This is a genomic window from Tistlia consotensis USBA 355, assembly GCF_900177295.1.
Classification (GTDB): Bacteria; Pseudomonadota; Alphaproteobacteria; order Kiloniellales; family DSM-21159; genus Tistlia; species Tistlia consotensis.
The window spans coordinates 570,631-628,038 of sequence record NZ_FWZX01000001.1 but is presented as its reverse complement, the minus strand read 5'-3'; the positions used below and the strand labels follow the sequence as shown (position 1 = coordinate 628,038).

Below are 57,408 nucleotides of genomic sequence, written 5' to 3'. Positions count from 1 at the left end.
CTGGTCGCGCACCGTCATCGCGCCGCTGCTGATCCTCTATGCCCTGAAGCCGAAGGCGCGCAATCCGCGCGGCGTCGACATCCGCGAGCTGTTCACGACGCCGCCGGAGCAGGAACGGCACTACATCCACAACGCCACCGGCAAGCTGCTCGGCGGGGCCTTCGTCGCCGCCGACCACCTGCTGCGCGCGACCGAGCCGCTGGTGCCCAAGAACCTGCGCCAGAAGGCGATCGACAGGGCCGTCGACTTCATCACGCCGCGGCTCAACGGCGAGGACGGCCTGGGCGGCATCTTCCCGGCGATGGCCAACGCCGTGATGGCCTTCGACGCGCTGGGCTACCCGAAGGACCATCCGGACCTGGCGATCGCCAAGCGGTCGGTGAAGAAGCTGCTGCTGACCCGCGGCGAGGACCAGCTCTACTGCCAGCCCTGCCTGTCGCCGATCTGGGACACCTGCCTCGCCGCCCACGCCATGCTGGAGGCCGGCGCCGACCCCGAAGGCGCGACCATGACCAAGGCCTTCGACTGGCTGCTGGAGCGCGAGATCAAGGACGTCGAGGGCGACTGGACCTGGCAGCGGCCGGGACTCGCCCCGGGCGGCTGGGCGTTCCAGTACCGCAACGACTACTATCCCGACGTCGACGACACCGCGGTCGTGGTCATGGCCATGCACCGCGCCGACCCGGAGCGCTACGGCGAGGCGATCGAGCGCGCCGAGCGCTGGATCCTCGGCATGCAGTCGAAGAACGGCGGCTGGGGCGCCTTCGACGCCGAGAACGACAAGACCTACCTGAACCACATCCCCTTCGCCGACCACGGCGCGCTGCTCGACGCGCCGACCGTCGACGTGACGGCGCGCTGCCTGTCGATGCTGGCGCAGCTCGGCTACGGCCGCGACCATCCGGTGGTCGCGCGCGGCGTCGCGTTCCTGAAGTCCGAGCAGGAGCCGGACGGCTCCTTCTACGGCCGCTGGGGCGTCAACTACATCTACGGTACCTGGTCGGCGCTCTCGGCCTTCAACGCCGTCGGCGAGGACCCACAGGCGCCGCACGTGCGCCGCGCCGTCGAGTTCCTGAAGGCGGTGCAGCGGCCCGACGGCGGCTGGGGCGAGACCTGCGCGACCTACTGGGAGAACCGCAAGGGCGAGATGGCCGACTCGACGCCCTCGCAGACTGCCTGGGCGCTGCTCGGCCTGATGGCCGCCGGCGAGGTCGAGAGCGAGGCCGTCGCGAAGGGCGTCGCCTTCCTGGAGCGCACGCCGCGCGACGGCGCGCGCTGGGACGAGGAGCTCTGGACCGGCATCGGCTTCCCGCGGGTCTTCTATCTGAAGTACCACGGCTACGCCGCCTACTTCCCGCTCTGGGCCGTCGCCCGCTACCGCAACCTGCTGCAGGGCAACTCGCGGCGCGTCAGCCACGGGATGTAGCCGGTGGCCGGCGCCCGGCCGGTCGGCGTCCTGGTCGGCCTGGCGTCCGAGGCCCGGCTGCTCCGGCGCGCCGCCCGAGGCCTGACGCCGGCTCCCCTGATCGAAGTGAGCGCCGCCGATCCGGCGCGTGCCGAAGCCGCCGCCGCCCGCCTGGTGGCCGCCGGTGCGGCCGGCCTGGTCAGCTTCGGCCTCGCCGCCGGACTCGATCCGGCCCTGCCGCCGGGCAGCCTGCTGCTGCCGTCCGAAGTCGTCGATCCCGAGGGGCGGCGCTGGCCGGCGGACGCCGCCTGGCGCGGCCGGCTCGGCCTGGAGGCCGGCGCGGCGCCCCTGGCGGGCTGCGATCTCCTGCTCAAGACGGCGGCTGACAAGGCGGCCCTGGCCGCCGCCAGCGGCGCGGCCTCGGCCGACATGGAGAGCCATCTGCTGGCGCGCGCCGCGGCGGGGGCCGGCCTGCCGTTCCTGGTGCTGCGGGCGGTTGCCGATCCGGCCGGTCTCGCCCTGCCGCCGGCGGCCTGGAATGTGCTCGACGCCGAGGGCCGCAGCCGCGGCCTGCTGGTCACCGGCCGTCTGCTGCGCGCGCCGGGCCAGCTGCCGGCGCTGCTGGCCCTGGCCCGTGCCGCCGGCCGCGCCGAGCGGGCGCTAGGCGGCGCGCTCGCCGTCGCCGCTCGCCGCCTTCTGGTCCTTGGTTGAGTGGATCTCCTGGACGGCCTGGGTGACCAGGCCGTCGAAGACGTACTCGGCCTTGCGCTGGCCCTCGAGCGGGATGTCCGCGGCGAAGCGGCCGGTCGTCCTGACGCCGCGCAGCTCGACCCAGAGCGCCTTCAGCGGGTTGCCGACGGTGTCGTTGACGGCGGTCGGCTCGTAGCCGCAGTGGACCATGCAGTCGGCGCACTTCTCGTAGTTGCCGGTCCCGTAGGACTCCCACTCGGTCTCTTCCATCAGCGCCTTGAAGGTCGGCGCGTAGCCCTCGTTCAGCAGGTAGCAGGGCCGCTGCCAGCCAAAGACGTTGCGCGTCGGGTTGCCCCAGGGCGTGCACTTGTACTGCTGGTTGCCGGCCAGGAAGTCGAGGAACAGCGTCGACTGGCTGAAGCGCCACTTCTTGCCCTTGCCGCGGGCGAAGACGTCGCGGAACAGCTGCTTCGACTTGCGCCGGGTCAGGAAGTGCTCCTGGTCGGGCGCGCGCTCGTAGGCATAGCCCGGCGAGACGGTGATGCCCTCGACGTCGAGCTCGCTCGAGACGTAGTCGAAGAACTCGGCGACCCGGTCGGGATCGAGGCCGTCGAACAGCGTCGCGTTGACGTTGACCCGGAAGCCCTTGGAGCGCGCCAGCTTGATCGCCTTGACCGCGCGGTCGAACACGCCCTTCTGGTTGACCGCCTTGTCGTGCTCGTCCTTCAGGCCGTCGAGGTGCACCGAGAAGGTCAGGTAGGGCGAGGGCGTGAAGAGGTGCAGCTTCTTCTCGAGCAGCAGCGCGTTGGTGCAGAGGTAGATGAACTTCTTGCGCTTCACCAGCTCGACGACGATCTCGCCGATCTCCTTGTGCAGCAGCGGCTCGCCGCCGGGGATCGAGACGATCGGCGCGCCGCATTCCTCGACCGCCTCGACGCAGTCGGCGACCGACAGGCGCCGGTTCAGGATGGCGTCCGGATAGTCGATCTTGCCGCAGCCCGGGCAGGCTAGGTTGCAGCGGAACAGCGGCTCGAGCATCAGCACCAGCGGGTAGCGCTTGGTCCGGGTCAGGCGCTGCTTGACGATGTAGGCACCGACCCGAAGCTGCTGGCGAAGCGGTACAGGCACTTGTCATTCCTTCCCGGGCAAGGGATAAGCCCTAGTCTTGTCAGGGATATTTCAATCGGGACGCGCAGATGCTCTACATTGCACTGCACAACATCAAGTCTCAAGTCCCCGCGACTGACAGTTACCTGCGCTCTGTGCCGTAGAGCGTCAAGGTTCCCCGTGGCCGCCGGGCGCCGGCCCGCGGCTCAGCCCAGGTAGCCCCGCTCGCGGAACCAGGCGACGGCGTCGCGGATCGCCTCGGCGCCCGGCCGGTGGCGGTAGCCGAGGGCGTCCTCCGCCTTGGCCGAGGAGAACCACATCTTCTTGCGGGCCATGCGCAGGCCGTCGACCGTCGCGAAGGGCTCGCGGCCGCTGCGCTTCGCCCAGCCCTCGGCGAGGTAGGCGAAGGGCAGGATCAGGGCGTGCGGCAGGCGCGCGCGGGGCGGCGCCTTGCCGCCTTCGCGCGCCGCCAGGCCGACGATGTCGAACAGCGTCATGTTGTCGCCGCCCAGCAGGTAGCGCTCCCCGGGCGTGCCCCGCGCGTAGGCCAGCAGGTGGCCGGCCGCGACGTCGTCGACGTGGACGACGTTCAGGCCGGTGTCGACGACCGCTGGCATGCGCCCGCGCGCCGCCTCGACGACCAGCCGGCCGGTCGGCGTCGGCTTGAGGTCGCGCGGGCCGATCGGCGTCGAGGGATTGACGATGACGCAGGGCAGGCCCTGCTCCGCGACCATGCGACGCACCGCCGCCTCGGCCAGGAACTTCGAGCGCTTGTAGGCGCCGATCATGTCGGCGAGCGACGAGGGCGTCGTCTCGTCGGCCGAGCCGCCGTCGCCGCGCAGGCCGAGCACCGCGACGCTGGAGGTGTAGACGATCCGGCCGACCCCGGCCTCGCCGGCGGCGGTCATCAGGTTGACCGTGCCCTCGACGTTGGCGGCCAGCATCGCCTCGGGATCGGGAATCCACAGGCGGTAGTCCGCCGCCACGTGGAACAGGCTGTCGCAGCCGGCGACCGCGCGGTCCAGGGAGGCGCGGTCGGTCAGGTCGCCGGTCACCCGCTCGACCGGAAGGCCCTCGAGGTTGCGCGGGTCGCTGGTCGAGCGTGTCATGACGCGCACCGCCGCGCCCTCGGCCAGCAGGTGCCGGGCGACGGCGGCGCCGACGAAGCCGCTGGCGCCGGTGACGAGGACGGTCATCGCTGCGCCTCTCCTGCGCTGCCGCCGGGGCCGGGGTGCAGCCAGGCCAGCAGGGCCGGCAGCACGACCAGCGTCGAGAACAATAGCGCGATGATCGAGACGGTCAGCAGCTGGCCCATCGAGGTCATGCCGCGGTGCCCGGACAGGGCCAGGCTGCCGAAGGAGGCGAGGGTGGTCAGGGCGCTGAACAGCACGGCGCGCGGCGTCGAGCTCTCCATCACGGCGTGGCCGGCGCCCTGCTCGCGCCGGCGCAGCACCAGGTGGATGCCGGCCGAGACGCCGAGGCCGAGCAGCAGCGGCAGCACGATCACGTTGGCGAAGTTGAAGGACAGGCCGAACAGCACGGAGGCCGCGGCGGTCAGCAGGGCCGCGAGCAGCAGGGGCGCCAGCACCAGCAGCGTGTCGTCGAGCCGGCGCAGCACGATCAGCAGGATCGCGACGATCGAGACCAGCGCGATCAGCGAGGCCTCGATGAAGGCCGCGACGACGGTGCGGCTGGCCTGGGTCACGATGATCGGCGTGCCGGTCGCGTCGGGCGCCACCGCCTGCACCGCGTCGGCGAAGTGCGCCAGGTCCGCGTTGTCGAGGATCTGGTGCGCCGAATAGGCCTGGATGCGGGCCCGGCCGTCGGCGCTGATCCACTGGCTGCGCAGCGACTCCGGGATGTCGTCGAGACCGACCTTCTTGGCCTCCAGCGCGGTGTTCAGCTGGTCGATCAGCGGCTTGAAGCCGGCGAAGACGCGGGTCTCGTACTCGGTCAGGGCCTGCGGGCCCGTCAGCTTCGCCAGCGCGGCCCGGAGCCGGCCGGCGGCCTTCGCCAGGGCGTCGTCGCCGGCCCCGGCCGCCGTGGCCAGGCTCGCCGACAGCTTGGCGACCGCCGCGGCGCGCTCCCGGTCGCCCGGCGGTGCCTCGGGGAAGCTCAGGAACACCGGGCTGAGGTAGCTGGCCATGGCGTCGACGATGTCCAGCTTGGCGTCCTGGTCCTCGGGCACGAAGCTCTGCAGGGTCAGCACGCGGCCGACCTCGGGCAGCTGCTCCAGGCGTGCGGCCTCGGCGACCGCCGCCTTCAGGTCGGGGCGCAGCAGCTCCAGGGTGTAGACCGAGTTGTTCGGCTCGGCCGCCAGCTCGCGGAAGGTCGCGACCGACTCGGCCTTCGGGTCCTTCAGGTTGATCGGGTTGAAGTCGAAGCTCAGCGACGGCAGCAGCGCGGCGCAGCCCAGGCCGAGCAGCAGCGAGGCGATGCAGATCTCCTTCCGGCGGCGGCGCACCAGGCCGTTGGTCGCGTCGCCGAAGCGGCGCAGGCGCGGCAGGCGGGCGCGCGGCTTGAGCAGGGCCAGGGTCGCCGGCAGCACGGTGAAGCTGGCGATCAGCGCGCAGCCCATGCCGGCGCCCGAGATCAGGCCGAGCTGGGCCAGGCCCAGGTAGTCGGTCGGCAGGAAGGACAGGAAGCCCGCCGCGGCCGAGACCGCGCTCAGGGTCAGGGCCCCGGCGATCGCGCCGCCGGTCGCGGCCAGCGCGCTGCCGCGGTCGGGCGCCTGCTCGGACTCCTCCAGGAAGCGCAGCGAGAAGTGGATGCCGAAGTCGATGCCGAGGCCGATGAACAGCACGGCGAAGGCGACCGACAGCAGGTTGAGGTAGCCGACCAGCAGCAGGGCGCAGCCGGCGGTCCAGATCAGCCCGATCAGCAGGGCCAGGGTCGCCGCGCCGACCACCTTGGGCGAGCGCAGGCCCAGGAACAGCAGCAGCGTGACGCCGACGAACGACAGGATGCCGGCGGTCTTGCCGCCGAGCGCGACGCTGTCGAGCTCCTCCTGGTCCAGGGCCGGGCTGCCGGTCAGTCGCAGCCGCGTGATCTCGCCCTCGGCGGCCAGCGCCTTGCCCTGCTGGCGCAGGAAGGCGATCGCCGGCGCCGCCGGCTTCAGGCCGCCGAAGTCGCGCACCGGCTGGGCCAGCACGAACTGCCGCTTGTCGCCGCCGAGCGTGTCCTCGGAGCCCTCCGCCGACTGGCCCGAGACCAGGCTGCGCCAGGACAGCCGCTTCGGCTGCCCGGCGGCCTGCGCCTCGGCGACCTCGGCCAGCCGGTCGAGCACCGGGGCCAGCTCGGGCCCGCCCGCCTCGTCCCGGTGGGTCAGCGCCTGGTCCAGGACGTCGGCCAGGCCGCGCAGGCTGGGATCGGCGGCCAGCGAGCCGAGCAGGGGGGCGGCGCCGGCCAGACGGTCGGCCAGCGACTGCAGCTCGCTCTCGGAGAGGAACAGCAGGCCGTTCTGCCGCAGGTAGGGCAGGCCGGCCGGCCAGAAGACCTGGGAGAACAGCTCGGGGTGCTGGCGCATCCGCCCGACCAGGGTGCTGGCGGCGGCGTCGGCCTGCTCGGGCGTCGGCGCGTCGATCACCGCGACCAGCAGGCCGCGCAGCTGCGGGAAGGCCTTGTCGAAGGCGATGTCGTGCTGCCGGAAGGGCACCTCGGCCGAGATCATGTCGTCGGTCGAGGTGTCGATGCCCAGGAAGCCGATCACGCCCCAGAGCGTCGCCCCGGTCAGCAGCAGCCCGGCCAGCAGCACGACCAGGGGGCGGCGGGCCGAGAAGGCGACGCAGGCGTATCCGACGCGGGCCAGGCCTGTCCTTGCTGTCGGGGTCACGGGTGTTTCTCTTGCTTTCGGCGCAGGCGGGGACACATAAGGCGCGCGTTCGGCTGCCGGGGTCTTCTCTCGGGAACCCTTGGCTGCGGGCCCCTGTTCTGACAAAGAGCGCAGGCCGAGTCACCTGGGAAACGCCGCCCCGCGGCACGATGCCAGCACTGTACCGAGGAAACGACATGCTCTTGCCCCGTTGCCGCCGTCTGCTCGCCGTTCTGGCCGCCGCCTTCCTGGCCCTGGCGCCGCTCGCCGCCTCGGCGGCGGAGGCCGCGCCGGCCGAGCAGGTCCAGACGGTCGACGGCGCGCTGCTCGAGGCCATGAAGCAGGCCAAGGAGCTGGGCTTCGAGGGCCGCTACAAGCTGCTCGAGCCGGTGCTCGACAAGGTCTTCGACTTCGCCTACATGGCGCAGATCGCCGTCGGCCGGCACTGGAATCAGCTCGACGACGGCCAGAGGCAGGCGCTGGTCGACGCCTTCGGCAAGATGAGCGTCGCGACCTTCGCCTCGCGCTTCGACGGCTATTCCGGGGAGAAGTTCGAGGTCGGCGATACGCGCGACGGGCCGCGCGGCACCAAGCTGGTGATCAACCGCCTGATCAAGACCAGCGGCGAGGCGGTGCCGATCAACTTCCTGCTGCGCGACGACGACGGCGGCTGGCGGATCATCGACATCCTGCTCGAGGCCAAGTACAGCGAGCTCGCGACCAAGCGCTCGGAATACACCGCCGTGGTCGAGAACCAGGGCTTCGACAAGCTGCTGCAGCTGCTCGGCGACAAGATCGCCGAGCTGCGCGCCAAGGGCTGATCAGCCGCCCGGACCCGGTTCCGGGGCCGCCAGCAGCGCCCTCAGGCCGCTCCGGTAGTCGGGGTAGCGCAGCACGACCCCCAGCTCCGACTTGATGCGGCGGTTCGAGACGCGCTTGTTGTCCTCGTAGAAGCTCGCCGCCATCGGGCTCAGCCCGGCCTCCTCGAAGGGCACGGCCGGCGGCGCCGGCAGGCCGAGCAGAGCGGCCGCGAAGGCGACGACCTCGGCCGGGTCGGCGGCCTCGTCGTCGCAGACGTTGTAGGCGGCGCCGGGGTTCGGCCGGGCCATCGAGGCCTCGAGCACCGTCGCGATGTCCTCGACATGGATCCGGCTGAACACCTGGCCCGGCTTGACGATGCGCCGCGCCCGGCCGCCGGCGACGCTGTCGAGCTGGCTGCGCCCCGGCCCGTAGATGCCGGCCAGGCGGAACAGGTGGACCGGCAGGCCGTGCCGGCGGTGCAGTTCCAGCCAGGCGGCCTCGGCGGCGACCCGGCGCCGGCCGCGCTCGCCGCTCGGCGTCAGGGCGCTCGCCTCGTCGACCCAGCCGCCGGCCCGGTTGCCGTAGACCCCGGTGGTCGAGAGATAGCCGACCCACTGCAGGCCCGGCAGGGCAGCGATCGCCGCGCCGTGGGCCGCCAGCACGGGATCGCCCTCGGCGTCGGGCGGTGCCGAGGCCAGCAGGTGGCTGGTGCCGGCGAGGGCGGCCTCGGGATCCTCGAGGGGCCGGCCGTTCGCGAAGACGAAGGCCTCGATGCCCTCGGCCGCCAGCGCCTCGGCCTTGGCCGGGTCGCGGGTCGTGCCGGCGACCCGCCAGCCGTCGGCGAGCCGGCGCCGCGCCAGGGCGCGGGCGCTGAAGCCGAGGCCGAAGCAGAACAGGCGGGGCGGCGAATCGCTCATCTCCTAGGGATGGCATGCTGTCGCCTTGCGCGCCAGGGGCGGCTGCGCAATCTTCCTGGCCATGACGCTCCGACCTCCGCAGGCTGCCTTCCTGCTCGCGCTCCTGACGGCGGCGCTGCTGCCGTTCGCCGCCGGCGCCCAGACCGTGCCTGAGACGGCCAAGCAGCGCTATCGCGACTGCATGCAGCTGGCGCGCAGCGACCCGCTCAACGGCCAGAAGGAGGCCGACGCCTGGATCAAGGAGGGCGGCGGCGGGCCGGCCGAGCACTGCCGGGCGGTGGTCGACGCGACGCTCGGCCGCTACGAATCGGCCGCCGGCCGCTTCGAGAAGCTGGCCGATTCGATGAAGGACAGCGAGCAGCGCGCGCGCGTGCTCGGCCAGGCCGGGCAGGCCTGGATGCTGGCCGGCAACCTCGACAAGGCCTACGAGGACCAGAGCCGCGCCGTGACCCTGCTGCCCAACGACCCGGATCTGCTGGTCGACCGCAGCCTGATCCTGGCCTCGCAGCAGCGCTACTGGGACGCCATCGACGACCTCAACAAGGTCCTCGACCTCAGGCCCGACAGCCCCGAGGCGTTGATCTTCCGCGCCTCGGCCTATCGTCTGCTCAAGGTGCCGGAGCTGGCCAAGGAGGACATAACGCGCGCGCTCACCCTGGTGCCCGACCATCCGGAGGCGCTGCTGGAGCGCGGCCTGCTGTCCGCCGACACCGGCGACAAGGAGGGCGCGCTGAAGGACCTCCAGAAGGTGATCGAGCTGGCCCCCGACTCGCCGGCCGCCGACGTCGCGCGCAACCATCTGGCGGCGCTGTCGGCCTCGAAGGGGTGACGGCGCCGGCTGCCGGCGCCGCCGTCCACCGCTCCCTCAGAAATCCAGGTCGGCGTAGTGCTTCGGCGGCGGGCTGCCAGGCATCAGGTCGGCGAGCAGGGGCCGCATCGAGGGCCGCGACTTGACCCGGGCGTACCAGTCCTTGGCGCCCTCGTGCTGCTCCCAGGGCACGTCGCCCAGGTAGTCCAGGCAGGAGAGGTGGGCGGCCGCCGCGATGTCGGCCAGCCCGAAGTCGTCGCCCGACAGCCAGGTGCGCCGGTCGCACAGCCAGGCGATGTAGCGCAGGTGGTGGTGGATGTTGCTGTTGGCGGCACGGATCGCCGAGGAGTCCGGCGTGCCGGTGCCGAGGTAGCGCTTCATCAGCTTCTCCTCGAGCAGCAGCTCGGAGACCTCCTGCGCGAACTTGCGGTCGAACCAGTTGGCCAGCCGCCGCGACTCGGCGCGCTCGAAGGGCCCGTGACCGAGCAGCGGGACCTCCGGGTAGCACTCCTCCAGGTACTCGACGATGACCTGGTGGTCGGGCAGCACCGTGCCGTCCTCCTCGACCAGCACCGGCACCTCGCCGGCCGGGTTGAGCCGCAGGAAGGACTCGCGCCGCTCCCAGATCTGCTCGGCCTTGAGCTCGAAGGCGAGCTTCTTCTCCGCCAGCATCAGGCGGATCTTCCGGCAGCCGGGATCGAGCGGCAGGTGGTAGAGAATGCGCATCGCGACGCGACTATAGCGCCGGCGCCCGCGCCGGCAACACGGGCGGCGAGCCCCGGCGTGCGCCGCACGCCGGCGCCGCCTCAGAAGGTGTTGCGCACCCGTCCGTCGGCGGCCATCGAGCGGACGAACTGCTGGTAGTGGAGGTGGCAGGCGACCTGCATCAGGTAGGCCGGCAGATCCCTCAGCGGCAGGCGCCGCGTCGGGCGGGCGACGACCCCCAGGATCCGCCGGCGCCAGGTGCGCCGCAGCGCCTGGTCGGGCTCGTGGCGCATGATGCTCCGGTAGAGCAGCAGCGAGCCGACGGCGGCTCGGAGCGTCAGCTGCAGGCGCTCGCGCGGGCTCTTCGCCTCGGTCCTGACGACCCGCCGCCAGCGTGCCGAGAGGCTCGCGAGCGAGGCGTCAAGCCGTCCGAAGAAGGCTTCGGGCGCGTAGAGGTCGGTCATCAGGCGGACGTAGCCGTCGCGCAGCTGCTGCTGCGACATGCCGAGCGGCACGACGTTGGTGCCGTAAGGCGGCGGATCGCCGTCGTCGAGGCGGCCCTCGCCGGTCAGCCGCTTGTGCAGCGGTGTGGTCGGGATCGCGGCCAGCATCGAGACCAGCACCGTCGGGATGCCGGTGCGGCTGACGAACTCGCGCTGCCGGTCGAAGATGTCCGGGCGATCGCTGTCGAAGCCGACGATCATGCCCATGTTGACCTCGATGCCCTTGGCCCGGATGACGCCCAGGCGCCGGATGATGTCGTCGGTCACCGACAGCCCGCCCGCCCCGGTGCGGCCCTTGAGGTTCTGGACCTTCTGCGTCTCCTTCAGGGACTCTTCGCTGGGCGATTCGACGCCGACGAAGACCGTGGCGATGTTGGCCTGGCCCATCAGGTCGAGCAGCTCGTCCTCCTCGGCCAGGTTGATCGAGGCCTCGGTCGACAGGATCATCGGATAGCCGTGCCGGCGCTGCCACTCGACGATCGCCTCGAGGATCGGCCGGACCGCCTTCTTGTTGCCGATGAAGTTGTCGTCGGCGAGGTAGACGTCGAACACCCTGCGCGCGCGCAGGGCCTCGAGCTCGGCGATCACCTGCTCCGGCGTCTTGACCCGCGGCACGCGGCCGAAGGTGACGATGATGTCGCAGAACTCGCAGCGGAAGGGGCAGCCGCGCGAGACCTGGATCGAGGCCGAGAAGTACTTCGACATGTCGTAGAGCTCGAAGCGCGAGGGCGGCAGGGTGGTGACGTCCGTGCGCTCGGCCTGCTCGTAGCGGGGGACATGCGCGCCCTCCGCCCAGTCCGACAGGAACTGCGGCCAGGTCGTGTCGGCCTCGCCGATGAAGATGACGTCGGCCAAGCCCTCGAAGTAGTCCTCCTGGACCGTCACCCAGGGCCCGCCGATCGCCAGGAAGGCGCCGCGCGCCTTCAGCTCCTTGGCGATCTCGACCATGCGGAAGCGCTGCACGTTCATGCCGGTGAGGCCGACGATGTCGGCCTCGGCGATCGCGTCGTAGTCGAGCGGCTCGGCCGCCTCGTCGACCAGCGTCACCTCGTGCTCCCCGGGCGTCAGCGCGGCCAGCAGGGGCAGGGCCGCGACCGGCATGTTCGCGCTCTTGCCCAGCACCGGCATCGCGTAGTCGAAGCCGAAGAACGACGGCTCGAAGCGCGGAGCGACCAGGATGATGCGAGCCACGGCGATCTCTCCCCCCTTCTGCCGACCGGACGCCTGATTCGGCCGCGCTAGGCCCGAAGGCTAGCAGCCGCACCGCCGATCGCTAAGTGAAAACCCCGTCACGCCGGGCTTTGCGGGCCCGGGCCGAGGGTCGCCAGGGGGGCCGTGCCGCGGGTCAGCACCAGCATCTCGTCGCCGCCGCGCTGGAACTGGTAGCCGACCCGGCGGCGCTCGCAGCGCAGGCCCTCCGCGGTGAGCCTTCCGATCAGCGGCTCGAGGTGCGGCGAGGGCCCTGCGTCGTGGTTCAGCAGCGGGAAGACGCGCGCCTCGGGCGCGACGCGCAGCAGCTCGCGGGCCGCGGCCAGGTGGAAGGCCAGGTCCAGGCCCTCCGAATAGGTGAACAGCAGGTGCGACGAGAGCGCCAGGTCGAAGCTGTCGGCGGCGAAGGGCAGGTCCGGCAGCGCGCCGCTGCGGTAGCGCCCGGCCGCCCGGCCGGCCTCGTAGTCCGCCAGGAAGCGGCCCATCGCGGCGAGGCGGATCCGCTCCAGCTCGTCCGGCGAGGCGATCGAGGTCCAGAGGTAGCGCTCCGGGGCGGCCCGCACCCGGGCCATGATGGCCCGCCGGGCCGCTTCGACGCCGGCCGCGATCCCGGCGGCCGGCCGGTCGTAGAGCGGATCGCAGGCGACCGTCGGACCGCCGGCGGCGCTGCGCTCCGCGGTGAAGCTCGACGGCCCGCCGGCGACGTCGAGGACCCGCGCCGTCGGCGGCAGCCCGCCGAGCCCGAAGAAGGCCCGGTATTCGGCGTGGCTGCGCCCCCAGGGCACCGGATCGATCAGCGTCATGCTCTGCGCCCTCCCGTGGCCGGGAGAGTCGCACCGCCGGGCGCTCCCGGCTATCCGCGGCTTGCGCGGAGGCCGGGTCCGCCGCCTCAGGCCCGCTTCTCGCGGGCGGCCAGGCTGATCGGCTGCTCCAGGCGCTCGACCATCTCCTTCGGCACGATCTGCCAGAAGTGGCCGCGCTCCATCGCCCAGTCGATCAGCAGACGCTCGGCGAAGCGGCTCTGGGTCTCGCGCACGTGCTCGGCGACCAGGTCGCGCAGCACGCCCTCCCAGTAGTCGGTCTCGACCCGCTGGTAGAGCACCGAATCGGCGTTGATCCGGAGCGGCAGCTTCTCCTCCGGGTCGTAGACGAAGGCCATGCCGCCGGTCATGCCGGCCGCGAAGTTGAAGCCGATCGGCCCGAGGATCACGACCGCGCCGCCGGTCATGTACTCGCAGCCGTTCGAGCCGCAGCCCTCGACCACGGCCACGGCACCCGAGTTGCGCACGCAGAAGCGCTCGCCGGCCTGGCCGGCGGCGAACAGGCGCCCGGCCGTGGCGCCGTAGAGCACCGTGTTGCCGATGATCGTGTTGCTCTGGGTCTCCAGCGGGCTCTTGGTCATCGGCCGGACCGAGATGATCGCCCCCGAGAGGCCCTTGCCGACGTAGTCGTTGGCGTCGCCGAAGACCTCCAGCTTCAGGCCCTGCACGGCCCAGGCGCCGAGCGACTGGCCGGCCGAGCCGCGCAGCCGCGCGGTCAGGTGGCCCGGCGCCAGGCCGGTCATGCCGAACTTGCGGGTGATCATCGAGGAGAGGCGCGTGCCGATCGCCCGCTGGGTGTTCTGGATGGTGTACTGCAGCTGCATCTTCTCGCGGTCGCGGAACAGCCCCTCGGCGTCGCGCAGCATCTGCGCGTCGAGCGTGTCCGGCACCTCGTTGCGGCCCTCGAGCGTGCAGTGCACCGGCAGGCCGGCGCCCTCGGCACGGGCCAGCAGCGGGTTGAGGTCCAGGTCGTCGAGGTGGGCGGCGCCGCGGCTGACCTGGCGCAGCAGGTCGGTGCGGCCGATCACCTCGTCGAGGCTGCGCAGGCCGAGCTGGGCCAGGATCTCGCGGACCTCCTCGGCCAGGAAGGAGAACAGGTTGACGACCTTCTCCGGCGTGCCGGTGAAGCGCTTGCGCAGGGCCTCGTCCTGCACGCAGACGCCGACCGGGCAGGTGTTGGAGTGGCACTGCCGGACCATGATGCAGCCCATGGCGACCAGGCCGGCAGTGCCGACGCCGTACTCCTCGGCGCCGAGCATGGCGGCGATCACCACGTCGCGGCCGGTGCGGATGCCGCCGTCGGTGCGCAGCTTGATCCGGTGCCGCAGGCGATTCAGGGTCAGCACCTGGTGGACCTCGGAGAGGCCCATCTCCCAGGGCACGCCGGCGAACTTGATCGAGGTCTGCGGGCTGGCGCCGGTGCCGCCGACATGGCCGGAGATCAGGATCACGTCGGCGCCGGCCTTGGCGACGCCGGCGGCGATCGTGCCGATGCCGGACCGGGCGACCAGCTTGACGCAGACCCGGGCCTCCGGGTTGATCTGCTTCAGGTCGTAGATCAGCTGCGCCAGGTCCTCGATCGAGTAGATGTCGTGGTGCGGCGGCGGGCTGATCAGCATCACGCCGGGCGTCGAGTGGCGCAGCTTGGCGATCATCTCGGTGACCTTGAAGGCCGGCAGCTGGCCGCCCTCGCCGGGCTTGGCGCCCTGGGCCACCTTGATCTCGATCTCGCGGCACTGGTTGAGGTACTCGGCGGTGACGCCGAAGCGGCCGGAGGCGACCTGCTTGATCGCCGAGTTCTCGTTGTCGCCGTTCGGCTTCGGCTTGAAGCGCGCCGGGTCCTCGCCGCCCTCGCCGCTGTCCGACTTGGCGCCGATCCGGTTCATCGCGATGTTGAGCGTGCCGTGCGCCTCGGGCGAGAGCGCGCCGAGCGACATGCCCGGCGTCACGAAGCGCTTGCGGATCGAGGTGATCGACTCGACGTCGTCGAGCGAGACGGTGCGCCGGCCCTCGAGCTTGAAGTCGAGCAGGTCGCGCAGCGCCGAGGGCGGCAGCTTGGCCATGCCCTCGGAGAACTTCTTGTAGGTCGAGTAGGAGTCGTTGGCGACGGCGGCCTGCAAGGTGTGGATCAGGCCGGCCTGCCAGGCGTGGTGCTCGCCGCCGCGGCGGTAGCGGTAGAAGCCGCCGACCGGCAGCGCGATCACCGACTCGCTCCAGGCGCGCTCGTGCAGCTCCAGCAGCTTCTGCTGGATGCCGGTCAGGCCGATGCCGCTGATCCGGCTCGGCATGCCCGGGAAGAACTCGTCGACCAGGGTGCGCGACAGGCCGACGGCCTCGAAGTTGTAGCCGCCGCGGTAGGACGAGATCACCGAGATGCCCATCTTGGACATGATCTTCAGCAGGCCCTCGTCGAGCGCGCCGATGTAGCGCTGGACGCAGTCCTCCAGGGCGAGATCGCCGAACAGGCCGCGGCGGTGGCGGTCGGCGATCGACTCCTGGGCCAGGTAGGGATTGACCGTCGTCGCGCCGACGCCGATCAGCACCGCGACGTAGTGCACGTCCAGGCACTCGCCCGAGCGCACGTTGACCGAGGTGAAGGTCCTCAGCTTCTGCTGGGTCAGGTGCGTGTGCACGGCGGCGGCGGCCAGGATCATCGGGATCGGCGCGCGGCCCCCGTCGACCCCGTAGTCGGACAGCACGACGTGCTCGCGGCCGCCGCGCACGGCGTCCTCGGCCTCGCGCCGGATCCGCGCCAGGGCGTCGCGCAGGGCATGGTCGCCCTCGGCCGGATCGAAGGTGCAGTCGATGTCGGCGGCGGTCCTGTCCATGTAGGCGCGCATCGCGTCGAACTCGGCGTTCGAGAGCAGCGGCGACTCGAGCTGCAGCAGGCGGCACTGGGCCTCGTCCTCGTCGAGGATGTTGCCGAGGTTGCCGAGCCGGGTCTTGAGGGTCATGACCCGCTTCTCGCGCAGCGAGTCGATCGGCGGGTTGGTGACCTGGCTGAAGTTCTGCCGGAAGAAGTGGTGCAGCCCGCGGTAGCGCTCGGACAGCACGGCGAGCGGCGTGTCGTCGCCCATCGAGCCGACCGCCTCCTTGGCGGTCTCGACCATCGGGTGGAGGATCAGCTCGAGATCCTCCATCGACTGGCCGTAGGTCAGCTGGCGGCGGCGCAGCTGCTCCCTGTCGAACTGCACCGGCTCGCCGGCGTCCGGCTTGATCAGGTCGTCGATCACCTTGATCTCGCGGCGCCACTCGCTCCACGGCCGGCTGGCGGCGAGCTGCTCCTTGATCTCGCGGTCGTGGTAGAGGCGGCCCTCCTCCAGGTCGACGGCGATCATCTCGCCCGGGCCGACCCGGCCCTTCTCGACGATGCGCGCCTCGTCGAGCCGGACCATGCCGGTCTCGGAGCCGGCGAACAGCAGGCCGTCGTCGGTGATCGTGTAGCGCAGCGGGCGGAGGCCGTTGCGGTCCATGCCGGCGACCGCCCAGCGGCCGCCGTAGGCGCAGATCGCCGCGGGGCCGTCCCAGGGCTCCATGACGGCGTTGCAGTAGCTGTAGAGGTCCTTCCAGCTCTGCGGCATCGCCGAGTCGGCGCTCCAGGCCTCGGGCATCAGCATGGTCTTGACCATCGGCAGGTCGCGCTGGGCGCGCACCAGCAGCTCGAAGACCGCGTCGAGCGCCGCCGAGTCGGAGCTGCCCGGCTGGATCACCGGCTTCAGGTCCTCGGTCAGCTCGCCGAACCACTCGCTGCCCAGGCGGCACTCGTGGGCCTTCATCCAGTTGACGTTGCCCTTGAGGGTGTTGATCTCGCCGTTGTGGGCGAGCACCCGGAACGGCTGGGCGAGGCGCCAGGTCGGGAAGGTGTTGGTCGAGTAGCGCTGGTGGAAGATCGCGAAGTTCGAGACGAAGCGCTCGTCCAGCAGGTCCGGGTAGAAGGTGCTGAGCTGCTCGGCCAGGAACATGCCCTTGTAGATGATCGAGCGGCCGGACAGGGAGCAGACGTAGAAGTCCTTGATCGACTCCTGCTCGGCCGCCTTCTCGATGCGCCGGCGGATGACATAGAGGTCGCGCTCGAAGCGCCGCGCTGTCTCGCCCTTGGAGTTGGCGATCATGATCTGCTCGATCTCGGGCCGGGTCGCGTTGGCCTTCTCGCCGATCACGTCGACCGCGACCGGGACCTGGCGCCAGCCGTAGATCGTGTAGCCGAAGTTCAGGATCTCGCGCTCGACGATGACCCGGCAGCGCTCCTGCGCCGCGAAGTCGGTGCGCGGCAGGAAGACCATGCCGACGCCGATGCGCCGCTCGTCGATGTCGTGACCGGTGCGGCGCACGTGCTCGCGGAAGAATTCCTGCGGGATCTGGACGTGGATGCCGGCGCCGTCACCGGTCTTGCCGTCGGCGTCGACGGCGCCGCGGTGCCAGACCGCCTTCAGCGCCTCGATGCCCTTCTCGACGACCTCGCGGCGCGCCTTGCCGTCGATCGAGACGACCAGGCCGACGCCGCAGGCGTCGTGCTCCTCGGCCGGATCGTAGAGGCCCTCGCGGGCCAGGCGCTCGGACTCGCGGGCCTGCCAGGCGAGCTGCTCGGCGGCGGTCGGGCCCTGGGGCGGGAAGGGGCGGTCGATGACGGACATGGTCGTGAATCCCGAACTGGGGGCCGGCGCGGCCGGCCGTCCTGGCTAGTGGGTACCCTCGATCACCTTCTTGGCGGTGATCGTGAATTTCTCGCCCGACGTGGCGTTCTCGTACTCGATGCGCAGCGGCAGGCCGAGCGCCTCGGAGAAGTAGCGGGTCAGCTTGACGCTCTGCTGAAAGTTGCCGTCCGGGTCGTAGTAGGACAGCTGCAGCGACAGCGGCCGGGTCGGCAGCTTGGTGCCGGCGACCTCGACCGGCGTGACCTGGCCGCGCAGCGCGACGCCGTTGACCCGCGAGGTCAGGCGGTTGTCGACGTAGACCTCGTAGGCGATCTCCAGCGGCTTGTCCGGCGTCGCGCCCAGCAGGTCCTCGACCGAGCCCTTGGTGAAGTAGATCTCGGAGCGGCTGGGATTGCGGAAGATCAGCGAGTCGAAACGGCCGTAGCGCATGACGTGCACGACGGTGCGCCCGTCGCCGGTCGTCTCGACGACGAAGACCTGGTCGCCGACCGTCGCGAAGGCGCGGTAGACCGAGCCGTTGTCGAACTCGACCGCCGTGCCCGGCGCCGGCAGCTTCAGGTCCTGCGCCGCCGCCCGGTCCGGCCAGGCCACAGCCGACAGCACGCTGCCGGCGAGGGCCGCGGCGGCGAGCAGGAGGGCGGCGAGGAGCGGGCGGGCGGGCGCGCGGAAAGCCATGCGGGAAGCTGCTCCTATTCTGCGGCGACCGCCGTCGCGCTCGCGCCGGCAGTCTTGTTGTCGAGGTAGCGGGCGATCGAGTCGGCGGCGTCGCGGCCGTCGCGGATCGCCCAGACCACGAGGCTGGCGCCGCGCACGATGTCGCCGGCGGCGTAGACGCCGTCCAGGTTGGTCGCGAGGCTGGGGTAGCGCACCTTGACGGTGCCCCAGCGCGTCGTCTCCAGCTCCGGGCAGCCGAACAGCGCCGGCAGGTCCTCGGGATCGAAGCCGAGCGCCTTGATCACCAGGTCGGCGGGCAGGCTGAAGCTCGAGTCCGGCAGGATCTGCGGGAGCTGCCGGCCGGTCGCGTCGGGCACGCCGAGGTGGACCCGGCAGGCGCGGACTGTCTCGACTGTCGTGTCGCCGTCGAAGGCTTCGGGGGCGGCCAGCCAGACGAACTCGACGCCCTCCTCCTCGGCATTGGCGACCTCGCGCTGCGAGCCCGGCATGTTCTGGCGGTTGCGGCGGTAGAGGCACTTCACCGAGCGCGCGCCCTGGCGCACCGCGGTGCGCACGCAGTCCATCGCCGTGTCGCCGCCGCCGATCACCACGACGTCCTTGCCCTCGGCGTTGAGCGTGCCGTCCTCGAAGGCCGGCACGGCGTCGCCGAGGCCCTTGCGGTTCGAGGCGACCAGGAAGTCGAGCGCCGGGCGGACGTTGTCCAGGCCGACGCCCGGGACCTTGATGTCGCGCGCCTTGTAGACGCCGGTCGCCAGCAGCAGCGCGTCGTGGCGCCGGCGCAGCTCCTCGAGGCTGACGTCGCGCCCGACGTCGCAGTTCGGGACGTAGGCGACGCCGGCCTCGGCGAGCAGCTTCGTGCGCCGCTCGACGACCTCCTTCTCCAGCTTGAAGTTCGGGATGCCGTAGATCATCAGGCCGCCCATGCGGTCGTAGCGGTCGTAGACCGTGACCTGGAAGCCCTTCTTGCGCAGCTGCTCCGCGGCCGCCAGGCCGGCCGGGCCGCCGCCGACGATGCCGACGGACTGCTCGCGCTCGCGCGCCGGCCTGACCGGCTTGACCCAGCCCTCGGCCCAGGCGGTGTCGTTGATGTACTTCTCGACCGCGCCGATCGTGACCGTGCCGTGGCCCGACTGCTCGATCACGCAGTTGCCTTCGCACAGGCGGTCCTGGGGGCAGATGCGGCCGCAGATCTCCGGGAAGTTGTTGGTCGCCTGGCTGACCTCGTAGGCCTCCTCGAGCCGTCCCTCGGCGGTCAGCATCAGCCAGTCGGGGATGTTGTTGTGGACCGGGCAGTGGACCTGGCAGAAAGGCACGCCGCACTGCGAGCAGCGGCTCGCCTGCTCCGCCGCCGAGGGCGTGCTGAAATCGTCGTAGATCTCGTCGAAGTCGTGGGCGCGCGCCGCGACCTCGCGCTTGTGCGGCATCTGGCGCTGCACCTTGACGAACTTCAGCATCCGGCTGGCCATACCCTTGCGTTCCCTCGCTTGCGCTCTGCCCGCGCCTGCCGCCGCCGCGCCCTCGCGGTGCCCGATCGGCGGACAGGAAAGACCCCGTCGACGGCGGGGAGGCGTTCTATAACGTCCAAATGCAGCAGTGGCGAGAACTTATTGGCCGATAGGTCAACATAGCTGCCATACAGATGGGCCAGTGCTTCCGATGCTACCCCGGAAACCGGGGTCTCCGCCAGAGTGAGGGTGACAGAATAGTACCATATCGAGACTATCGGAAAAGCTGGAGCGCCGCGGAGCGCGCCTGATATAAGCCCGGACGGCCGGGAGAGGGACGGCCTCGCGACCAGGGAGTGCCCGTTGCCGCTGCTCTACATCCTGATTCTGGCCGTCGTGCAGGGCATCACCGAGTTCCTGCCGATCAGCTCGTCGGGCCATCTCGTGCTGACCTGGCAGGCGATCGCCGCCTTCGACCCCTCGGCCGTGGTCTACAGCGGCGCCGAGCGGCTCGACCTCGACATCTCGGTCCACGTCGGCACGCTGATCGCCGTGCTCTGCTACCTGTGGCGCGACATCGCGGGCCTGGTCGGCGGCACCTTCAAGCTCGTGCAGGGGCGCGACGACCCGCGCGGCCGCCTGGCGCTCTACGTCGTCGCGGCGACGATCCCGGTCGTCGTCGTCGGCTTCCTGGCGAAGGACTGGGTCGGCCTGCACCTGCGCGGCGTCGAGATCGTCGCCTGGGCCAACATCGGCTTCGCCCTGCTGCTCTGGCTGTCCGACCGCCTGGGGCTGCTGATCCAGCGCCTCGAGCACATGACCTTCGGCCAGGCGATGATCGTCGGCTTCGCCCAGGTGCTGGCGCTGATCCCCGGCACCAGCCGCGCCGGCATCACCATGACCGCGGCGCGCTTCCTCGGCTACGAGCGGCGCGAGGCGGCGCGCTTCTCGCTGCTGCTGGCGATCCCGGCGATCGCCGGCGCCGGCGTGCTGGTCGGCAAGGACCTCTACGAGAGCGGCAACCTGGCGCTCGGCTCCGACGTGCTGGTCGGCGTCGGCCTGTCGTTCGTCACGGCGCTCGTCGCGATCGCGCTGATGATGCGCTGGCTGGAGCGCGCGAGCTTCCTGCCGTTCGTCATCTACCGCCTGCTGCTCGGCGCGGTCCTGCTGGGCCTGCTGTACCTCTGAGGTCCGCTTCGCGCTCGCGCGCGGACGGCCGGCGGCGGCCTGGACCCGGGAGCCCCTACATGCCGTGCGGCAGGTGCTCCATGAAGCGCCCGCCGGGGCGGTAGCGGTCGAGATAGGTCGGCAGGATCACCTCGAGCGAGTGCGGGTGGATGCCGAAGGCCTCCAGGCCCTCGGCGCCCGGCGAGACGACGTTGTCGCGCTTCAGCAGCTCGACCTGGTCGCGGGTCAGCGGCGGCACCGGCAGCAGCTCGGCCGGCAGCGCCATCAGGCTGGCGAGACCGAAGGGCAGCGGCAGCAGCAGCCGCTTGCGCCGGACGATCCTGAGCATCAGCTCCATCAGCTCCTTGAAGCTGTGCACCTTGGGGCCGCCCAGCTCGAAGGTCCGGCCGCCCCCCGGAGCGCCCTCCCGCGGACCGTCCAGCGCGGCGACGACGGCGTCGGCGACGTCGCCGACGTAGACCGGCTGGAAGCGGGTCTTGCCGCCGCCGATCAGCGGCAGCACCGGCGACAGGCGCGCCATCGCGGCGAAGCGGTTGAAGAAGTCGTCCTCGGGGCCGAAGACGATCGACGGGCGGACGATCGCGGCGCCCGGCAGGTGGCGGCGCACCGCCGCCTCGCCGGCCGCCTTGCTGCGGCCGTAGGCGGAGGGCGACTTTTCGTCGGCGCCGATCGCGCTGACCTGGACGAAGCGGCCGATGCCGGCCGCCGCCGCGGCCGCGGCGACCCGCTCGGCGCCCTCGGCCTGGACCGCGTCGAAGCGCTGGCGGCCCTGCTGGAAGAGGATGCCGACCAGGTTGATCGCGGCGTCGCTGCCGGCGACCGCGGCCTCGACACTGGCCTGGTCGCGCACCGAGCAGGCGATCGGCACGACCTGCCCGACGTTGCCGAGCGGCTTCAGGAACTTCGCCCGCTCGGGCCGGCGCACCGCGACCCGGATCGTCCAGCCGCTGTCGGCCAGGCGCGCGACGACGTATCGCCCGATGAAGCCTGAGCCGCCGAAGATCGTGATGGTGCCTGCCGCCATGGTCTGCCGTGCCCGTTCCGTGATCCAGTCGTTCCAGGAAGGCCGCTATATAGCACCGGGCGACGCGACGTTGACACCCGAAAGGCGGGCGCTAAGGTGCCGGGCCTGCCGTGCGCGCCCGCGCGTCCGGCAGGCCCCGCCGGAAACGCGGTCCGCCCCGACCAGAGAAGCGCCGAGAGCCCGCCCTTGTCCATCGAGCTGCATCGCGACGACCTGCCGGACGGCCTCGACCTCGGGCCGGTGGTCGCCATCGACACCGAGACCATGGGCCTCGACCCGCGCCGCGACCGGCTGTGCCTGGTCCAGCTGTCGAGCGGCGACGGCTCGGCCCACCTGGTGCAGTTCCCGATCGGCAGCCCGGCGGGCTACGCGGCGCCGAACCTGAAGCGCCTGCTCACCGATCCGGACCGCCTCAAGCTGTTCCACTTCGCGCGCTTCGACCTGGCCATGATGCTGCGCCACCTGGGGGTCGTCACCCGGCCGGTCTACTGCACCAAGATCGCCTCCAAGATGACCCGCACCTATACCGATCGCCACGGTCTCAAGGACCTCTGCGGCGAGCTGCTCGGCGTGCAGATCTCCAAGCAGCAGCAGTCGTCGGACTGGGGCGCGCCGGAGCTGACCGGCGACCAGCTGGCCTACGCTGCCAGCGACGTGCTGCACCTCCATGCCCTGAAGCAGCGCTTCGATGCGCTGCTCGCCCGCGAGGGCCGCAGCGCGCTGGCCCAGGCCTGCTTCGACTTCCTGCCGAGCCGCGCCGCCCTCGACCTCCAAGGCTGGGACGAGCCCGACATCTTCCAGCACTAGCCGTTTGTGCGCGAACGTCTTTGGGAATGCGACGCGCGCGCTCATATGCTTGGGGGCGCGGCGCGGCCGCGCCTGCCGCGGATCCGCCGCGTCGCCGCCCCGGCGGCCGGCCCGTCGAAAGACGCTGCGATGCCGGTGAGTTGCGATAGGATGCCGCTGTGATGTATCGCGCAGCGCCGGGGCAGCCGTTGAGGCGCTTGATGGAAACCGATGGCCGACAGTGTCACCTTGAGAGTAGAGCAGAACGATAGGCCGAAGCGGACCTCCGAGGCGCCGGAGATGGCGGCTGCACCCGAAGGGCGCCCGCGGCCGCCACGGCTGTCGGGCGGCGATGCCTACTCGTCGCTGGTCGGCATCCTCAAGTATCTGCTGCCCGCGATCGCCGTGGCGCTGGTGCTGCTGCTCGTCGCCTGGCCGCGGGTCAATCCCGTCGAGAAGCCCTATTCGCTGGGCATCAGCGACCTGCAGACCGACGAGCCGACCAACTCCACCATGGTCAACGCCCGCTTCGACGGCGTCGACGACGAGGGGCGCCCCTACCACGTGACCGCCGACCAGGCCGTCCAGCGCCGCGACGACGAGCGGCTGGTCGACCTGGTGAAGCCGAGCGGCGACATCCTGACCCGGGACCAGACCTGGATCGCGGTCAACGCGGAGAAGGGGCTGTACAACAAGGACGAGGAGGTCCTGGACCTGGATGACGGCGTGACGATGTTCCACGACCAGGGTTACGAGATGACGACCGAATCGGCGAAGGTCTACATGAAGGACGGACGGGTCATCGGCAAGCGGGCGGTCGAGTCCCAGGGGCCGTCCGGCACGATCCAGTCCGAGGGCATCCAGATCGAGGACCGCGGCGCGGTCGTCATCTTCACCGGCCCGGCGCACATGACGATCTATGCAGAGGCGCTGAAGAAGGGCGACGGCAGCGCGGCGCCGCACCTGCCCGGAGAGGGAGGCTCGAAGTGAGGGGCTGGTGGGGCCTGCTGCTGGCAGCACCCCTCGCCGCCGTCGCCACCCTGGCGGCGGCCCAGGGGCTCAGCACCTTCGACACCTCCCAGGGCGACAAGCCGCTGCTGGTCGATGCGCGCGACGGCATCGAGTGGTATCGCGACCAGAAGATCTACGTCGCGCGCGGCGATGCCGTGGCGACGCGCGGCGACACCAAGATCGAGGCCGACGTGCTGACCGCGCACTACCGCGAGCAGCAGCAGGGCGGCACCCAGATCTATCGCGTCGAGGCCGACGGCCACGTCGTGATCCACTCCAACACCGACCGGGCCCAGGGCGACTTCGGCGTCTACTCGATCGACGACCGGGTCATGGTCCTGACCGGCAAGGACCTGCGCTACGAGACGCCGCGCGACCTGATCACGGCACGCGACAGCCTCGAGTACTGGGAAGACTACAAGGGCCATCCGATGGCGGTCGCCCGCGGCGACGCCCTGGTCGAGAGCCCGAAGCCTGGCGTCGCGCCGGAGACCGCCGCCAAGACCCAGAGCGCCAAGCCCCAGAACGCCAAGAGCAAGAAGGCCGGCGAGCCGACCTCGCCCTTCGGCGTCGGCAGCGAGGGCGGCCGGCGGCGCATCCAGGCGGACGTCATGACCGCGCTCATCGGCCGCGACAAGGACGGCCGCAACCAGATCTCGCGGATCGACGCCTACGACCACGTGCGCATCGCGACGGCGACGGAATTCATCGTTGCCGACAAGGCTGTGTATTATGTTAATCAGGAACGGGCGATACTGACCGGCAACGTGCGGATCACCCGCGGGGACAACCAGCTGAACGGCGACGCCGCCGAGGTCGACATGAAGACCGGCTTCAGCCGACTGATCTCCAGCAAGGACCGGGTCAAGGGACTGCTGACGCCGGACGGCGCGCAGGACCTCCAGGGGACGAAGAGCAAGTGACAGGCGCCAGCAGGTGATGGACACGATGGACGGCAGGGAGGCGATGCCGGGCCCCCGGCTGGTGGCCGACAATCGCGGTCTGGCGACCATCAACATCGGCAAGGCCTTCAAGAAGCGCCGGGTGCTGCGCGACGTCTCGATCACCGTGCAGCGCGGCGAGGCCGTGGGCCTGCTGGGCCCGAACGGCGCCGGCAAGACCACCTGCTTCTACATCATCACCGGCCTGATCGCCCCGGACACCGGCTTCGTGACCCTGGACGGCCACGGCATCACCGATCTGCCGATGTATCGCCGGGCGCGCCTCGGCATCGGCTACCTGCCGCAGGAGGCCTCGATCTTCCGCGGCCTGACGGTCGAGCAGAACATCCGCGCCGTGCTCGAGGTCGTCGAGCCGTCGCGCGAGGCGCGCGAGCACAAGCTCGAGGAGCTGCTCGCCGAGTTCTCGATCACCCACCTGCGCCGCGCCCCGGCCATGGCGCTGTCCGGCGGCGAGCGGCGACGCTGCGAGATCGCCCGCGCGCTGGCCTCGGACCCGAGCTTCATCCTGCTCGACGAGCCGCTCGCCGGCATCGATCCCATCGCCGTCAGCGACATCCGCGAGCTGGTCACCCACCTGCGCGATCGCGGCATCGGCGTGCTGATCACCGACCACAACGTGCGCGAGACGCTGGAGATCGTCGACCGGGCCTACATCATCCACGACGGCATGGTCCTGATGGAGGGCCTGCCCTCCGAGATCGTCGCCCATGAGGACGTTCGTCGCGTTTACCTGGGTGAAAGGTTTACGCTGTAAGGCTTTGATTTATGGCGGTCTCGCAGCGTCTCGAGCTACGCCAGTCCCAGAGCCTGGTGATGACGCCCCAACTGCAGCAGGCGATCCGTCTGCTGCAGCTGTCGAATCTGGAACTGGCGGACTACGTGGAACGGGAACTCGAGCAGAACCCGCTGCTCGACCGTGCCGATCCCGAGCCCAGTGGCTTCGCCGACGAGATGCCGCCCGAGCCGGACGCCTTCCGGCCGCAGGACTCCGCCGACTACGCCAGCGCCGACCGCCTGCCGGCTGCCGGCGAGTCGCCGCTCGACCGCACCGAGGTCTATGACGACAACAGCCCCTCGGACGACTGGCCGGCCGGCGGCGAGGGCTCCGAGGGCGGCAGCGACTCCTGGGGCGCCGGCGGCGAAGGCGCCTTCAACTGGGGCAGCGGCCGCGGCGGCCGCTTCGAGGACGACGAGGACGCCGGCTTCGAGCAGCGCCTGGCCGACCGGCCGCGGCTGCGCGACCTGCTGCTCGAGCAGGTCCAGATGGACCTGGAGACGCCGGCCGACCGGCTGATCGGCGCCTACCTCGTCGACTGCCTCGACGAGGCCGGCTACCTGAGCGCGCCGCTCGACGAGCTGGCCGGCCAGCTCGGCTGCGGCGAGGCCGAGCTCACCCGGGTGCTCGCCCGGCTGCAGCGCTTCGAGCCGACCGGCGTGTTCGCCCGCGACCTCAAGGAATGCCTGGCGCTGCAGCTCGCCGAGCGCAACCGCCTCGATCCGCTGATGGCGCGGCTGCTCGACAACCTGCCGCTGGTCGCCGAGCGCGACTACGCCAAGCTGCGCCGGGTCGTCGGCTGCGATGCCGAGGATTTGTCAGACATGCTGTCGGAACTCCGCCGGCTCGATCCGCGGCCCGCGCTGACCTACGAGGGCGGCGCCGCCGAGCCGATCGTGCCGGACGTGCTGCTGCGCGCGCGGCCCGACGGCAGCTGGCTGGTCGAGCTCAACGCCGACACCCTGCCGCGCGTCCTGGTCGACCAGGGCACCTACGCCCGGGTCGTGCGGCATTGCCGGACCCGCCAGGACAAGGACTACGTCAGCGAGCAGCTGCAGGCGGCGAACTGGCTGGTCAAGGCGCTGCACCAGCGCGCCGGCACGATCCTCAAGGTCGCGACAGAGCTGGTGCGCCAGCAGGACGCCTTCTTCCGCAAGGGCGTGCGCCACCTCAAGCCGATGACCCTGAAGGACATCGCCGAGGAGATCGGCATGCACGAATCGACGGTCAGCCGGGTCACCTCCAACAAGTTCCTGGCGACGCCGCGCGGCACCTACGAGCTGAAGTACTTCTTCTCCGCCGCGCTGGGCGGCGCCGGCGGCGAGGAGCACGCCGCCGAGGCGGTGCGCGACCGGATCAAGACGCTGATCGCAGCGGAAGCGCCGCAGGCGGTGCTGAGCGATGACGCGATTGTGGATAAGTTGAAGGCCGAGGGCATCGAAATCGCCCGGCGGACGGTGGCAAAATACCGCGAGGCATTGAACATCCCGTCTTCGGTGCAGCGGCGGCGCGAGAAGGCACTGGCGCTGGCGCGCTGAATCGGCGGCTCCCGGGGCTTGCTTGACTTGCCTGGGGGGCGCTCATATGGTCCCGGCCTCGCGCGGGGCCCGACCCGATCAAGCAGGTTCGTCGGGCTTACCGCGCTGTCGTCGTTTTAGAGGACGCTGATGCAGTTGACGGTCAAAGGGCGGCACATCGACACCGGTGACGCCTTCCGCCGCCACGCCGAGAGCAGTCTCTCGGCGATCTTCGGCAAATACTTCGGAGACGCGATCGAGGCGACGGTGACCCTGTCGCGCGACGCCCACCTGTTCCGCGCCCAGATCTCCGCCCACGTCGGCCGCAACATCGAGCTGGTCGCCAGCGGCACGGCGCTCGAGGTCTATCCGGCCTTCGACCAGGCCGCCGAGCACCTGTCCAAGCGGCTGCGCCGGCACAAGCGCCGGCTGCGCGACCACGCCGCGCCGAAGCCCTCGGAGCAGGTCGCCGAGAGCCTGATGGCCCGGCAGGTCGTGCTGTCCGCCGAGGAGACGCCGGAAGGCGCCGCCGACGAGGAGGGCAGCGGCGAGCCGGCGGTCGTCGCCGAGATGGAGATGGAAGTGCCCGAGCTGACGGTCCACGAGGCGGTCATGCGGCTCGACCTCGCCGAGCTGCCGGCGCTGATGTTCCGGAACCGGTCCCACGGCGGCCTGAACATGGTCTACCGCCGCGCCGACGGCCACGTCGGCTGGGTCGATCCGCGCGGCAACCGCGCCACGTCCTGACATCTTGCGAAAGGCAGAGTCATGGAGATGACGGACCTGATAACGCCGGCCTCGGTGATCCCGGCGCTGCGCGTGACCAGCAAGAAGCAGGCGCTCCAGGAACTGGCCAAGCGGGCCGCCCAGATCACCGGTCTGCCCGAGCGGCAGATCTTCGAGGTGCTGATCGAGCGCGAGCGCCTGGGCCCGACCGGCATCGGCCACGGCATCGCGATCCCGCACGGCAAGCTGGCGGCGCTCGACCGCCTCTATGCGCTCTTCGCCCGGCTGGAGACGCCGATCGACTTCGACGCCGTCGACGAGCAGCCGGTCGACCTGATCTGCCTGCTGTTGGCCCCCGAGGCGGCCGGCGCGGACCACCTGAAGGCCCTGGCCCGGGTCTCGCGCCTGCTGCGCGACCGCGCCACCTGCGAGAAGCTGCGCGGCACCGAGAGCCGCGACGCGCTCTACGCCCTGCTGACCGAGTCGCCGGCCAGCCACGCCGCCTGATCCGGCCCACCCCTCCCGGAACGGTTCCCCCGCGACGCGAAGGCGCGCCGCCCGGATGCCGGGGGCGCGCCTTTTCGTTCGATCGGATCGGCCGGACGAGCGGCCCGGCCGGGCGGCGGCTCAGTGCACGCTGAGCGGCTCCATCTCGTTCTGGCGGACCGCGGCGGCCGCGGTCGAGAGGTCCTTCATCACCGCCATGCGGGTGCCGTCGGCGGCGAAGATGCCGACCACCACGCCGTCCTCGGTCTCGACGTCGCGCAGGTAGGCGACGTCGTTCAGGCCGAAGGCGAGGAAGTCCTGCTGGGACAGCGGCTCGAAGTCCTGCGATCGGTGCTGGTTCATGGCTTCTGCTCCTGGTTCGGCGACCGTCCGGCCCGCCTTTCCACGGCCGGGCGTCGGTCCACGTTGCTTGTTTCGCTTCGGAATCCTGGTGTCTTCGCTGATCTCACTCACTCCTGAACCAGCTTCTGCCTGTTCCTGACGCCGCCGCTCTCGATGGCGATGGTGCGCACCTCGGGCGCCTCGACCGGCCGGCTGAGCTCGACGTGCAGCAGGCCGTTGTCGAGCCGCGCTCCGGTCACCTCGATGCCGTCGGCCAGCATGAAGGTCCGCTGGAACTGCCGGGCGGCGATGCCCCGGTGCAGGAACACCCGGCCGTCGTCGTCCTCGGACTGCTTGCCGCGGATGACCAGCTGGTTGTTCTCGACCTGGACCGAGAGGTTCTCGTCGGCGAAGCCCGCCACGGCGAGCGTGATGCGCAGGTGGCCTTCGCTGAGCCGCTCGACGTTGTACGGGGGGTAGCCGTCGCCCGTCGTCTTGTTCATGCGATCCAGAGCCCTTTCGAGCTGATCGAAGCCGAGCAACAGCGGCGAGTTGAACAGAGACGCACGGGTCATCTGGCAGCGTCCTCCTCTTGGCTCACGAGCAAGGCTGCTGGTGGTTTGACGTCCTGCGGCCCTTCTCGGCCCCGCCCGACGCCGCGGCCCGACATCGGCGCCGCCTCGACTGTTAAGATGGGCGTCGCCGGGTGCCCGGTCAAGCAAGCCCCAGTTTCGGACCGATTCGCTAATAACTGGACAAGAAGCGCGTCCGGGCGACCCGTGGTTCCGCCTCTCCCCCCGCGGGGCCGGCCCTGGCGGCGAGCCGGCGCTGGCGCGAAAGCGACCTGTGGCCGCCGCGGATCGGCTTGACCGCCTTTCGGCGCGGCGCCTAGGGTGCGCCATCGGACGGTCCCCCGGCAGGGGGTGAAAGGCAATCCGGTGCGCCCGACCCAAGCCGGGGGGCAAGGCCGGAACTGTCCATCGCAGCTGTGTGCGCCGCGCGCCCCACGTGGATCTCAGGGGCGCCGCGAGAGCGCGAGTCAGCGATGCCTTGCCGTCAGGGTTGGAAAGGGATTTCCGCGCGCCGTCCGGGCGTGGCGGCGGTTCCTCGAACGCGAGGGAAGGGGAGAGGCATCGACATGACGGAACGGCTCGGTGTGATGGTCTGCGGCCACGGCAGCCGCGACGAGGACGCGGTCGGCGAATTCGCGGTGCTGGCGGAGCGGCTTGCCGAGCGCTTCCCGCAGTGGCCGGTCGACTACGGCTACCTGGAGTTCGCGACGCCGATCATCCGCACCGGCCTGGACAACCTGCTGGAGCGCGGCGTCAACCGCGTGCTGGCGGTGCCCGGCATGCTGTTCGCCGCCGGCCACGCCAAGAACGACATTCCCTCGGTGCTGAACGCCTATGCCGCCGGCAAGCCGGGCCTGTCGATCCAGTACGGCCGCGAGCTCGGCATCGACCTCAAGATGCTGCGCGCCGCCGGCGAACGCGTGCAGCAGGCCCTGACGGCGGCCGGGGACGGGGTCTCGCGCCACGACACCCTGCTGGTCGTGGTCGGCCGCGGCGCCAGCGACCCCGACGCCAACTCGAACGTCGCCAAGGTGACCCGCATGCTGTGGGAGGGCATCGGCTTCGGCTGGGCCGAGACCGCCTATTCCGGCGTCACCTTCCCGCTCGTCGAGCCGGCCCTGGAGAAGGCCGTCAGGCTCGGCTTCAAGCGGATCGTCGTGTTCCCCTACTTCCTCTTCACCGGCATCCTGGTGCAGCGGATCTACGACGCGACCGACCGGGTCGCCGCGCGCCATCCGGAGATCGAGTTCGTCAAGGCGCCCTACCTCAACGACCATCCCCTGGTGATCGAGACCATGGTCGAGCGGGTCGGCGAGATCCTCGAGGGCGCCAACAACATGAACTGCCAGCTCTGCAAGTACCGCGAGCAGTTCCTCGGCTTCGAGGCCGAGGTCGGGCTGCGCCAGGAGAGCCACCACCACCATGTCGAGGGCCTGAGCGCGCGCGCCGGCCAGGATCACGATCATCACCATGGCCACGACCACGACCACGACCACCTCCATCACCACGACCATGACCGCGGGCACGATCACGGCCACCACCATCACCACGCCCATGAGCACGGCCACGCTCATGGGCACGACCATGCCCACGACCACCATCACCACCCCTATCCCCATGCCGACCACCCGCTCGGGCCGCGCACCCTGAAGGAAGGCGCCTGACCATGGCCGCGGGGCGTCTCTTCGACGCCTACCTGATGGTCGACTGGAGCGCTGCCGCGGCACCGCGCCGGGGCAGGGATTCGATCTGGCTGGCGCTGCGTGACGGCGGCGCGACGACCCTGGAGAATCCGACGACCCGGATGGCCGCGCTCGCGCGCCTGCGCGCCCTGCTGCTCGGCCTGCGCGCCGCCGGCAGGCGCGTGCTGGTCGGCTTCGACTTTCCCTTCGGCTACCCGGAGGGCACCGGCCTCCGGGTGACCGGCCGGCCCGGCTGGCGCGCGATGTGGGACTGGGTCGCCGCGCGGCTCGAGGACGGGCCGGACAACGCCAACAACCGCTACCGCGTCGCCGAGGCCCTCAACCGCGAGGCCTTCGACGGCGCCGGCCCCTTCTGGGGCCATCCGCACCAGCATCGCTACGAGCATGTCCCGATGCGCAAGCCGGACGGCTACGGAACGCGCTATCCGGCCGAGCGGCGTGTCGTCGACCGGCGGGTCCGCTCCGCCCACGTGGTCTGGAAGCTGGTCGGCAACGGCCAGGTCGGCGGCCAGGTGCTGACCGGCCTGCCGGCGCTGCTGCGCCTGCGCGACGACCCGGCCCTCGCCGCCGAGACCGCGATCTGGCCCTTCGAGGCCGGGCAGGATCCGACCGCGCTGCCGGCGGTGCTGCTGGCCGAGATCTATCCCAGCCTGGAGACGCTCCCGGAAGGTCCCGAGGTCAAGGACGCCCGCCAGGTCCGTGCCGTCGTCGAGGCGCTGCAGCGCGACGATGCGGCCGGGCGCCTGGCCGGGCTCGTCGCTGCGCCCTGGGCCCTGCCCGAGGCGGAGCGGCGGGCGGTCGTCGAGGAGGAGGCCTGGATGCTCAACCTGCGCGGCGAGGGACGGGAGGTGCGGCCGTGACCGGTCCCTGGCTCTCGATCGTCGGGCTCGGCGAGGACGGCCTCGAGGGGCTGTCGCCGGCGGCCCGCGCCCTGGTCGACTCCGCCGAGGTGCTGGTCGGCGGCGAGCGGCACCTCGCGATGCTCCCCCCCGAGACCGATGGGGACGGGCGCGAGCGGCTGACCTGGCCGCGGCCGCTGTTCGACCTGCTGCCGGTCCTGGAGGCGCGGCGCGGCCGGCCGGTCTGCGTGCTGGCGACCGGGGATCCGCTCTGCTACGGCATCGGCACGACCCTGCTGCGCCGCTTTGCGCCGGACGAGTGCCTGATCCTGCCCGCGGTCTCGGCCTTCTCCCTGGCCTGCGCCCGGCTCGGCTGGACCCTCGACCGGGTCGAGACCCTGACCTTGCACGGCCGGCCCCTGGAGCTGGTCCTGGCCCGGCTCTATCCGGGCGCGCGCCTGCTGGCCCTGTCCGACGGCGCCGAGACGCCGGCAAGGATCGCGGCCCTGCTGGCCGACAGGGGCCTGGGTGCGGCTCGGCTGGTCGCGCTGGAGCATCTGGGCGGGCCGAAGGAGGGGCGGGTCGAGGCGACGGCGGTGGGCTGGGGCGACCGGCCGGTCGCGGCGCTCAACACCCTGGCGATCGAGATCCCCGCCGACGCCGAGCTTCCGGCCGCGAGCCGTCTCGCCGGCCTGCCGGACGAGGCCTTCCTCGGCGACGGCCAGATGACCAAGCGCGAGGTGCGCGCCGCGACCCTGGCGGCGCTGGCGCCCTGGCCCGGCGCGCTGCTCTGGGACGTCGGTGCCGGCTGCGGCTCGGTCGCCGTCGAGTGGCTGCGCAGCGACCCGCGCTGCCGGGCCGTCGCGGTCGAGCGCAAGGCCGGGCGGATCGCGATGATCGCCGCGAACGCCGCCGCCCTCGGCGTGCCGACCCTCAAGGTCGTTTCGGGTGAGGCGCCGGCGGCGCTGGCCGGGCTCGACCGGGAGGGGCGGGAGCGGCCCGACGCCGTCTTCCTCGGCGGCGGCCTCGACACGCCGGGCCTGTTCGAGGCCTGCTGGGCGGCGCTGAGGCCGGGCGGCCGGCTGGTCGCCAACGTCGTCACCCTGGAGGGCGAGGCACGGGTCCTGGCGCTGCGGGCGGCCCACGGCGGCCAGCTCTCGCGCATCGCCGTGTCGCGCGCCGAGCCGGTCGGGCCCTTCCATGGCTGGCGGCCGCTGATGGCCGTGACCCAGTGGGCGGTCGCCAAGCCGCGGGAGGAGGCATGACCGGACGGCACGCAGGACGACTCTGGGGCCTGGGTGTCGGGCCGGGCGATCCCGAGCTGCTGACCCTGAAGGCGCTGCGCCTGCTCAGGGCGGCGGCGGTCGTCGCCTATCCGACCCTGGAGGAGGGCAGCTCCTTCGCCCGCTCGATCGTCGCGGGCTTCCTGCCGGGCGGCCAGCGGGAGCTGCCGATCCGGGTGCCGATGACGACCGAGCGGGCGCCGGCGCAGCGGGCCTACGACGCCGCGGCCGTCGAGATGGCGGGGCACCTGGAGGCCGGGCGCGACGTCGCGGTGCTCTGCGAGGGCGATCCCTTCTTCTACGGCTCCTTCATGTACCTCTTCGGCCGCCTCGCCGAGCGCTTCCCGGTCGAGGTCGTGCCCGGCGTCTCCAGCCTGACCGCCTGCGCCGCCGTCGTCGGCCAGCCGCTGGCGGCCCGCAACGACAGCCTGGCGGTGCTGCCGGCGCCGCTGCCCGACGCGGTTCTCAGGGCGCGCCTCGCCGAGGCCGACGCCGCTGCGATCATCAAGCTCGGCCGCCACTATCCGCGGATCCGCGCCCTGCTCGAGGCCGAGGGGCTGGCGGAGCGGGCCCACTACGTCGAGCGCGCGACCCTGCCCGAGCAGCGCCTGGTGCCGCTGGCCGAGGCGGGAGAGGTCGCCGCCCCCTATTTCTCGATGATTCTCGTCCACCGGCGCGGGGAGGCCTGGCGATGGCCGAAAGACTAGAGGCGCGGCCGGCCGTGGTCGTGCTGTCGCAGGGCGGCCTGGCGAGCGGCCGCAAGGCGGCGGAGCTGCTCGGCGGCGAGCTGCTCGGCCTCGCCGGCCGGGTCGAGGGCGCGGAGACCGTCTTCCAGGACACCGGCGAGACCCTGCGCGCGCTCTTCGCGGCCGGCCGCCCGCTGGTCGGCCTCTGCGCCGCCGGTATCCTGGTGCGCTGTCTCGCCCCGCTGCTGGGCGACAAGCGGGCCGAGCCGCCGGTCCTGGCCCTGGCCGAGGACGGCAGCGCCGTCGTGCCGCTGCTCGGCGGCCACCGGGGCGCCAACGACCTGGCCCGCCGGCTCGCCGGGACCTTCGGTGTCGCGCCTGCCGTCACCACCGCCGGAGACCTGCGGCTCGGCGTCGCGCTCGATGCGCCGCCGCCCGGCTGGCGGCTCGCCAACCCGGAGCACGCCCGGGGCGTCATGGCCCGGCTGCTGGCCGGCGAGGCGGTGCGGATCGAGGGCGAGGCGGCCTGGCTCGAGCCTCTGCCGCAGGCGCCCGACGCCGGTCTGGTGCTGCGCGCCACCGGGACGGCCGAGGCGGGCGATCCCGCGACCCTGGTCTACCATCCGCCGCTGCTGGCGCTCGGCGTCGGCTGCGAGCGCGGCTGCGCGCCGGAGGAGCTGCGCGCCCTGGTGCGCGACAGCCTGGCCGAGGCGGGGCTCGCCGAGGCCGCGGTGGCCGGCGTCTTCTCGCTCGACCTCAAGGCCGACGAGCCGGCCGTCCAGGCCCTGGCCGCGGCGCTCGGCGTGCCGGCGCGCTTCTTCGGGGCCGGGCGCCTGGAGCAGGAGACGCCGCGCCTGGCCACCCCCTCGGACCTGGTCTTCGCCGAGGTCGGCTGCCACGGCGTTGCCGAGGCCGCGGCGCTGGCCGCCGCCGGCGCGGAGGCCGCGCTGGTGCTGGCCAAGCGCAAGAGCCGGCGCGCGACCTGCGCCGTCGCCCTGGCACCGGCGCCGCTGGAGGCCGCCGGCCTCGGCCGGCCGCGCGGCGCGCTGCACGTCGTCGGCATCGGGCCGGGCCAGGAGGCCTGGCGCACGCCCGAGGCGGGACGCCTGATCGCCGAGGCCAGCGACCTGGTCGGCTACGGCCTCTACCTCGACCTGCTCGGGCCGCTCGCCGCCGGCAAGACGCGCCACGACTACGCCCTGGGCGAGGAGGAGCTGCGCGTGCGCGCCGCCCTCGACCTCGCCGCCGAGGGGCGCACGGTGGCGCTGGTCTGCTCGGGCGACGCCGGCATCTACGCCATGGCGACCCTGGTCTTCGAGCTGCTGGAGCGCGGCGGACGCCCCGACTGGGGCCGCGTCGAGGTCGTGGTGACCCCCGGGATCTCGGCGCTGCAGGCCGCCGCCGCCCGGGCCGGCGCGCCGCTCGGCCACGACTTCTGCACGATCTCGCTGTCCGACCTGCTGACCCCCTGGCCGGCGATCGAGCGGCGCCTGAAGGCGGCTGCCGAGGGCGACTTCGTCGTCGCCTTCTACAATCCGGTCAGCCGGCGCCGCACCTGGCAGCTCGCCCGCGCCCGCGAGATCCTGCTGGAGCGGCGGCCGGCGGAGACGCCGGTCATCCTGGCCGGCAACCTCGGCCGGCCGGCCGAGACGATCCGGCTGCGCACCCTGGGCAGCCTCGACCCGGCCGAGGTCGACATGCTGACCGTCGTGCTGGTCGGCTCCAGCGAGAGCCGCCGGGTCGCGCGGAGCGACGGCGGCAGCTGGGTCTATACGCCGCGCGGCTACGCCGCCAAGGCCGAGAAGGAAGCGGGATGACCGAGACGCCACGCGTACACTTCATCGGCGCCGGTCCCGGCGCCCCGGACCTGATCACCCTGCGCGGCCTGCGCCTGATCGAGCGCTGCCCGGTCTGCCTCTACGCCGGGTCCCTGGTGCCGGCGGAGATCGTCGCGGCGGCGCCGGCCGGCGCCCGCGTGCTCGACACCGCGCCGCTGACCCTCGACGAGATCCTCGCCGAGATCGAGCGGGCGTACGCGGACGGCCTGGAGGTGGCGCGCGTACACTCGGGCGACCCCTCGCTCTACGGCGCCATCGCCGAGCAGATGCGCCGGCTCGACGCGCTCGGCATCGCCTACGACGTCGTGCCGGGGGTGCCGGCCTTCGCGGCCGCGGCGGCGGCGCTCAAGCGCGAGCTGACCCTGCCCGACGTCAGCCAGACGGTGATCCTGACCCGCACGGCGATGAAGGCCTCGGCCATGCCGAAGGGCGAGGAGCTGGAGAGCCTGGGCCGCAGCGGCGCGACCCTGGCGATCCATCTCTCGGTGCGCAACCTGCGCCACGTCCGCGAGGCCCTGACGCCGCACTACGGCGCCGACTGCCCGGCGATCGTCGCCTACCGCGTCGGCTGGCCGGACCAGGCCCTCATCGAGGGCACCCTCGCCGACATCCAGGACAAGGTGCGCGCCGCCAAGATCACCCGCACGGCGCTGGTGCTGGTCGGCCCGGTGCTGGCCGCCGAGGGCTTCCGCGACTCGGCGCTCTACGACGCCGGCCACGTCCATGTGCTGCGCCCGCGCCGGAAGGCCGGCGTCGACAAGGCCGGCGTCGACAAGGCCGGCGTCGACAAGGCCGGCGCCGGCAAGGTCAGCGGCTAGTGTCGGCGAGCCAGGCCAGCGCCGCCTCGACGCGGGCGACGGTCGGCCCGGCCGGCGGCGTCGGTCGCTCGACCATCACCACCGCGACGCCGAGCCGCCGGGCCGCCTCCAGCTTGGCCGAGGCGGCCTTGCCGCCGGCGTTCTTGGTGACCAGGCGGTCGATCCGCTCGGCCTGCAGCAGCGCCGTCTCGTCGGCCGGCTCGAAGGGCCCGCGTGCCCGGATCAGCCTGGCGTTCGGGGGCAGGTTCTCGACCGGCTCGATGGTCCGCACGACCAGCGTCAGGTCCGCGCGCGCCAGGAAGGGCGCCAGCTCCTGGCGGCCGATGGTCAGCAGCGCCCGGCAGCCGGCCGGCAGCGCCGCCGCCGCCGCCTCGAGGCTCGCGACCGGCTGCCAGTCGTCGCCGTCGAGCGGCCGCCAGGCCGGGCGCAGCAGCTTGAGGCGCGGCACGCCGGCCGCCTCGGCCGCCGCGGCCGCGTTGGCGGCGATCCGGGCGGCGAAGGGATGGGTCGCGTCGAGCAGCCGCTCGACCGCCTCGCCGCGCAGATATTCCGCCAGCCCCTCGGCGCCGCCGAAGCCGCCGGTCCTGAGCGCGCCGGCCGGCCGGCGCGGGCTGTCGGTACGGCCGGCCAGCGAGGTCGTCACGGCATGGCCCGCAGCGACCGCGGCCTCGGCGAGGCGCAGGGCTTCCGTCGTGCCGCCGAGGATCAGGACCCTAGCCATCGTGGCGGCCGGGGAGGCTGCCAGGGAGGCGACCCGTCCGGGCGACGATCCCGCCCTGCCGGTCGACGATCAGCAGCTCGACGGCCACCGGGGCGCCCTCCAGCACGCCGAGCGCGGTCGTCCGGGCGCGCTCGGCGACGGCCTCGGCGAGCGGCAGGCCGGCCTGCTGCGCCAGGCCGAGCACCTGGATGGCGGTGTTGGCGCCGCGCGCCTGCTCGACCAGGGCCGGCGCGGCGCCGAGCTCGGCCAGGCGCTCGGCGAGCCAGGCGAAGTCGACCTGGCTGCGCCCCGAGTGCAGGTCCAGGAAGCCCTGGGCCAGCTTGACGAACTTGCCGAAGCCGCCGGCCAGGGTCAGGCAGGGCAGGGGATGGCGCCTCAGGTACTTCAGCAGGCCGCCGGCGAAGTCGCCCATGTCCAGGAAGGCGCCCTCGGGCAGGCCGTAGAGCCTGGCGACGGCGGCCTCGCTGGTCTTGCCGGTGCAGGCGGCGGCGTGCTCCAGGCCGGTCGCCCGGGCGACGTCGATGCCGCGGTGGATCGAGGCGATCCAGGCGGCGCAGGAGTAGGGCACGACGATGCCGGTCGTGCCCAGGATCGACAGGCCGCCGAGGATGCCGAGCCGCGGGTTCCAGGTCTGCTCGGCCAGGGCCGCGCCGCCGGGAATCGCGATCTCCACCTCGAAGTCGGCCGGCAGGCCGTGGGCCGCCGCGGCCTCCTGCAGCACTCCGGTGATCAGGCGGCGCGGCACCGGGTTGATCGCCGGCTCGCCGGGCGGGATCGGCAGGCCCGGCCGGGTCACCGTGCCGACGCCCTCGCCGGCCCTGAAGACGATGCCGCTGCCGGCGGCACCCCGGCGCACGGTCGAGAGCACCAGGGCGCCGTGGGTGACGTCGGGATCGTCCCCGGCGTCCTTGATCACGCCGGCCGTCGCCGCGCCGCCGTCCGGACCGGGGTCGCGGCCCTCGAAGGCCAGGGCGAAGGCCGGCCGATCGCCCTTCGGCAGCAGGATGGACACGGGATCGGGGAACTCCCCGCCGAGCAGCGCCCCGGCGGCGGCCTTGGTCGCCGCGGTCGCGCAGGCGCCCGTGGTCCAGCCGCGTCTCAGCGCGCCTTCCGGCTTGCGTCCCATGCCCGCGCTTATAGGCTGGCCGGTTCCAGAGGAACAGAGGGCGCATGACCGCGAGCAGCATCGATCATCTCGGCCTCGATCTGCCGCGCTTCGAGCCCGGCTGGGTCTGGCTGTGCGGCGCCGGGCCGGGCGATCCGGGCCTGCTGACCCTGCATGCCGTCAACGGCCTGAGGCAGGCCGACGTGCTGGTCTACGACGCGCTGGTCGGGCCGGAGATCCTGGGTCTCGCCCGGCCGGACGCGCTGCTCGAGTACGCCGGCAAGCGCGGCGGCAAGCCGAGCCCCAGGCAGCGCGACATCTCGCTGCGCATCGTCGAGCTGGCCAAGGCCGGGAAGAGGGTGCTGCGGCTCAAGGGCGGCGATCCCTTCGTCTTCGGCCGCGGTGGCGAGGAGGCCCTGAGCCTGGTCGAGGCCGGCGTGCCGTTCCGCGTGCTGCCCGGGATCTCGGCCGGCATCGGCGGCCTGGCCTACGCCGGCATCCCCTGCACGCACCGCGAGACCAACTCGGTCGTCACCTTCCTGACCGGCCACGACGCGACCGGCGCCACCCCCGACGGCATCGACTGGGCCGCCGTCGCCCGAGGCTCGCCCGTCATCGTCATGTACATGGCGCTCAAGCACCTGGACGAGATCCGCCGGCGCCTGCTCGCCGGCGGTCGCGCCGCGGCCGAGCCGATGGCCATCGTCAGCCATGCCTCCCTGCCCGAGCAGCAGGTCGTCGAGACGACCCTCGGGACCTGCGTCGAGGACGCCGCGGCCGGCGGCGCCACGGCGCCGGCGATGATCGTGCTCGGCGAGGTCGTGCGCCTGCGCTCCGCCCTCGACTGGCTGGGTGCGATCCGGGCACGCGCCGGCGAGCGCGCAGGGGCGTGAGCGCTGTGACGTCGCCCGACAGGTGCGTTCCCTCTCCGCCCCTTTGGGGGGGGAGAGGGCAGGGTGAGGTGGGGGGCTGGGCTCGCGCCGGCCTTTCCCGTATCTCTCCACCTGCGGTGCTCTCCGGCGCGACTGATCCCGGCGGCGAGGTCGTTCCCCCCCTCCCCCCGCCCCTCTCCCCCCCAAAGGGGCGGAGAGGGAGTGATTCCCGGAGGCTCGGGGCATCCCGCCCATGACCGCCGGCCTCGTCATCGCCGCGCCGGCCTCGGGCAGCGGCAAGACGACGGTGACGCTCGGCCTGCTGCGGCTGCTGCGGCGTCGGGGCCTCGCGGTCGCCCCGGCCAAGGCCGGGCCCGACTACATCGACCCGGCTTTCCACGCCGCGGCGGGCGGCCGGGCCAGCGTCAACCTCGACGCCTGGGCGATGCGGCCGGATGGCCTGCGCGGACTCGCCGTCGCCTCGGCGCTGGAGGCGGAGCTGCTGCTGGTCGAGGGGGTGATGGGCCTGTTCGACGGCGGCCCCGGCGGCGCCGGCTCGACGGCGGACCTCGCCGCCCGGCTCGCCCTGCCGGTCCTGCTGGTCGTCGACGCCAAGGCCCAGGCCCAGTCGCTGGCCGCCCTGGCGCGCGGCTTCCGCGACCACCGCCCGGACGTCCGGGTCGCCGGCGTGATCGCCAACCGGGTCGGCGGGCAGCGCCACGCGGCGCTGATCCGCGAGGCCCTGGCGCCGCTCGGCCTGCCGCTGCTCGGCGCGCTGCCGCGCCGCGACGACCTCGCGCTGCCCTCGCGCCACCTCGGCCTGGTCCAGGCCAGGGAGCAGCCGGAGCTGGAGGCGCTGCTCGAGCGCGCCGCCGACTGGGTCGCCGAGGGGCTGGACCTGGAGCGGCTGCTCGCCCTGGCGGCGCCGCTCGGCCCGGGCGGTGCGCGCCTGCCGGGCATGCCGCCGCTCGGCCAGCGGATCGCGATCGCCGACGACGAGGCCTTCGCCTTCGCCTACCCGCATCTGGTCGCGGGCTGGCGCGCGGCCGGCGCCGAGCTGACGCGCTTCTCGCCGCTGCAGGACGAGGCACCGGAGCGCGAGGCCGATGCGGTCTTCCTGCCCGGCGGCTATCCCGAGCTGCACGCCGGGCGTCTCGCCGGCAACGGCCGCTTCCTGGCCGGCCTGCGCAATGCCGCCGCCCGGGGCGCCTGGCTCTACGGTGAGTGCGGCGGCTACATGGTGCTCGGCGAGGGCCTGGTCGACGCCGAGGGCGCGCGCCACCGGATGGCCGGCCTGCTGCCGCTCGAGACCTCCTTCGAGCGGCGCCGCCTGCACCTCGGCTACCGTGTGGCGCGGACGCTGGCCGCGACGCCCTTCGGCCCGGCCGGCACGGCGCTGCGGGGCCACGAGTTCCACTATGCCTCGATCGTCCGGGAGGGGAGCGGCCCGCGGCTCTTCGCCGTCGCCGACGCGGCCGGGGAGGCCTGTCCGGAGGCCGGCTTCGCCCTCGGCACGGTCGCTGGCTCCTTCCTGCACCTGATCGACCGGGGGTGAGGCCTCAGGCCGAGCGCTTGCCCAGCCAGCCGGGCAGCTGCAGGTCGAGGTGGCCCTGGGCGCCGGTCGACTGCTGGGCGCCGCTGCGGTCGTGGTCGGGCAGCACCACCGTCACCGTGGTGCCCCGGCCGAGCGCGCTCTCGATCTCCAGCTCGCCGCCGTGCTGCTCGACCAGCGCCTTGGCCAGCGGCAGGCCAAGGCCGGTGCCCTCGTAGCGGCGGGTGTGGCTGTTGTCGACCTGCTGGAACGGCTGCAGGGCCAGCTTGACGTCCTCCGGGCGCATGCCGATGCCGCTGTCGGCGATCGAGAAGCCGATGCCGCGCTCCTCGACCTGCGCGCAGGAGACCCGGATCGTGCCGCCGGCCGGGGTGAACTTCAGGGCATTGGACAGCAGGTTCAGGACGATCTGCTTGAGCTTGACCGGATCGGCCCAGAGCCGCGGCAGCGGCGTCTCCGGCGGCGCCAGCTCCAGCAGGATGCCGGCGCCGTCGACCTTGCCGCGGACCAGGGCGCAGCAGCTCTCGAGCAGCTTGTCGAGCTGCACCTCCTCGAAGTGCAGCTGCAGCTTGCCGGCCTCGATCTTGGAGATGTCCAGCACGTCGTTGATCACCGCCAGCAGGTGCCGCCCGCTGTCGCCGATCGCCTGGCAGTAGTCGCGGTAGCGGTCGTTGCCGAGCGGCCCGAAGACGCCGAGCGTCAAGACCTCGGAGAAGCCGATGATGGCGTTGAGCGGCGTCCTCAGCTCGTGGCTCATGGTCGCCAGGAAGGCCGACTTGGCGCGGTCGGCGGCCATCGCCTCGTCGCGCGCCTTCATCAGCTCGTGGGTCGTCTCCTCGACCAGGCGGTGCTGGCGCTTCAGCTCCTCGTAGGCGTACTCGGTCTCGGCGGCGTGACGCTCGACCGTCTCCAGCGTGCGGTCGAGCTCGGCCAGGCTGCGCTTCAGGGCGCGCAGCGGCAGCAGGCCGATCACCAGCCAGATCGCGCCGCCCAGGGCGCTGGAGAAGAGGGCGGCCAGCGCGGTGTCGAGCAGCAGCGGCCGCAGGCTGGCCTGTGCGGTGACCCGGGCCTCGGGCCGGCCCCGCACCGAGACGGCCGTTGCCGCTTCGTGAAGCGGCGGCGTCTGGTCCGGGCCGTGACGCACCACCTCGGTTCCGTCCGGCAGCCGGACGACCTGCTGCGGTTCGCCGGCGCGATCCGGCTCGTCGGCGAGCAGCTCCTCGAGCCGCTCGCGGCTGTAGCGCCAGGCCGGGCCCTGCATGTAGACGTAGCGGGCCAGGACCTTCGCGGTGAGGTCGGCGCGGAAGGCCAGCTCCTCACTCTGGCTCCGGTAGGCGATCGCGAAATAGCCGAGCGGAATCGAGACCGCCGTGACCAGCGCGATCAGCAGCGCCAGCCGGCGGATCAGCCGGCGCAGCCGTTCGATGCTCTGGACGTTGTGCATCCTGGCGGTCCCGGCCCGGTTACAGCAGAGGCAGGCCGCCGGCGCGGCGCAGGATCGTCCGGGCGCGGTCGCTCGCCAGGAAGGCCAGGAAGGCGCGCGTCGTCGGGCCGGCGTCGCGGCGCGTCACGAGGTAGAGCTCCTTGAACAGCGGATAGCGGCCGGCCTCCAGCGCCTCGAGGCCGGGGGCGACGCCGTCGAGCGGCAGGAGCCGGAGGTCGGCGCCCTCGCCGAGCAGCTGAAGCAGGGTGGCCGCGGTCAGCGAGCCCGGCATCTCCTGGGCGATGCGCAGGTTGTCCTGGTCGGTCGCGGCGACCGGCACCTCGGGCCGCCGGCGCGCCAGGGCCAGGGCCCCGGCCATGCCGGGCAGGCGCTCGGCGAGCAGCGTGCTGTCGCTGTCGGTCTCGGGCCTGAGGACGATCCGCAGCGGCGTGCCGTCGGCCCAGTGCGGCGCGGGATCGGCATAGAGTGCCGCCAGCGCCGCGGAGTCGAGGGGCTGCGCGCTCGGCCGTGCGGTGACGAAGACGAAGGGCGTGCGTGCGAAGAGGACGGCGTCGAGCCCGGCGGCCCGTTCTTCGGGCTTCAGGGGCCGGGCCGCGATGGCCAGCTCGACGGCGCCGTCGGCGAGGGCGCGCAGCGCGCCGCTGCTGCCCAGGCTCGGCAGGACGGTGATCTCGACCTCCGGACGCCCGGCGGCGAAGGCCTTGCCGAGCGCGTCGGCGACCGCCAGGGCGGCGCCGGTGCCGCCGATGCGCAGGGCGTCGGCCGCCATGGCCGGCACGGCGAGCGCCGGGGCCAGAAGCACGGCCGCAAGCCCGGCGAGAGTCCGTCGCCGCACGGGAAGACTGAGGCACGCCATGACGCTTCACCGAACCCGCAAGCCCGTCGATCATCGCATTCTAGGCGCCGGCCTTTGACAGACCGTTAACGATTCGGAAAGACAAATGCAGCTGCAGCGTGTGTCGTCTTCCCGCCGTTCCGCGGTTTCCGAGGCCGGCCGGCCGCACCCGGTGCAACCCGGGCGCGCCGCCCGTCAGAGATCGCCGTCGTTCTTCAGACTGCAGTCCTTGCGGCCGGAATCCAGGCAGCTCTTGAAGCCCTCGCCACGCTTCAGGGACTCGTCGGCCTTCTCGAGGGCGGTCTGCAGGCAGTCGCGATAGCTGCGCAGCTCGTCAAGGTACTTGTCGGTGTCCGAGACGCAGCGATCCCGCTCGGTCGCATCGGTGACGTTCTGCAGGTCGGTCGAGCAGAGCGGCTGCAGCGGCTTGCTGCAGAGCATCTGTGCGGCGGCGGGGGCGAGCGGCAGCAGCAGCGACGGGATCATCGCCGCTATCGCCGTCGCGGCCAGTGCAACGGTTCGCTTGCGGCTTCCGTCGTGCCTCTGGTCCGCCATCGCTCGCCTCGCCTCGTCCGGTCCCTCACAGATGGATTGAATGCGCAGGCGCCCGGCACGTTCCCGCCGCCGCGCAATCGCCCGGGAATCGACCATGTCTCGACTCCCTTGGCAAGGCAGAGGCTCAGCCGTCCGTCCGGCCGGAGGCGATCGCCAGCGCCTCGCGGACCACGGCCGCGTCGCCGATGTGGTTGGCGAGCAGCAGGACCAGCTTGGCGCTCAACTTGAGGGCCTCCGCGTCCGGCAGGTCGCGATAGGCGGCCATCAGCGCCTCGTAGAGGGCATCCGGGTCGTCGAGGCGCGGCCCGGTCTCGAGGTGCGCGGTCATGACGCCACCGCCTTCCGTTCCTGGTCCGAAACGATGCCGAGGGCGCGGTCGCGCGCGGCCCGCACGGCAGCGGCATCGAAGGCCGGCCAGCGCGCGGCGAGGTGCTGGTCCGGGCGGAACAGCAGGGCGGTGCCCGGCACGAGGCCGCAGCGGGCCGCGGCCAGGCCCTGCCCGTCGACCAGCAGCGGCAGCCCGCCGGCGTCGCGCGGTGCCGGGGCGATCAGCAGCGGCCGGATCGCCGGGACCTCGCGCGCCAGGGCGGCGAGGCTCGCCGGCAGCGGGGTGTCCGGGGCGAGCGCCAGCAGGAGCACGAAGCCGTCGCCGAGCTGGCGCAGCAGCCAGTCGGGCCGGCCGTCGCGCTCGACCGGCGCGTCGGGGCAGGGCGCACCGGGGCAGGGCGCGCCGGGGCAGGGCGCACCGGGCGGCAGGGCGACGCCGCCCGGCTCGTCGCAGGGCGTCGAGAGCGGCGAGCCGGCGTTGCCCCAGGGCAGGGACAGGCGGCCGGAATTGACCAGGCGACGGGCGAAGGCCTGCTGCCCGGACAGCTCCAGCACGGCGTCGCGGAAGGCGCGGCTGGCCGCGTTCTTCGGCGTGATGAAGTCGGTCGAGCGGGTCGAGTTGAGGATGTTGTCGTCGGCTGCCGGCACGCGTTCGTCGTCGTAGCTGTCGAGCAGCGTCTCCGGGGCCGTGCCCTCGAGCACCGCCGCCAGCTTCCAGCAGAGATTGTCGGCGTCCTGCATGCCGCCGTTGCCGCCGCGCGCGCCGAAGGGCGAGACCTGGTGGGCCGAATCGCCGAGAAACAGGATCCGGCCGTGGCGGAAGCGGTCGAGGCGGCGGCACTGGAAGGTGTAGACGCTGACCCACTCCAGCTCGAAGTCCCGCTCGCCGAGCATCGCCTTCAGGCGCGACAGCACGCGCTCCGGCTGCTTCTCCGCCTCGGGGTCGGCGTCCCAGCCGAGCTGGAAGTCGATGCGCCAGACGTCGTCGGCCTGGCGGTGCAGCAGCACCGACTGGCCGGGATGGAAGGGCGGGTCGAACCAGAACCAGCGCTCGGTCGGGAAGTCGGCCTTCATGATCACGTCGGCGATCAGGAAGCGGTCCTTGAAGACCTGGCCCTTGAACTCGAGGCCGAGGCAGCGGCGCACCTGGGAGCGCGCGCCGTCGCAGGCCAGCAGCCAGTCGCAGGTGATCGCGTAGGGCCCGTCGGGCGTCTCGACGGTCAGGCGCACGCGAGCGTCCTCCTGCACGACCTCGGTCACCCGGTTCTTCCAGCGGATCTCGGTCAGGCCGAGCTCGCGGGCGCGCTCGACCAGCCACTCCTCCGGATAGTACTGCTGCAGGTTGACGAAGGCCGGATAGGCGTGCCCGGGCTCGGGCAGCAGGTCGAAGGCGTAGACCTCGCGGTCCTTCAGGAAGACCTTGCCGCGGTTCCAGGTGATGCCCTTCTCGAGGAACCGGCCGCCGACGCCCAGGCGGTCGGCGATCTCCAGGCTGCGCTTTGAGAAGCAGATCGCCCGGCTGCCGAAGGAGACGGTGTCGTCGTCGTCGAGCAGCAGGCAGGGCACGCCGCGGGTCGCGAGGTCGACGGCGGCGGTCAGCCCGACCAGGCCGGCGCCGACCACCACGACCGGGTGGTGCGCCACGGCGCCCGGCTGCTGGTCGGCGCAGCGCCGGTAGTCGAAGCGGGGATTCTCGTAGGTCTTCGGCACGGGTCCGTCTCCCGCGGCTCGAGGCTCAGGGATTGGCCTCGGCGGACTTCATCGCCGTGCCCCGCTCCAGCGCCTGCCACATCTCGCGGTCGCGCTCGGCGGTCCAGATCTGCGGGTCGGCGACGCCGCGCGCCTCGTCGTAGGCACGGGTCACGTCGAAGGGCATGCAGTGCTCGAAGATCACCCAGTTGCCGAAGCGCGGCTGCAGGCGGGCCATGGTCTCGTCGTAGATCGCCTTGAGCCCCTTGCCGGCCTTGGCGCCCGCCTCGACCGCCGAATAGAGCGCGGTCAGGAAGTCCTGGGTGCCGGCGATGCCCTCCTCGACCTGCTCGGGGGTCAGCAGCGAGGCGCCGCGGCCCGGCACCAGCTTTTCGGCGCCGAGCGCGCGCAGGTTGGCGAGCGTGCCCGGCCAGTCCTTCAGGTAGGCGTCGCCGGTGTAGGGGGTGGCGCCGAACTCCACCAGGTCGCCGGAGTAGAGCACCTTCTCCTTCGGCAGCCAGACCACCGTGTCGCCCTTGGTGTGGCCGCGGCCGAGATGCAGGATCTGCACCTCGCGCTTGCCCAGGAACAGGGTCAGCTTCTCTTCGAAGACGAGCGTCGGCCAGGTCAGCCCCGGCACCGACTCGATCGAGCGGAACAGGCGCGGGAAGCGCCCGGCCTCGCTCTCGTAGTCCTGCTGGCCGCGCTCCTGGATCAGCTCGAAGGTCGGCCGGCTGGCGATGATGTTCTCGGCGCCGTAGGCCGAGGCGCCGAGCACGCGCACGGCGTGGTAGTGGCTCAGCACGACGTGCTTGATCGGCTTGTCGGTGACCGAGCGGATGCGCTCGATGACGTCCTGGGCCATGACCGGGGTCGCCTGGGTGTCGACGACCAGCACCGCGTCGTCGCCGACGACGATGCCGGTGTTGGGGTCGCCCTCGGCCGTGTAGGCGTAGAGCCCGTCGCCGAGCTCGTCGAAGCTGACCTTCTTGTCGGCGAGATCGTTCTGCGAGGCGAAGCCGCGAGCCATCGGTGGTCCTCCGGAAAAGCGCTGTCGTTCCGCCGGCTCAGGCCGGCTGTCGGTATTGCTCGACCGTCTGGTCGATGGCGCCGAAGATCGAGCGGCCCTCGGGGTCCTTCATCTCGATCGTCACCCGGTCGCCGAAGCTCAGGAACCCGGTCGTCATCTCGCCGGCCTGGATCTTCTCGACCATCCGCAGCTCGGCGATGCAGGAATAGCCGAGGCCGCCCTCGGCGATCGGCCGGCCCGGCCCGCCGTCGGCGTCGCGGTTGGAGATCGTGCCCGAGCCGATGATCGCGCCGGCGCCGAGCGGCCGGGTGCGCGCCGCATGGGCGACCAGGGTCGGGAAGTCGAAGGTCATGTCGACGCCGGCCTCGGGCCGCCCGAAGAGGCTGCCGTTGAGCGACGAGAGCATCGGCAGCGACAGCTTCGCCCCGTCCCAGGCGGCGCCCAGCTCGTCGGGCGTCACCGCGACCGGCGAGAAGGCGCTCGAGGGCTTGGCCTGGAAGAAGCCGAAGCCCTTGGCCAGCTCGCCCGGGATCAGGTTGCGCAGGCTGACGTCGTTGCACAGCATGACCAGCTGGATGTGGCGCCGCGCCGCCTCGGGCGAGACCCCCATCGGCACGTCGTCGACGACCACGGCGACCTCGGCCTCGAAGTCGATGCCCCAGGCCTCGTCGGCGAGAGCAATCGGGTCGCGCGGGCCCAGGAAGGCGTCGGAGCCGCCCTGGTACATCAGGGGATCGCTCCAGAAGGACTGCGGCATCTCGGCGCCGCGCGCCTTGCGGACCAGCTCGACGTGGTTCACGTAGGCCGAGCCGTCGGCCCACTGATAGGCGCGCGGCAGCGGCGCGGCGCAGCCGGCCGGCTCGAAGACGAAGGCATCGGCGGCCTCGCCGGCCTCCAGCGCCGCCGCCTGCTTCTCCAGCTCCGGACGGACCGCCTCCCAGACGTCGAGGGCGTCCTGCAGGGTCGGGGCGGCCAGGGCCTCGACGGCGCGCGTCAGGTCGCGGCTGACCAGGACCAGCGTACCGTCGCGGCCGCCGCGTTTCAGGCTGGCGAGCTTCATCGGGCTATTCCGCCGCCTGTGCTGCGTCGTCTTTCGGCGTCTGCCAGGAGCGGGCGTAGCCCTCGAACTCGACCTTCGCCGCCGCCGGGCCGATCTCCAGGGCGTCGCGCGTGTCGATCATGACCGCGTACTCGTCGGTCGCGGCCTTCTTCGGCCTGAAGGCGTTCTTCAGGGCCTTGGGGTGCGGCCCGTGGGTGAAGCCGCAGGGATGGAAGGTGACCATCCCGGGATGGATGTTGTCGCGGCTGAAGAAGTCGCCGGCGTGGTAGAAGATCACCTCGTCGTAATCGTCGTTGTTGTGGAAGAACGGCACCTTGAGCGCGTCCTCGCTGCTCTCGAAGGGCCGCGGCACGAAGGTGCAGACGACGAAGCGGTTGCCGACGAAGGTGGTGTGCGCCGAGGGCGGCAGGTGGTAGCGGTGGCTCATCAGCGGGCGGATGTCGCGCACGTTGATCCTGACCGGCACCAGGTCGCCCTTCCAGCCGACCGCGTCGAGCGGGTTGAAGGGGTAGGTCACGGTCGAGATGGCGTTGCGCCGCTTGATGCGCACCCGCCACTCGCGCTCGTCCCGCTGGGCCTCGAAGGCCTCGTCCAGGCGCGGCGTCTCCAGCACCGCCGGGTCGAAGATCGCGTGGTCGCCGACGATGCCCTTGTCGGGCAGCATGTAGCTGCCGTTGCTGCATTCGATCAGCAGGGCGGTGACCGGCTCGCTGGCCTCCAGGCGCCACATGGTCGAGCGCGGCAGCAGCACGTAGTCGCCGGCCTCCACGGCCAGATGGCCGTAGTCGCAGAAGAGGTCGCCGCGGCCCGTGTGGAGGAAGATCAGCTCGTCGCCGTCGGCGTTGCGCGCCAGGTGGTCCATGGCCTTCGGCGCGCGCCAGTGGCGCAGGCGCACGCTGGTGTTGAACAGCACCTCGCCGGCGTCCCAGGGGCTGGCCTGCTCGCCCTCGAGCTCGGTCAGGTCGAAGGCGCGCGGCTTCAGCGGCCCCTCCCAGGAGGTCCAGCCGGTCGGCGGGTGGCGATGGTACATGTGGGTCGCCGGGCCGAAGAAGCCTTCCTTGCCCAGCTCGCGCTCGTAGGTGCCCTCGGGCAGGCCGGCATGGGCCTGCCGCGCGGCGCGTCCCTCGATGCGCGGCAGTCCGACGTACTTGCGCATGGCCTCCTCCCGTCTTTCGGTCTCGCCCCTTGTGCTGGAGCGTGACGGCCAATATCGTTTCAAGTGAAACGGACGTCAAGGCGCAGGGCATGGCGGGACGGCGGCAATCCGACGCGACGGAGCTGGAGGCGGCGCAGCCGGCCGGCGCCGGCGGCTTCTCGCTGGGCGACTTCCTGCCCTACCGCCTGTCGGTGACCACCAACCGCATCTCCCGCGCCTTCGCCGAGCGCTACTCGGCGCGCTTCGGCCTGTCGATCCCCGAGTGGCGGGTGCTGGCGGTGCTCGGCAGCTTCGCGCCCCTGTCCTCGAACGAGATCTGCGAGCGCACCGCCATGGACAAGGCCAAGGTCAGCCGGGCGGTCGCGCTGCTGACCGGCAAGGGCCTGGTCGACCGTGCGGCGCACCCGGAGGACCAGCGGCTGCTGCGCCTGTCGCTCAGCCCGCGCGGCCGCGGGACCTTCGAGGCGGTGGTGCCGATCGCCGAAGAGCTGGAGGCGGAACTGACGGCGGAGCTCTCGGCCGAGGAGCGGGCCGTGCTCGACCGCTGCCTGGAACGCCTCGGCAGCGCCGTCGGCCGTCTCGCGCGCCCCGACGAGCGGTAGCGCCACGCGCGATCGCTCCGGCCGGTCCGGGCGGCCTGCGGCCGGCACGACGGAACTCCGCCAGCGGCGCGCCGTTGCCGGACCAGAGGTGCAACCCGCAGGAGCGTGCAATGACCGACCGGCAGAGCAATCAGGGCGAAGGCAACAAGGACGCCGACCGCCGCTATCGCGAGAAGACCGAGACCTTCGCCCATGGCGGCGAGGTCGAGGGCAGGGCGAAGGAGGCGGCCAAGGGCGTCACCTCGCCGGGGCAGCCGCCCACGTCGGCCGAAAAGGCCGGCCGCGAGCGCGCCGCCGAGTTCGATCCCGAGGTGGCGCGCGCCGGCAAGAAGGCCCGCTAGGAGGGCGTCGGCGGGGAGACTCGCGGCGGTCGAATTTCCCGGGGCGCCCCGGAGCGTCGCCGGGGAGCCGCCGCCGCGTGCCGCTGCCGCCGGCTCGAAGTCCTGTCCTGCCGCACTGCGAAATCATCCGAAGGCTATCCGGCGTCTTCAGGGTCCGGGCCTGTTGCATCGAACCCGTCTAGGCAGGAGGAAAGCGGCGCAAGTAATTGAAGGGCCAGATTCATTAACCTTAATGCATGAAGAGATTCTTGTTCTTCTCGGTTTTGTTTACAAAAGGGATACGAAATTTCCGCCCGCACGTGCGTTGCGAATGGTTATAAATTCGTTAATGGACAACCAAGCCTTGTCGTTCCGGTAGTCGAAACGTCTTTATCTTTCTTGGCAAGACAGAGAATCGGCGCCGGTCTTCTTGCTTAGGTTGCTACCGCATAGGTTGCGTCTTGCGATTTTGGGGGATCGCGGGTCATGGCAAAGCTCGTCATCGAGTCGGCTGATGGCGGCGTCGTCGAAGTCTCTCTTGCGCCCGGAACTGCACTGCCGCCGATCCAGCCCGGCGACAAGATCCGGGTTGTGCCGGCGCCAGGGGAAAAGGTCGCCGTCAGCCTGAGTGGCAACGATCTCGTCGTCGCGCTGCAGTCCGCATCCGGCGACAGCGAGCAGTTCACCTTCGAGAAGCTGGCGCTCTACCTGTTCGACGGACAGGCCGAGGTCTCGCTGGTCGACGCGGACAGCGGCACCGTCCAGACGATCGCCGACGCGCAGGACCTGACGACGGCGATCGCCGACGAGCTGTCGCAGATGGCGCCGGCGGCCGGCCACGAGAGCGCACCTCCGTCGTCCGCGCCGCTTCCGACCGGCCACGCCTCGTTCAGCAATCCCGGCGACGTGCGCGGCGTCACCGCGGAGGGCGACGGCGGCCTGCGCCCCGCCAGCCTGACCGGCGGCGAGGGCGGCCACGTGCTGTTCGGCGGCGAACCGGCGGGCGGCTTCTCGAGCGACAGCGTGCTGCGCGACACCGCGGGCTTCCGGGCCTTTGCGCCGGCGCAGCCCGAATCCACGGCCTTTTCGACGAATACCACGCTCGAGGCGCGCAACAGCACGCACGGCGGCGGCTCCACCGGCAGCCTGGCGGGCGGCGGCTCGTCCGGCGGCAGCAGCAGCACCGCCACCGCGGTCTCGTCGAGCGCGGTCGGCGGTGGCAGCGGCACCTCCGAGACGTCCTCGGCCGGCAGCAGCGGCAGCGGCAGCAGCGGCAGCGAGGGCGGCACCACCGACAGCGGTGGCGGCTCCGGCGGTGGGGCGACGGCGCTGAGCGGCCAGGTGGTCGACGGCTACATCGCGAACGCCACCGTCTTCATCGACGCCAACGGCAACGGCACGCTGGACGACGGCGAGGAGTTCACGACCACCGACATCAGCGGCAACTTCTCCTTCGTCAACCCGACGACCAGCGGCCCGCTGGTCATGTTCGGCGGCACCGACATCTCGACCGGACTGGCCTTCAGCGGCACCTTGCGGGCGCCGGCCGGGTCGACCGTCGTGACCCCCCTGACCACCCTGGTGCAGGACCTCGTCGAGGGCGGCACCGACGCCGCGACGGCCGAGTCCCAGGTCAAGCAGGCACTCGGCATCCCCGCCAGCTTCAAGCTGGGCAGCACCGATCCGGTCGCCGCGGCCCAGGCCGGCGACGCCACCGCCGTGCAGGCGGTCAAGGCCGGCGTCCAGATCGCCAACACCCTGACCCAGGTGCAGAAGGCGCTGGAGGGTGCCGGCGCGACCAGCAGCAGCTCGGCGTCCAGCGCGGCCTCCAAGGCGATCGCGAGCCAGGTCGCCAGCGACGCCGCGGCCAACCAGGCCTCCGACCTGACCAACGCGACCCACCTGACGACGGTGGTCAACAGCGCCGCGACCAACTACGGCAGCCAGACCGGCACGACGCCGACCTTCAACGCCAACGACGTCGCCAACGTCACGAAGGTCATCCAGGCCTCGAACCAGGTGGTCAACAACGTCGACACCAGCGGCGGCTCGACCCAGGTGCTGACCCAGCTGGCCCAGGCCGCCCAGGTCGCCCAGGGCCAGGCCGCCACGGCGATCCAGAACGCGGTCGAGAACGACGACGACAGCGCGGTCGGCAACTACGACGACTCGAGCGAGGTCCAGAACCACGCCGACAACGCCGAGGTCGGCGCGGTCGGCGGCGCCAACACCCTCGACGACGGCGACAACGTCTTCACCGGCACCGCGGAGGCCGACGCGATCAGCGGCCTCGGCGGCAACGACACGCTGTTCGGCCTGGACGGCAAGGACGCGATCCAGGGCGGCAGCGGCAACGACACGCTGGACGGCGGCGCCGGCAACGACGTGCTGTCCGGCGACGCCGGCGACGATGTGCTCATCGGCGGCAGCGGCAACGACGATCTCGCCGGCGGCGCCGGCGCGGACAGCATCGACGGCGGCAGCGGCGTCGACATCGTGCGCTTCAACGGGACCTCCGCTTCCTTCCAGCTGGCGCAGTCGGGCGGCGTCGTCACGCTGGACGGCGGCGGCGGCAACCTCGACCGGGTCGAGAACGCCGAGACGCTGCAGTTCACCGACCGCTCCTTCCGCCTGGTCGGCGGCGGCAGCGAGTACAGCTTCAGCCAGGCGGCCGCCGCCGCCGCCGCGGGCGACCGCATCGTCCTGCTCGACGGCGCGACGGTCGGCAGCGACACGCTGACGCTGGCCAAGAAGCTGGGCATCCAGACCGCCGACGGCCTGGCGATCCAGATCGCCTCCGACGGCGCGCTGGTCGTCGACGCCGACCTGCTCGACGGGGTCACCACGCTCGATCTCTCGAAGCTGGGCGGCACGGTCCGCTTCACCAACCTCGGTGACCTGACCCGCATCGTCACCGGCTCCGGCCAGAGCCTGCAGCTCGACGGCCAGGCCCTCGACCTCCTCTCCGAGGCCAACGGCACCCTGACCATCGCCGGCGGCGCCGCGGTCAACGTGGTCAACGCGCAGCTCACGGTGCCGGGCGACGCGACGCCCAGCGTCGCCAATCTGCTGGCCCTGGAGTTCGAGGGGCTCGACGCCCAGAAGTCGCTGATCCCCGACAACCTGACGGTCGACGGCAGCCACAGCGACGCGATCGCCGCCTTCTGGGTCCAGCTCGACCAGCTCTACGTCGGCTCCGGCGACTACTACGACCTCTCGATCAACACCTCCTTCGCCCATCTCGGCAACGACTACGCGGCCTATCTCGAGGCCGGCGGCACGCCGCTGCTCGACATCGCCAAGGTGACCAGCGGGCGCCTGCAGACGCTGCACGACAACCTGCTCGGCAACCTCGGCGACGGCCCGATCGCCAGCCGCTTCACCAACCTCGGCCAGGAGGACCCGCGCAGCGAGGCAGGCGCCGACTTCGGCGACCGGCCCTACCACGACGGCCGGGTCGACAGCGAGGGCCACTACAGCAACCTCGCCAAGGCCGCGGCGGCCGTCGGCTGGGACCTGGCCCACGGCGTCGACTATCCGGCGACGCTGCCCGCGCCCTATGCGCTGCTCGAGGGCGACAACAGCTTCACCGGCACGGCCGCCAACGACTACTTCTTCGGCAGCGGCGGCGACGACGTCCTGGTCGGCGGGGCGGGCGACGACGTCGCCGTCTACCGCGGCGACCGGGCCGGCTACGACCTCTCGGCGCAGTCTGACGGCGGGGTGACGGTCGCCGACAGCGACACCGGCAACGGCGACGAGGGCACGGACGACCTGACCGGCATCGAGCAGCTGGTCTTCGCCGACGGCACGGTGTCGTTCGGGGCGACGCTGGGCCGCGCGGCCGCCGAGCACGACGGCGGCGGCACCGACGGCTTCCATCCGGGCAGCGGCCTGACCGACACCGGCTTCGTGATCAACGACAACACCGACGTCGGGCTGGAGGTCGCGCTGAAGGCGCACGGCCGCTTCAGCGCGACGGTGACCTCGGAGGGCGCGACCTACCACAGCGAGACCGGGCTGACGACCAGCGGCAGCGGCCTGCAGGGCGGCCAGTGGAACTTCGACTACAGCGTCATCGACTACGGCTCGAACCCGGACCTCTCGAAGTACGACGTCAGGATCACGGTCGACTACACCGACCTCGACGGCAACCGCTCGACGATCGTCAGCGACTTCGACCCGGTCGCCCACGACGACGCCACGGGCGAGCACTACTACGACGACCCGAGCGGCGCGACCGACGGCCTGCAGAACTCGCAGAACCTGCTGTTCGACTCGATCGGCGCGAACGGCTACGACCCCGGCGCGATCGGCAGCTACGACGTCAGCCTGATCGTCACCGACAAGACCAGCGGTGCCGTGGTCGGCGAGGCCGACATGCGCGTCGAGGTCGCCGCCAACTTCGTGGTCGCGGCCGACGGCAGCGGTGACTTCACGACGATCCAGGCGGCCATCGACGCCGCCAGTGCCGGCGACACCATCCTGGTCCAGGACGGCACCTATGCCGAGGCCCTGACCCTGACCAAAGGCGTCGCGCTGGTCGCGGCCGGCAGCGGCGCCGTCGTCGATCCCGCGAGCGGCAGCGGCCTGACGGTCAGCGGCGACCTCGCCGGCGCCGACGTCACCGTCAGGGGGCTGACCTTCGCCGACGGCAGCGCCGGCGTGAAGGTCGACGCCGACGCCCATGTCGGCACCCTGACGCTCAGCGGCGTGACCATCGAGGGCAACAGCAACTACGGCATCCGCACCGACTCGGGCTCGCTGACCGCCCTCGTCGTCACCGACAGCACCTTCGAGAACAACGGCTTCGTGCCGGTCAGCGGCTCGAGCGCCCACGTCAAGCTCTACAACTTCACCGCCGACGCGACCTTCACCAACGTCACCATCGTCGGCGCGGCGGACGGCACCGCCGTCACCGCGCAGCCCGACTACGGCATCGAGATGATCGGCGTCGAGAACCCGCTGCTCGGCACGATCGTGCCGACCACGCCGATCGGCAGCGTGACCCTGACCGACGTCGTCATGTCCGGCGACTTCGAGAAGAACGGCCTCGCGGTCTACAACTACGGCGACCTGGGCGGCCTGACCCTCGATGGCGTCGACCTCTCGGCCGTGGTCACGACCTGGGGCTACGTCCTCAACCTCGACGGCATCAGTGGCGACGTCGACGGCACCTCCTTCAACATCGTCCTGCCGGACAGCAGCATCGCCGCGGCGCTGCAGGGCGAGGACAGCGCCCAGCCGGTCACCGACAACGTGATCACCGGCACCGACGCCAACGACTTCATCAACGGCCGCGGCGGCGACGACCAGCTGAGCGGCGGCGGCGGCGGCGACTACCTGCTCGGCGGCAGCGGCGCCGACGTGCTGCACGGCGGTGCCGGCAGCGACACGGCGAGCTACCTCGGCTCGGCGGCCGGGGTCCGCGTCGACCTGGCTGCCGGCACGGCCGGCGGCGGCGACGCCGAGGGCGACACCCTCGACAGCATCGAGAACCTGGTCGGCTCGGATTAGGCCGACAGCCTCGCCGGCGACGACGGCGCCAACGTGATCGACGGCGGCGGCGGCGACGACCAGCTGACCGGTGGTGCCGGGACCGACACGGCCGGTTTCACGGGCACCGCGGCCGGCTACAGCATCACGCAGAACGACGACGGCACCGTCACGGTCGTCGACGGCACCGCCGGCCGCGACGGCACCGACCAGCTGAGCGGCGTCGAGACCCTGGCCTTCTCGGACAGCCGGACGCTGCTGGTCGGCGGCTCGGGCTTCGCGACGATCCAGGAAGCGGTCGACGCCGCCCAGGACGGCGACACGATCCTGGTCAAGGCCGGCACCTACGCCATCACCAGCGCGATCGTCATCGACAAGGCGGTGACCCTGCTGGGCGAGCAGGCCGGCGTCGACCCGCGCGGCGCGGCCGGGCTGCGCACGGCCGGCGACGGCAGCGAGACGATCATCGACGGCGGTGGCATCTCGACCCTGATCCAGGTCGCCGCCGACGGCGTCACGATCGACGGCTTCGACATCCGCAACGGCAGCGGCGACCTGATCACCTCCTCGTCCTCGGGGACGATCGCCGACCCGGTGATCCAGTACAGCTTCATCCACGATTCGAGCGGCGACGAGGGCATCCAGCTGCGCAACGCCAGCGATGCCGTGATCCAGTTCAACAACGTCTTCGACACCGCCGGCGACGGCATCAACCTGGCCGGCAGCTCGACCGGCGGGCAGATCCTGTCGAACGAGGTCCACGACATCGCCTCGACCAACGCCGCGATCTACCTCGACGGTGCGCAGAACTCGCTGGTGCAGGGCAACCTGATCTACGCCGTGACCGGCAACGACGGCATCAAGCTCGGCGACAAGGGCGGCAGCAACGCCGGGGATTCCGGCGGCCAGGTCGTCGGCAACGTGATCCACGACACCGCTCAGGACGGCATCTCCGTCTACATGAGCAACGTCACGGTCAGCGGCAACGAGATCCACGACAGCCACAGCGCCAACGGCGCGATCTTCGTCGAGTTCGCCGTCGACAACATCGCGATCACCGGCAACGACATCCACGACAACGGCATCGCCGGCGACGGCAACACGACCTTCGGCATCCGGGTCGGCAAGGACTCGACACCGACCAACGTCACGATCACCGGCAACAGCCTGACCGGCAACGAGGCGCAGATCTTCCACCAGGAAGGCTCGCTGACCAATGCCGCGACGCTGGTCGCCGACAACACCTTCGACGATGCCAGCACGGCGAACGTCACGCTGACGGTCAACACCGTCTTCGGCGACTTCTCGACGATCCAGGCGGCGATCGACGCGGCCGCCCCGGGCGACACGATCTACGTCGGCGCCGGCACCTACGCCGGCGGCATCGTGATCGACAAGGCGCTCAACATCGTCGGCGCCGACGGTGCGGTCATCGCCGGCACGATCACCGGCTCCGGCGGCGGCCCGGGCAGCGCCGACCTCGACAGCTGGCTGCAGACCCACAGCAGCTATTCCGGCGACAACGGCATCACCGTCGAGGCCGACGGCGTCACCCTGCAGAACCTGGACCTGAGCGGCTTCAAGTGGGGCGTCGTGCTCGGCGACACCGACGGCACGACGCTCCGCGACCTCGACATCAGCCAGTCGGTCGTCGGCATCACCAACGGCTACCCGACGACGAACGGCCAGGGTCCCTCGATCACCAACCTGACCATCGACGGCGGCTCGATCAGCCACGGCCAGCACGGCATCACGATCAACGCCAGCAAGGAGGCGACGGCCGATCCCTCGGTCTCCGTCGGCACCGGCGCCTTCAGCGACGTGACGATCAACGGCCTGACGCTCTCCGACCTGAACGAGAAGGGCATCTACCTCGAGCAGGCCCAGGACCTGACGATCACCGGCGCCCTGCTGACCGACGTCGGCGAGTACGGCCGCACGCCCTCGTTCGGCGGCGACGGCCTCTACGGCGCCGGCATCGAGCTCAACCTGAAGTACGGCGACTACAGCAACATCCTGATCGACGACTTCACCCTGACCGGCGTCGGCCACAGCTACGGCGCCGACGGCATCGCCGATCCGACCGGCGCCGGCATCGCGATCCACGCCCGCGACGACGGCAGCAACTACGGCAACCCGCCGGCGACGCTGGACGGCGTGACGATCTCCAACGGCACGATCGACGGCACCTACAACGGCATCAAGTTCACCGATGCCGGCGCATCGGACGTCACGATCGACGGCGTCACCGTCGGCAACGCCGAGAACAGCCCCTTCTTCAACGGCTCGCCGATCGGGGTGACGATCCTGCTCGGCGACGGCGCCCAGACGCTCGACGCCTCCAGCGGCTCGCTGGACGGCTCGGCCGGCTTCACGATCGACGGCGGCGGCGGCGACGACGTGCTGATCGGCAGCGCCGGCGACGACACCGCGCTCTATCACGGCGACCGGGCCGGCTACGACCTCTCGGCGCAGTCTGACGGCGGGGTGACGGTCGCCGACAGCGACACCGGCAACGGCGACGAGGGCACGGACG

General features: G+C 72.0%; 47 protein-coding genes (1 of these 47 only partly in view). 24 read left to right on the top strand and 23 right to left on the bottom strand.

Annotated elements, in window-relative coordinates; all coding sequences use genetic code 11:
• Together shc and B9O00_RS02895 are read left to right on the top strand one after the other, a co-directional pair.
• Positions 1–1,426 carry the 3' portion of a squalene--hopene cyclase gene (gene shc, locus B9O00_RS02900; protein ID WP_085120907.1) on the top strand. It extends 503 nt beyond the left edge of the window, so only the last 1,426 of its 1,929 coding nucleotides appear in the window; its start codon lies beyond the left edge, outside the window; the stop codon is at positions 1,424–1,426.
• A gap of 3 nt (positions 1,427–1,429) precedes the next feature.
• Positions 1,430–2,116, top strand: coding sequence for a nucleoside phosphorylase-I family protein (locus B9O00_RS02895; RefSeq protein ID WP_085120906.1), 687 nt, complete (start codon positions 1,430–1,432; stop codon positions 2,114–2,116).
• On the opposite strand, the gene hpnH is transcribed toward B9O00_RS02895, so the two are convergent.
• From hpnH to B9O00_RS02880, 3 genes are all read right to left on the bottom strand, one after another.
• Complete coding sequence (hpnH, locus tag B9O00_RS02890; RefSeq protein ID WP_085120905.1) at positions 2,066–3,223, bottom strand: adenosyl-hopene transferase HpnH; 1,158 nt, start codon at positions 3,221–3,223, stop codon at positions 2,066–2,068. The genes B9O00_RS02895 and hpnH overlap by 51 nt on opposite strands.
• A gap of 185 nt (positions 3,224–3,408) precedes the next feature.
• Positions 3,409–4,398 (bottom strand): hopanoid-associated sugar epimerase, encoded by a 990-nt coding sequence (gene hpnA, locus B9O00_RS02885; RefSeq protein WP_085120904.1) that lies wholly within the window; start codon positions 4,396–4,398, stop codon positions 3,409–3,411.
• Complete coding sequence (locus B9O00_RS02880) at positions 4,395–7,034, bottom strand: MMPL family transporter (RefSeq protein ID WP_159460074.1); 2,640 nt, start codon at positions 7,032–7,034, stop codon at positions 4,395–4,397. The genes hpnA and B9O00_RS02880 overlap by 4 nt, the downstream gene beginning before the upstream one ends.
• A 176-nt stretch (positions 7,035–7,210) precedes the next feature.
• On the opposite strand from B9O00_RS02880, the gene B9O00_RS02875 reads away from it, so the two are divergent.
• Entirely contained in the window at positions 7,211–7,834 is a 624-nt protein-coding gene (locus B9O00_RS02875; protein WP_159460073.1) for an ABC transporter substrate-binding protein, read from the top strand.
• Here B9O00_RS02875 and B9O00_RS02870 read toward each other — a convergent pair whose 3' ends face one another.
• The gene (locus B9O00_RS02870; protein ID WP_085120901.1) at positions 7,835–8,731 is read right to left on the bottom strand and encodes an SDR family oxidoreductase; all 897 of its coding nucleotides are present in this window, start codon (positions 8,729–8,731) and stop codon (positions 7,835–7,837) included.
• 61 nt (positions 8,732–8,792) lie between these two features.
• On the opposite strand from B9O00_RS02870, the gene B9O00_RS02865 reads away from it, so the two are divergent.
• A complete protein-coding gene (locus B9O00_RS02865; protein ID WP_143596125.1) occupies positions 8,793–9,560 on the top strand; it encodes a tetratricopeptide repeat protein in 768 nt (255 codons plus the stop codon).
• Positions 9,561–9,596: 36 nt separating this feature from the next.
• On the opposite strand, the gene B9O00_RS02860 is transcribed toward B9O00_RS02865, so the two are convergent.
• The 6 genes from B9O00_RS02860 to B9O00_RS02835 all read right to left on the bottom strand — a co-directional run bounded on the left by B9O00_RS02860 (position 9,597) and on the right by B9O00_RS02835 (position 19,573).
• Complete coding sequence (locus B9O00_RS02860) at positions 9,597–10,265, bottom strand: glutathione S-transferase family protein (RefSeq protein WP_085120899.1); 669 nt, start codon at positions 10,263–10,265, stop codon at positions 9,597–9,599.
• Between the two features lie 80 nt (positions 10,266–10,345).
• Positions 10,346–11,938, bottom strand: coding sequence for a B12-binding domain-containing radical SAM protein (locus B9O00_RS02855; RefSeq protein WP_085120898.1), 1,593 nt, complete (start codon positions 11,936–11,938; stop codon positions 10,346–10,348).
• Between the two features lie 98 nt (positions 11,939–12,036).
• Positions 12,037–12,759 (bottom strand): class I SAM-dependent methyltransferase, encoded by a 723-nt coding sequence (locus B9O00_RS02850; protein WP_085120897.1) that lies wholly within the window; start codon positions 12,757–12,759, stop codon positions 12,037–12,039.
• A gap of 86 nt (positions 12,760–12,845) precedes the next feature.
• The gene (gene gltB / locus B9O00_RS02845) at positions 12,846–17,411 is read right to left on the bottom strand and encodes a glutamate synthase large subunit (protein ID WP_085120896.1); all 4,566 of its coding nucleotides are present in this window, start codon (positions 17,409–17,411) and stop codon (positions 12,846–12,848) included.
• Positions 17,412–17,456: 45 nt separating this feature from the next.
• Positions 17,457–18,107, bottom strand: a complete 651-nt coding sequence (locus B9O00_RS02840; protein ID WP_085120895.1) for a hypothetical protein — start codon at positions 18,105–18,107, stop codon at positions 17,457–17,459.
• A gap of 14 nt (positions 18,108–18,121) precedes the next feature.
• On the bottom strand, positions 18,122–19,573 hold the full coding sequence (locus B9O00_RS02835; protein ID WP_085120894.1) for an NAD(P)-dependent oxidoreductase: 1,452 nt from the start codon (positions 19,571–19,573) through the stop codon (positions 18,122–18,124).
• Between the two features lie 342 nt (positions 19,574–19,915).
• Here B9O00_RS02835 and B9O00_RS02830 point away from each other — a divergent pair, with 342 nt between their 5' ends.
• On the top strand, positions 19,916–20,740 hold the full coding sequence (locus B9O00_RS02830; protein ID WP_085120893.1) for an undecaprenyl-diphosphate phosphatase: 825 nt from the start codon (positions 19,916–19,918) through the stop codon (positions 20,738–20,740).
• Positions 20,741–20,795: 55 nt separating this feature from the next.
• Here B9O00_RS02830 and B9O00_RS02825 read toward each other — a convergent pair whose 3' ends face one another.
• Complete coding sequence (locus B9O00_RS02825; RefSeq protein ID WP_085120892.1) at positions 20,796–21,764, bottom strand: complex I NDUFA9 subunit family protein; 969 nt, start codon at positions 21,762–21,764, stop codon at positions 20,796–20,798.
• Positions 21,765–21,950: 186 nt separating this feature from the next.
• Here B9O00_RS02825 and B9O00_RS02820 point away from each other — a divergent pair, with 186 nt between their 5' ends.
• The 7 genes from B9O00_RS02820 to ptsN all read left to right on the top strand — a co-directional run bounded on the left by B9O00_RS02820 (position 21,951) and on the right by ptsN (position 28,048).
• Positions 21,951–22,571: a ribonuclease D gene (locus tag B9O00_RS02820; protein ID WP_085120891.1), complete on the top strand. Its 621-nt coding sequence runs from the start codon at positions 21,951–21,953 to the stop codon at positions 22,569–22,571.
• 279 nt (positions 22,572–22,850) lie between these two features.
• Positions 22,851–23,540 carry an LPS export ABC transporter periplasmic protein LptC gene (gene lptC / locus B9O00_RS02815; RefSeq protein ID WP_159460072.1) on the top strand — a complete coding sequence of 230 codons (690 nt, stop codon included), beginning with the start codon at positions 22,851–22,853 and terminating at the stop codon, positions 23,538–23,540.
• Positions 23,537–24,484, top strand: coding sequence for an LptA/OstA family protein (locus tag B9O00_RS02810; RefSeq protein ID WP_085120889.1), 948 nt, complete (start codon positions 23,537–23,539; stop codon positions 24,482–24,484). Before lptC ends, B9O00_RS02810 begins: the two co-directional genes overlap by 4 nt.
• A 43-nt stretch (positions 24,485–24,527) precedes the next feature.
• Positions 24,528–25,277 carry an LPS export ABC transporter ATP-binding protein gene (gene lptB / locus B9O00_RS02805; RefSeq protein WP_235017032.1) on the top strand — a complete coding sequence of 250 codons (750 nt, stop codon included), beginning with the start codon at positions 24,528–24,530 and terminating at the stop codon, positions 25,275–25,277.
• 11 nt (positions 25,278–25,288) lie between these two features.
• A complete protein-coding gene (rpoN, locus tag B9O00_RS02800) occupies positions 25,289–26,836 on the top strand; it encodes an RNA polymerase factor sigma-54 (RefSeq protein WP_085120888.1) in 1,548 nt (515 codons plus the stop codon).
• 129 nt (positions 26,837–26,965) lie between these two features.
• The gene (gene hpf, locus B9O00_RS02795) at positions 26,966–27,562 is read left to right on the top strand and encodes a ribosome hibernation-promoting factor, HPF/YfiA family (RefSeq protein ID WP_085120887.1); all 597 of its coding nucleotides are present in this window, start codon (positions 26,966–26,968) and stop codon (positions 27,560–27,562) included.
• 21 nt (positions 27,563–27,583) lie between these two features.
• Positions 27,584–28,048: a PTS IIA-like nitrogen regulatory protein PtsN gene (ptsN, locus tag B9O00_RS02790; protein WP_085120886.1), complete on the top strand. Its 465-nt coding sequence runs from the start codon at positions 27,584–27,586 to the stop codon at positions 28,046–28,048.
• Positions 28,049–28,168: 120 nt separating this feature from the next.
• On the opposite strand, the gene B9O00_RS02785 is transcribed toward ptsN, so the two are convergent.
• Entirely contained in the window at positions 28,169–28,390 is a 222-nt protein-coding gene (locus tag B9O00_RS02785) for a DUF1150 family protein (RefSeq protein ID WP_085120885.1), read from the bottom strand.
• 107 nt (positions 28,391–28,497) lie between these two features.
• Positions 28,498–28,944 carry an Hsp20 family protein gene (locus B9O00_RS02780; protein ID WP_085120884.1) on the bottom strand — a complete coding sequence of 149 codons (447 nt, stop codon included), beginning with the start codon at positions 28,942–28,944 and terminating at the stop codon, positions 28,498–28,500.
• 563 nt (positions 28,945–29,507) lie between these two features.
• Here B9O00_RS02780 and B9O00_RS02775 point away from each other — a divergent pair.
• Genes B9O00_RS02775 through cobM form a run of 6 tightly spaced genes read left to right on the top strand, consistent with a single transcriptional unit; the run spans position 29,508 to position 36,108 of the window.
• Positions 29,508–30,605, top strand: a complete 1,098-nt coding sequence (locus tag B9O00_RS02775; RefSeq protein WP_085120883.1) for a sirohydrochlorin chelatase — start codon at positions 29,508–29,510, stop codon at positions 30,603–30,605.
• Between the two features lie 2 nt (positions 30,606–30,607).
• On the top strand, positions 30,608–31,504 hold the full coding sequence (locus B9O00_RS32945; protein WP_085120882.1) for a hypothetical protein: 897 nt from the start codon (positions 30,608–30,610) through the stop codon (positions 31,502–31,504).
• Positions 31,501–32,748, top strand: a complete 1,248-nt coding sequence (gene cbiE, locus B9O00_RS02765) for a precorrin-6y C5,15-methyltransferase (decarboxylating) subunit CbiE (protein WP_085120881.1) — start codon at positions 31,501–31,503, stop codon at positions 32,746–32,748. Before B9O00_RS32945 ends, cbiE begins: the two co-directional genes overlap by 4 nt.
• A complete protein-coding gene (locus B9O00_RS02760; RefSeq protein ID WP_085120880.1) occupies positions 32,745–33,473 on the top strand; it encodes a precorrin-2 C(20)-methyltransferase in 729 nt (242 codons plus the stop codon). The genes cbiE and B9O00_RS02760 overlap by 4 nt, the downstream gene beginning before the upstream one ends.
• The gene (gene cobJ, locus B9O00_RS02755) at positions 33,458–35,269 is read left to right on the top strand and encodes a precorrin-3B C(17)-methyltransferase (protein WP_085120879.1); all 1,812 of its coding nucleotides are present in this window, start codon (positions 33,458–33,460) and stop codon (positions 35,267–35,269) included. Before B9O00_RS02760 ends, cobJ begins: the two co-directional genes overlap by 16 nt.
• Positions 35,266–36,108, top strand: coding sequence for a precorrin-4 C(11)-methyltransferase (cobM, locus tag B9O00_RS02750; protein WP_085120878.1), 843 nt, complete (start codon positions 35,266–35,268; stop codon positions 36,106–36,108). The genes cobJ and cobM overlap by 4 nt, the downstream gene beginning before the upstream one ends.
• Here cobM and B9O00_RS02745 read toward each other — a convergent pair.
• Positions 36,098–36,829, bottom strand: coding sequence for a cobalt-precorrin-6A reductase (locus B9O00_RS02745; protein ID WP_085120877.1), 732 nt, complete (start codon positions 36,827–36,829; stop codon positions 36,098–36,100). The genes cobM and B9O00_RS02745 overlap by 11 nt on opposite strands.
• Positions 36,822–37,955, bottom strand: coding sequence for a cobalt-precorrin-5B (C(1))-methyltransferase (locus B9O00_RS02740; RefSeq protein ID WP_085120876.1), 1,134 nt, complete (start codon positions 37,953–37,955; stop codon positions 36,822–36,824). The genes B9O00_RS02745 and B9O00_RS02740 overlap by 8 nt, the downstream gene beginning before the upstream one ends.
• Positions 37,956–37,999: 44 nt before the next feature.
• Here B9O00_RS02740 and cobA point away from each other — a divergent pair, with 44 nt between their 5' ends.
• Complete coding sequence (gene cobA / locus B9O00_RS02735; protein ID WP_085120875.1) at positions 38,000–38,827, top strand: uroporphyrinogen-III C-methyltransferase; 828 nt, start codon at positions 38,000–38,002, stop codon at positions 38,825–38,827.
• 232 nt (positions 38,828–39,059) lie between these two features.
• Positions 39,060–40,361 carry a cobyrinic acid a,c-diamide synthase CobB gene (locus B9O00_RS02730; protein WP_085120874.1) on the top strand — a complete coding sequence of 434 codons (1,302 nt, stop codon included), beginning with the start codon at positions 39,060–39,062 and terminating at the stop codon, positions 40,359–40,361.
• A 4-nt stretch (positions 40,362–40,365) separates the two neighbouring features.
• Here B9O00_RS02730 and B9O00_RS02725 read toward each other — a convergent pair whose 3' ends face one another.
• The 8 genes from B9O00_RS02725 to B9O00_RS02690 form a co-directional block, all read right to left on the bottom strand.
• The gene (locus tag B9O00_RS02725) at positions 40,366–41,802 is read right to left on the bottom strand and encodes a sensor histidine kinase (protein ID WP_085120873.1); all 1,437 of its coding nucleotides are present in this window, start codon (positions 41,800–41,802) and stop codon (positions 40,366–40,368) included.
• Between the two features lie 19 nt (positions 41,803–41,821).
• Positions 41,822–42,604, bottom strand: a complete 783-nt coding sequence (locus tag B9O00_RS02720) for a PstS family phosphate ABC transporter substrate-binding protein (protein ID WP_159460071.1) — start codon at positions 42,602–42,604, stop codon at positions 41,822–41,824.
• A 228-nt stretch (positions 42,605–42,832) separates the two neighbouring features.
• Positions 42,833–43,288, bottom strand: a complete 456-nt coding sequence (locus tag B9O00_RS02715) for a hypothetical protein (protein ID WP_159460070.1) — start codon at positions 43,286–43,288, stop codon at positions 42,833–42,835.
• A 28-nt stretch (positions 43,289–43,316) separates the two neighbouring features.
• A complete protein-coding gene (locus B9O00_RS02710; protein WP_085120870.1) occupies positions 43,317–43,520 on the bottom strand; it encodes a DUF2783 domain-containing protein in 204 nt (67 codons plus the stop codon).
• Positions 43,517–45,229, bottom strand: a complete 1,713-nt coding sequence (locus tag B9O00_RS02705) for an FAD-dependent oxidoreductase (RefSeq protein WP_085120869.1) — start codon at positions 45,227–45,229, stop codon at positions 43,517–43,519. The genes B9O00_RS02710 and B9O00_RS02705 overlap by 4 nt, the downstream gene beginning before the upstream one ends.
• A 25-nt stretch (positions 45,230–45,254) precedes the next feature.
• Positions 45,255–46,238, bottom strand: a complete 984-nt coding sequence (locus B9O00_RS02700) for an MBL fold metallo-hydrolase (RefSeq protein ID WP_085120868.1) — start codon at positions 46,236–46,238, stop codon at positions 45,255–45,257.
• A 37-nt stretch (positions 46,239–46,275) separates the two neighbouring features.
• Positions 46,276–47,298, bottom strand: coding sequence for a fumarylacetoacetate hydrolase family protein (locus tag B9O00_RS02695; RefSeq protein WP_085120867.1), 1,023 nt, complete (start codon positions 47,296–47,298; stop codon positions 46,276–46,278).
• A 4-nt stretch (positions 47,299–47,302) separates the two neighbouring features.
• Complete coding sequence (locus B9O00_RS02690) at positions 47,303–48,454, bottom strand: homogentisate 1,2-dioxygenase (RefSeq protein WP_085120866.1); 1,152 nt, start codon at positions 48,452–48,454, stop codon at positions 47,303–47,305.
• An 89-nt stretch (positions 48,455–48,543) separates the two neighbouring features.
• On the opposite strand from B9O00_RS02690, the gene B9O00_RS02685 reads away from it, so the two are divergent.
• The 4 genes from B9O00_RS02685 to B9O00_RS02670 form a co-directional block, all read left to right on the top strand.
• Positions 48,544–49,056: a MarR family winged helix-turn-helix transcriptional regulator gene (locus B9O00_RS02685; protein ID WP_085120865.1), complete on the top strand. Its 513-nt coding sequence runs from the start codon at positions 48,544–48,546 to the stop codon at positions 49,054–49,056.
• A 110-nt stretch (positions 49,057–49,166) separates the two neighbouring features.
• Positions 49,167–49,397, top strand: coding sequence for a hypothetical protein (locus B9O00_RS02680; RefSeq protein ID WP_085120864.1), 231 nt, complete (start codon positions 49,167–49,169; stop codon positions 49,395–49,397).
• Between the two features lie 465 nt (positions 49,398–49,862).
• Positions 49,863–54,893 (top strand): hypothetical protein, encoded by a 5,031-nt coding sequence (locus tag B9O00_RS34095; RefSeq protein WP_085120863.1) that lies wholly within the window; start codon positions 49,863–49,865, stop codon positions 54,891–54,893.
• A gap of 33 nt (positions 54,894–54,926) precedes the next feature.
• The coding region (locus tag B9O00_RS02670; protein ID WP_200808375.1) for a right-handed parallel beta-helix repeat-containing protein at positions 54,927–57,408 on the top strand (2,482 nt) is incomplete at its 3' end.

Excerpts from the sequence above, each read along its gene's own strand:
- B9O00_RS34095 (WP_085120863.1), top strand. The coding sequence starts at position 49,863 with ATGGCAAAGCTCGTCATCGAGTCGGCTGATGGCGGCGTCGTCGAAGTC.
- cobM (WP_085120878.1), top strand. The coding sequence starts at position 35,266 with ATGACCGAGACGCCACGCGTACACTTCATCGGCGCCGGTCCCGGCGCC.
- B9O00_RS02875 (WP_159460073.1), top strand. The coding sequence starts at position 7,211 with ATGCTCTTGCCCCGTTGCCGCCGTCTGCTCGCCGTTCTGGCCGCCGCC.
- hpnA (WP_085120904.1), bottom strand. The coding sequence starts at position 4,398 with ATGACCGTCCTCGTCACCGGCGCCAGCGGCTTCGTCGGCGCCGCCGTC.
- B9O00_RS02685 (WP_085120865.1), top strand. The coding sequence starts at position 48,544 with ATGGCGGGACGGCGGCAATCCGACGCGACGGAGCTGGAGGCGGCGCAG.
- rpoN (WP_085120888.1), top strand. The coding sequence starts at position 25,289 with ATGGCGGTCTCGCAGCGTCTCGAGCTACGCCAGTCCCAGAGCCTGGTG.
- B9O00_RS02835 (WP_085120894.1), bottom strand. The coding sequence starts at position 19,573 with ATGGCCAGCCGGATGCTGAAGTTCGTCAAGGTGCAGCGCCAGATGCCG.
- lptB (WP_235017032.1), top strand. The coding sequence starts at position 24,528 with ATGCCGGGCCCCCGGCTGGTGGCCGACAATCGCGGTCTGGCGACCATC.
- B9O00_RS02870 (WP_085120901.1), bottom strand. The coding sequence starts at position 8,731 with ATGAGCGATTCGCCGCCCCGCCTGTTCTGCTTCGGCCTCGGCTTCAGC.
- B9O00_RS02865 (WP_143596125.1), top strand. The coding sequence starts at position 8,793 with ATGACGCTCCGACCTCCGCAGGCTGCCTTCCTGCTCGCGCTCCTGACG.
- B9O00_RS02700 (WP_085120868.1), bottom strand. The coding sequence starts at position 46,238 with ATGGCTCGCGGCTTCGCCTCGCAGAACGATCTCGCCGACAAGAAGGTC.
- B9O00_RS02715 (WP_159460070.1), bottom strand. The coding sequence starts at position 43,288 with ATGGTCGATTCCCGGGCGATTGCGCGGCGGCGGGAACGTGCCGGGCGC.
- hpf (WP_085120887.1), top strand. The coding sequence starts at position 26,966 with ATGCAGTTGACGGTCAAAGGGCGGCACATCGACACCGGTGACGCCTTC.
- B9O00_RS02840 (WP_085120895.1), bottom strand. The coding sequence starts at position 18,107 with ATGGCTTTCCGCGCGCCCGCCCGCCCGCTCCTCGCCGCCCTCCTGCTC.
- B9O00_RS02785 (WP_085120885.1), bottom strand. The coding sequence starts at position 28,390 with ATGAACCAGCACCGATCGCAGGACTTCGAGCCGCTGTCCCAGCAGGAC.
- B9O00_RS02825 (WP_085120892.1), bottom strand. The coding sequence starts at position 21,764 with ATGGCGGCAGGCACCATCACGATCTTCGGCGGCTCAGGCTTCATCGGG.
- B9O00_RS02860 (WP_085120899.1), bottom strand. The coding sequence starts at position 10,265 with ATGCGCATTCTCTACCACCTGCCGCTCGATCCCGGCTGCCGGAAGATC.
- gltB (WP_085120896.1), bottom strand. The coding sequence starts at position 17,411 with ATGTCCGTCATCGACCGCCCCTTCCCGCCCCAGGGCCCGACCGCCGCC.
- B9O00_RS02680 (WP_085120864.1), top strand. The coding sequence starts at position 49,167 with ATGACCGACCGGCAGAGCAATCAGGGCGAAGGCAACAAGGACGCCGAC.
- B9O00_RS02695 (WP_085120867.1), bottom strand. The coding sequence starts at position 47,298 with ATGAAGCTCGCCAGCCTGAAACGCGGCGGCCGCGACGGTACGCTGGTC.
- B9O00_RS02780 (WP_085120884.1), bottom strand. The coding sequence starts at position 28,944 with ATGACCCGTGCGTCTCTGTTCAACTCGCCGCTGTTGCTCGGCTTCGAT.
- B9O00_RS02850 (WP_085120897.1), bottom strand. The coding sequence starts at position 12,759 with ATGACGCTGATCGATCCGGTGCCCTGGGGGCGCAGCCACGCCGAATAC.
- B9O00_RS32945 (WP_085120882.1), top strand. The coding sequence starts at position 30,608 with ATGGCCGCGGGGCGTCTCTTCGACGCCTACCTGATGGTCGACTGGAGC.
- B9O00_RS02760 (WP_085120880.1), top strand. The coding sequence starts at position 32,745 with ATGACCGGACGGCACGCAGGACGACTCTGGGGCCTGGGTGTCGGGCCG.
- B9O00_RS02710 (WP_085120870.1), bottom strand. The coding sequence starts at position 43,520 with ATGACCGCGCACCTCGAGACCGGGCCGCGCCTCGACGACCCGGATGCC.
- B9O00_RS02740 (WP_085120876.1), bottom strand. The coding sequence starts at position 37,955 with ATGGGACGCAAGCCGGAAGGCGCGCTGAGACGCGGCTGGACCACGGGC.
- B9O00_RS02730 (WP_085120874.1), top strand. The coding sequence starts at position 39,060 with ATGACCGCCGGCCTCGTCATCGCCGCGCCGGCCTCGGGCAGCGGCAAG.
- B9O00_RS02745 (WP_085120877.1), bottom strand. The coding sequence starts at position 36,829 with ATGGCTAGGGTCCTGATCCTCGGCGGCACGACGGAAGCCCTGCGCCTC.
- lptC (WP_159460072.1), top strand. The coding sequence starts at position 22,851 with ATGGCGGCTGCACCCGAAGGGCGCCCGCGGCCGCCACGGCTGTCGGGC.
- cobA (WP_085120875.1), top strand. The coding sequence starts at position 38,000 with ATGACCGCGAGCAGCATCGATCATCTCGGCCTCGATCTGCCGCGCTTC.
- B9O00_RS02690 (WP_085120866.1), bottom strand. The coding sequence starts at position 48,454 with ATGCGCAAGTACGTCGGACTGCCGCGCATCGAGGGACGCGCCGCGCGG.
- B9O00_RS02725 (WP_085120873.1), bottom strand. The coding sequence starts at position 41,802 with ATGCACAACGTCCAGAGCATCGAACGGCTGCGCCGGCTGATCCGCCGG.
- B9O00_RS02775 (WP_085120883.1), top strand. The coding sequence starts at position 29,508 with ATGACGGAACGGCTCGGTGTGATGGTCTGCGGCCACGGCAGCCGCGAC.
- cobJ (WP_085120879.1), top strand. The coding sequence starts at position 33,458 with ATGGCCGAAAGACTAGAGGCGCGGCCGGCCGTGGTCGTGCTGTCGCAG.
- ptsN (WP_085120886.1), top strand. The coding sequence starts at position 27,584 with ATGGAGATGACGGACCTGATAACGCCGGCCTCGGTGATCCCGGCGCTG.